45 protein-coding genes and 1 tRNA gene (2 of these 46 running past the window's edge) are annotated in these 57,671 nt (G+C 51.2%); 24 read left to right on the top strand and 22 right to left on the bottom strand.

The genetic code is table 11. The features are described 5' to 3' along the window. On the top strand, positions 1 to 550 hold the 3' portion of the coding sequence (locus Undi14_RS00990; protein ID WP_200177578.1) for a hypothetical protein. Its footprint begins 368 nt before the window's first position; 550 of the gene's 918 nt are visible here — the last part of the coding sequence; its start codon lies off the left edge, out of view; it ends in the stop codon at positions 548 to 550. 208 nt (positions 551 to 758) lie between these two features. On the opposite strand, the gene Undi14_RS00985 is transcribed toward Undi14_RS00990, so the two are convergent. Further along, complete coding sequence (locus Undi14_RS00985; RefSeq protein ID WP_200177577.1) at positions 759 to 1,091, bottom strand: hypothetical protein; 333 nt, start codon at positions 1,089 to 1,091, stop codon at positions 759 to 761. A gap of 76 nt (positions 1,092 to 1,167) precedes the next feature. Here Undi14_RS00985 and Undi14_RS00980 point away from each other — a divergent pair, with 76 nt between their 5' ends. The 6 genes from Undi14_RS00980 to Undi14_RS00955 all read left to right on the top strand — a co-directional run bounded on the left by Undi14_RS00980 (position 1,168) and on the right by Undi14_RS00955 (position 8,093). Further along, the gene (locus Undi14_RS00980) at positions 1,168 to 1,758 is read left to right on the top strand and encodes a hypothetical protein (protein ID WP_200177576.1); all 591 of its coding nucleotides are present in this window, start codon (positions 1,168 to 1,170) and stop codon (positions 1,756 to 1,758) included. Between the two features lie 200 nt (positions 1,759 to 1,958). Continuing rightward, positions 1,959 to 2,351, top strand: a complete 393-nt coding sequence (locus Undi14_RS00975; protein WP_200177575.1) for an MAPEG family protein — start codon at positions 1,959 to 1,961, stop codon at positions 2,349 to 2,351. Between the two features lie 27 nt (positions 2,352 to 2,378). Further along, complete coding sequence (locus Undi14_RS00970; protein WP_200177574.1) at positions 2,379 to 2,630, top strand: hypothetical protein; 252 nt, start codon at positions 2,379 to 2,381, stop codon at positions 2,628 to 2,630. Between the two features lie 243 nt (positions 2,631 to 2,873). Continuing rightward, entirely contained in the window at positions 2,874 to 3,353 is a 480-nt protein-coding gene (locus Undi14_RS00965; protein WP_200177573.1) for a low molecular weight protein-tyrosine-phosphatase, read from the top strand. Positions 3,354 to 3,639: 286 nt separating this feature from the next. Continuing rightward, entirely contained in the window at positions 3,640 to 4,842 is a 1,203-nt protein-coding gene (locus Undi14_RS00960; RefSeq protein ID WP_200177572.1) for an efflux RND transporter periplasmic adaptor subunit, read from the top strand. Between the two features lie 2 nt (positions 4,843 to 4,844). After that, positions 4,845 to 8,093, top strand: a complete 3,249-nt coding sequence (locus tag Undi14_RS00955) for an efflux RND transporter permease subunit (protein ID WP_200177571.1) — start codon at positions 4,845 to 4,847, stop codon at positions 8,091 to 8,093. A 97-nt stretch (positions 8,094 to 8,190) separates the two neighbouring features. Here the strand turns inward: Undi14_RS00955 and Undi14_RS00950 are convergent, their stop codons facing one another. Continuing rightward, positions 8,191 to 9,180, bottom strand: coding sequence for an LLM class flavin-dependent oxidoreductase (locus tag Undi14_RS00950; RefSeq protein WP_200177570.1), 990 nt, complete (start codon positions 9,178 to 9,180; stop codon positions 8,191 to 8,193). Positions 9,181 to 9,473: 293 nt separating this feature from the next. On the opposite strand from Undi14_RS00950, the gene Undi14_RS00945 reads away from it, so the two are divergent. Beyond that, entirely contained in the window at positions 9,474 to 9,959 is a 486-nt protein-coding gene (locus tag Undi14_RS00945; RefSeq protein WP_190476688.1) for an arsinothricin resistance N-acetyltransferase ArsN1 family B, read from the top strand. A 116-nt stretch (positions 9,960 to 10,075) separates the two neighbouring features. Then, a complete protein-coding gene (locus tag Undi14_RS00940) occupies positions 10,076 to 10,981 on the top strand; it encodes a DNA ligase (RefSeq protein WP_234030354.1) in 906 nt (301 codons plus the stop codon). 131 nt (positions 10,982 to 11,112) lie between these two features. Here Undi14_RS00940 and Undi14_RS00935 read toward each other — a convergent pair whose 3' ends face one another. Beyond that, complete coding sequence (locus tag Undi14_RS00935) at positions 11,113 to 11,628, bottom strand: hypothetical protein (protein WP_200177569.1); 516 nt, start codon at positions 11,626 to 11,628, stop codon at positions 11,113 to 11,115. Positions 11,629 to 12,205: 577 nt separating this feature from the next. On the opposite strand from Undi14_RS00935, the gene Undi14_RS00930 reads away from it, so the two are divergent. Then, a complete protein-coding gene (locus tag Undi14_RS00930; protein WP_186884021.1) occupies positions 12,206 to 13,147 on the top strand; it encodes a peptidylprolyl isomerase in 942 nt (313 codons plus the stop codon). An 81-nt stretch (positions 13,148 to 13,228) separates the two neighbouring features. On the opposite strand, the gene Undi14_RS00925 is transcribed toward Undi14_RS00930, so the two are convergent. From Undi14_RS00925 to Undi14_RS00915, 3 genes are all read right to left on the bottom strand, one after another. Then, complete coding sequence (locus tag Undi14_RS00925) at positions 13,229 to 15,574, bottom strand: DEAD/DEAH box helicase (protein WP_200177568.1); 2,346 nt, start codon at positions 15,572 to 15,574, stop codon at positions 13,229 to 13,231. A gap of 233 nt (positions 15,575 to 15,807) precedes the next feature. After that, complete coding sequence (locus Undi14_RS00920) at positions 15,808 to 16,536, bottom strand: substrate-binding periplasmic protein (protein WP_370589884.1); 729 nt, start codon at positions 16,534 to 16,536, stop codon at positions 15,808 to 15,810. A 108-nt stretch (positions 16,537 to 16,644) separates the two neighbouring features. Continuing rightward, entirely contained in the window at positions 16,645 to 17,481 is an 837-nt protein-coding gene (locus Undi14_RS00915) for a 1-aminocyclopropane-1-carboxylate deaminase/D-cysteine desulfhydrase (protein ID WP_200177566.1), read from the bottom strand. 112 nt (positions 17,482 to 17,593) lie between these two features. On the opposite strand from Undi14_RS00915, the gene Undi14_RS00910 reads away from it, so the two are divergent. The 3 genes from Undi14_RS00910 (at position 17,594) to Undi14_RS00900 (ending at position 21,458) form a co-directional block, all read left to right on the top strand. Continuing rightward, positions 17,594 to 18,415 carry a GGDEF domain-containing protein gene (locus tag Undi14_RS00910; protein WP_200177565.1) on the top strand — a complete coding sequence of 274 codons (822 nt, stop codon included), beginning with the start codon at positions 17,594 to 17,596 and terminating at the stop codon, positions 18,413 to 18,415. Between the two features lie 354 nt (positions 18,416 to 18,769). Then, positions 18,770 to 19,273, top strand: coding sequence for a type II CAAX prenyl endopeptidase Rce1 family protein (locus Undi14_RS00905; protein WP_200177564.1), 504 nt, complete (start codon positions 18,770 to 18,772; stop codon positions 19,271 to 19,273). Between the two features lie 256 nt (positions 19,274 to 19,529). Then, complete coding sequence (locus Undi14_RS00900) at positions 19,530 to 21,458, top strand: CocE/NonD family hydrolase (protein WP_234030353.1); 1,929 nt, start codon at positions 19,530 to 19,532, stop codon at positions 21,456 to 21,458. Positions 21,459 to 21,638: 180 nt separating this feature from the next. On the opposite strand, the gene Undi14_RS00895 is transcribed toward Undi14_RS00900, so the two are convergent. The 5 genes from Undi14_RS00895 to Undi14_RS00875 form a co-directional block, all read right to left on the bottom strand. Then, entirely contained in the window at positions 21,639 to 22,505 is an 867-nt protein-coding gene (locus Undi14_RS00895; protein WP_200177563.1) for a DMT family transporter, read from the bottom strand. A 126-nt stretch (positions 22,506 to 22,631) separates the two neighbouring features. Continuing rightward, positions 22,632 to 23,387 (bottom strand): LytTR family DNA-binding domain-containing protein, encoded by a 756-nt coding sequence (locus Undi14_RS00890; protein ID WP_200177562.1) that lies wholly within the window; start codon positions 23,385 to 23,387, stop codon positions 22,632 to 22,634. Then, positions 23,384 to 24,787, bottom strand: a complete 1,404-nt coding sequence (locus Undi14_RS00885) for a sensor histidine kinase (protein WP_200177561.1) — start codon at positions 24,785 to 24,787, stop codon at positions 23,384 to 23,386. The genes Undi14_RS00890 and Undi14_RS00885 overlap by 4 nt, the downstream gene beginning before the upstream one ends. Before the next feature lie 113 nt (positions 24,788 to 24,900). Continuing rightward, positions 24,901 to 25,323, bottom strand: coding sequence for an ANTAR domain-containing response regulator (locus tag Undi14_RS00880; protein WP_186896038.1), 423 nt, complete (start codon positions 25,321 to 25,323; stop codon positions 24,901 to 24,903). A 151-nt stretch (positions 25,324 to 25,474) separates the two neighbouring features. Continuing rightward, complete coding sequence (locus Undi14_RS00875) at positions 25,475 to 27,976, bottom strand: prolyl oligopeptidase family serine peptidase (RefSeq protein WP_234030352.1); 2,502 nt, start codon at positions 27,974 to 27,976, stop codon at positions 25,475 to 25,477. 344 nt (positions 27,977 to 28,320) lie between these two features. Here Undi14_RS00875 and Undi14_RS00870 point away from each other — a divergent pair, with 344 nt between their 5' ends. Next, positions 28,321 to 29,859: a peptide MFS transporter gene (locus Undi14_RS00870; protein WP_200177560.1), complete on the top strand. Its 1,539-nt coding sequence runs from the start codon at positions 28,321 to 28,323 to the stop codon at positions 29,857 to 29,859. Positions 29,860 to 29,954: 95 nt separating this feature from the next. Here Undi14_RS00870 and Undi14_RS00865 read toward each other — a convergent pair whose 3' ends face one another. The 4 genes from Undi14_RS00865 to Undi14_RS00850 form a co-directional block, all read right to left on the bottom strand. Then, on the bottom strand, positions 29,955 to 31,133 hold the full coding sequence (locus Undi14_RS00865; RefSeq protein WP_200177559.1) for an acetyl-CoA C-acetyltransferase: 1,179 nt from the start codon (positions 31,131 to 31,133) through the stop codon (positions 29,955 to 29,957). Positions 31,134 to 31,342: 209 nt separating this feature from the next. Then, on the bottom strand, positions 31,343 to 31,903 hold the full coding sequence (locus Undi14_RS00860; protein ID WP_200177558.1) for a phasin family protein: 561 nt from the start codon (positions 31,901 to 31,903) through the stop codon (positions 31,343 to 31,345). A gap of 206 nt (positions 31,904 to 32,109) precedes the next feature. Next, positions 32,110 to 32,613 carry a methylated-DNA--[protein]-cysteine S-methyltransferase gene (locus Undi14_RS00855; RefSeq protein ID WP_200177557.1) on the bottom strand — a complete coding sequence of 168 codons (504 nt, stop codon included), beginning with the start codon at positions 32,611 to 32,613 and terminating at the stop codon, positions 32,110 to 32,112. Between the two features lie 2 nt (positions 32,614 to 32,615). Next, positions 32,616 to 34,328 (bottom strand): AlkA N-terminal domain-containing protein, encoded by a 1,713-nt coding sequence (locus Undi14_RS00850; protein ID WP_370589855.1) that lies wholly within the window; start codon positions 34,326 to 34,328, stop codon positions 32,616 to 32,618. 67 nt (positions 34,329 to 34,395) lie between these two features. Here Undi14_RS00850 and Undi14_RS00845 point away from each other — a divergent pair, with 67 nt between their 5' ends. The 3 genes from Undi14_RS00845 to Undi14_RS00835 all read left to right on the top strand — a co-directional run bounded on the left by Undi14_RS00845 (position 34,396) and on the right by Undi14_RS00835 (position 38,013). Further along, complete coding sequence (locus Undi14_RS00845) at positions 34,396 to 35,607, top strand: MFS transporter (RefSeq protein ID WP_200177556.1); 1,212 nt, start codon at positions 34,396 to 34,398, stop codon at positions 35,605 to 35,607. Then, a complete protein-coding gene (locus Undi14_RS00840) occupies positions 35,604 to 35,747 on the top strand; it encodes a hypothetical protein (RefSeq protein WP_200178260.1) in 144 nt (47 codons plus the stop codon). The genes Undi14_RS00845 and Undi14_RS00840 overlap by 4 nt, the downstream gene beginning before the upstream one ends. A gap of 124 nt (positions 35,748 to 35,871) precedes the next feature. Next, on the top strand, positions 35,872 to 38,013 hold the full coding sequence (locus Undi14_RS00835) for a M3 family metallopeptidase (RefSeq protein WP_200177555.1): 2,142 nt from the start codon (positions 35,872 to 35,874) through the stop codon (positions 38,011 to 38,013). 90 nt (positions 38,014 to 38,103) lie between these two features. Here the strand turns inward: Undi14_RS00835 and Undi14_RS00830 are convergent, their stop codons facing one another. Both Undi14_RS00830 and Undi14_RS00825 read right to left on the bottom strand, forming a co-directional pair. After that, positions 38,104 to 38,451 (bottom strand): energy transducer TonB, encoded by a 348-nt coding sequence (locus Undi14_RS00830; RefSeq protein WP_200177554.1) that lies wholly within the window; start codon positions 38,449 to 38,451, stop codon positions 38,104 to 38,106. A gap of 98 nt (positions 38,452 to 38,549) precedes the next feature. After that, complete coding sequence (locus Undi14_RS00825; protein WP_234030351.1) at positions 38,550 to 40,310, bottom strand: methyl-accepting chemotaxis protein; 1,761 nt, start codon at positions 40,308 to 40,310, stop codon at positions 38,550 to 38,552. A 474-nt stretch (positions 40,311 to 40,784) separates the two neighbouring features. Here Undi14_RS00825 and xdhA point away from each other — a divergent pair, with 474 nt between their 5' ends. The 3 genes from xdhA (at position 40,785) to guaD (ending at position 45,998) form a co-directional block, all read left to right on the top strand. Then, on the top strand, positions 40,785 to 42,281 hold the full coding sequence (gene xdhA / locus Undi14_RS00820; protein WP_200177553.1) for a xanthine dehydrogenase small subunit: 1,497 nt from the start codon (positions 40,785 to 40,787) through the stop codon (positions 42,279 to 42,281). Beyond that, the gene (gene xdhB, locus Undi14_RS00815; protein WP_200177552.1) at positions 42,278 to 44,593 is read left to right on the top strand and encodes a xanthine dehydrogenase molybdopterin binding subunit; all 2,316 of its coding nucleotides are present in this window, start codon (positions 42,278 to 42,280) and stop codon (positions 44,591 to 44,593) included. The genes xdhA and xdhB overlap by 4 nt, the downstream gene beginning before the upstream one ends. A 109-nt stretch (positions 44,594 to 44,702) precedes the next feature. Next, entirely contained in the window at positions 44,703 to 45,998 is a 1,296-nt protein-coding gene (guaD, locus tag Undi14_RS00810) for a guanine deaminase (RefSeq protein ID WP_234030350.1), read from the top strand. 185 nt (positions 45,999 to 46,183) lie between these two features. Here the strand turns inward: guaD and Undi14_RS00805 are convergent, their stop codons facing one another. Continuing rightward, a complete protein-coding gene (locus tag Undi14_RS00805; RefSeq protein ID WP_200177551.1) occupies positions 46,184 to 48,952 on the bottom strand; it encodes a TonB-dependent receptor in 2,769 nt (922 codons plus the stop codon). Positions 48,953 to 49,822: 870 nt separating this feature from the next. Further along, positions 49,823 to 50,362, bottom strand: a complete 540-nt coding sequence (locus tag Undi14_RS00800; protein ID WP_186884044.1) for a cytochrome c5 family protein — start codon at positions 50,360 to 50,362, stop codon at positions 49,823 to 49,825. A gap of 230 nt (positions 50,363 to 50,592) precedes the next feature. On the opposite strand from Undi14_RS00800, the gene Undi14_RS00795 reads away from it, so the two are divergent. From Undi14_RS00795 to Undi14_RS00780, 4 genes are all read left to right on the top strand, one after another. Then, a tRNA-Arg gene (locus Undi14_RS00795) sits at positions 50,593 to 50,669 on the top strand. A 409-nt stretch (positions 50,670 to 51,078) separates the two neighbouring features. Next, positions 51,079 to 53,487, top strand: coding sequence for a TonB-dependent siderophore receptor (locus Undi14_RS00790; RefSeq protein WP_200177550.1), 2,409 nt, complete (start codon positions 51,079 to 51,081; stop codon positions 53,485 to 53,487). An 11-nt stretch (positions 53,488 to 53,498) separates the two neighbouring features. Continuing rightward, on the top strand, positions 53,499 to 54,839 hold the full coding sequence (locus Undi14_RS00785) for an aminotransferase class V-fold PLP-dependent enzyme (RefSeq protein ID WP_200177549.1): 1,341 nt from the start codon (positions 53,499 to 53,501) through the stop codon (positions 54,837 to 54,839). 126 nt (positions 54,840 to 54,965) lie between these two features. After that, entirely contained in the window at positions 54,966 to 55,724 is a 759-nt protein-coding gene (locus Undi14_RS00780) for an ABC transporter substrate-binding protein (protein ID WP_200177548.1), read from the top strand. Positions 55,725 to 55,978: 254 nt separating this feature from the next. On the opposite strand, the gene Undi14_RS00775 is transcribed toward Undi14_RS00780, so the two are convergent. From Undi14_RS00775 to Undi14_RS00765, 3 genes are all read right to left on the bottom strand, one after another. Then, positions 55,979 to 56,779 (bottom strand): serine hydrolase, encoded by an 801-nt coding sequence (locus tag Undi14_RS00775; protein WP_200177547.1) that lies wholly within the window; start codon positions 56,777 to 56,779, stop codon positions 55,979 to 55,981. Positions 56,780 to 56,909: 130 nt separating this feature from the next. Continuing rightward, the gene (gene pal / locus Undi14_RS00770) at positions 56,910 to 57,431 is read right to left on the bottom strand and encodes a peptidoglycan-associated lipoprotein Pal (protein WP_200177546.1); all 522 of its coding nucleotides are present in this window, start codon (positions 57,429 to 57,431) and stop codon (positions 56,910 to 56,912) included. 177 nt (positions 57,432 to 57,608) lie between these two features. Next, positions 57,609 to 57,671: the 3' portion of a MarR family winged helix-turn-helix transcriptional regulator gene (locus Undi14_RS00765; RefSeq protein WP_200177545.1), read on the bottom strand. It continues 465 nt past the right edge of the window; the window shows 63 of its 528 coding nt (coding positions 466–528); the start codon falls outside the window, past its right edge — the gene reads right to left on this strand; its stop codon occupies positions 57,609 to 57,611.

Here is a 57,671-nt window from a genome sequence, read left to right as displayed (position 1 = left end):
AAAGTTATATTTCGCGCTCTTGCAGGTCAGAATGTTGAAAGAGGCAGACGCACTTTTGGCACGGCACAAACTATCAGTGAATGACGCTTTGCCTGCATATCGGGAAGAGCCTGATTTATCCGCTCAGATGCCAACGGAGTGGCTGATTGAAGCAAACAGCTTATCTTTATTACGAAGAAATGTTGACATCAATCAGGGCGCAAAAATTATTGTGGTATCCAGCCCAGGATGCCATTTTTCCAGAAATGCGGTACGCGATATTTCGCAAGATCCCGCCTTGATGACTGTGTTTCGCGAACATGGAAAATGGCTGGTTCCGCAAATGCGCCACAGCTACTTTCACGACATCCAGAAGTGGAATCGTTCTTTTCCCAACTTTCAAATGACCATGGTTTATCAAGGACAGGAATGGAAAGACATTGACCATTGGGGAACGCCGACTTTTTATTTTTTTAAAGATGGAAAACTCAGCAGCAAAGTTACCGGCTGGCCGGAACAGGGAAATATAAAAGAACTGAAAAATTCACTGAAAAAAATCGGATTGCTTTGAGAATGAATTGGAATCAAAACAGATGAAATTTTTTCTCATCGTTCGCAGGCACTATTCTGTTAAAGAAAAAATTTTAAAAATACAGATCAGAAAATTTCTGCTTTGAATTATGTATTTTCATCACGATGATAATTACGTATCACGGATGCTTTGATCAAACAAAAACGGCGCATATCAGATGATATGCGCCGTTTTTGTTTGAGCTGAATTATTTAGCTGGAGCTGTCTTCGCTGCGTCTGCTTTGACTTCAGTTTTCACTTCTGATTTTGCATCGGCTTTAACTTCTGCCTTCGCTTCTTTTTTCGCATGTTTTACATGCTTTACTTTTTTCTCTGCGGTTGCACTGGCTGCTTTTGCTTCTACTACCGGTGCTGGCGGTGTCACTTTTGTTTCCACTTTTGTTTCCGCTTTCGCTTCGGCTTTTACTGCAGCAGCTGGTGCACTTGCTTTGGCAGAAGCAGCTGGAGCTGCTGGTGTTTGGGCGAACGCTGTACCCATTGCGAAAGTAGTTGCGATGATAGCGGCGATAACTTGTTTCATGATAGGTCCTGTTCTTTCGTTGAGTTTGCTTTGCGTAGTCAATCTACGTAAGCTAATAACGCGGCCTTGCTACATTGTGTTGACAGGATTTTTAAAAAAATTGATGTATCTATTTTTTTATTTTCCCGTATTTTTATATCTGTTTTTCAGCTACGAAGAATGCAGTATGTTTTTATCGTGTATAAAAAAACCGGCGCACATCAATGATGTTACGCCGGTCTTTTACCTCATTTCAGAGGCAACAAAATCAAACCATTATTTTGCTGGTGTCGTCTTTGTTGTATCTGTTTTTGCTTCTGCTTTTGCATCTGCTTTGACTTCTGTGTTCGCTTCTTTTTTCATGTGTTTTACATGCTTAGATTTTTTTTCTGCCGATGGTACTGACGCTTTTGTTTCTGCTGCTGCGCTGGCAGGTTTTGCTTCTGCAACCGCGGCGGCTGGCGGCGCTACTTTTGTTTCGGCTTTCGCTTCGGCTTTTACAGCGGCGGCTGGCGCACTTGCTTTGGCAGGAGCAGCTGGGGCTGCAGGTGTCTGGGCGAACGCTGTACCCATTGCGAAAGTAGTTGCGATGATAGCGGCGATAACTTGTTTCATGATAGGTCCTGTTCTTTCGTTGAGTTTATTTTGCGTAGTCAATCTACGTAAGCCAAGAACGCAGCCCGCTTGATTTCTGTTGACACGATATTTGCCGCAGAATTGTAGCGAATTGTTACCTCGTCAAATTAACGGAAATTTATTTCCTTTTTTCAATGCATGCTCTTACTGGGTTCATCTTATGCTGCACGCTGTGACGTTTTACCGAAACAGGACTACTATCTGTCGCACATCACGTGTGACTCATCTCAAAATTCAGAAAGAGGAAATTTAATGACTTTAGCAAATTGGTGTGTACTGGCGGCATGTCTGTTACCCATCATCGCGGTTGGGTTGGCAAAGGCAGGGTCGGCGAAACTGAAGCGAGAAGAAGGTCGCTATAACAACCAGCAACCACGTGTATGGGCGCAGCAGTTACAAGGCTGGCGACAACGCGCGAATGCCGCACAACAAAATGGCTGGGAAGCCTTGCCTTTGTTTATTGCAGCAGTCGTTCTCGCGCAGCAAGCGCATGCAGATCAGGGACGCATTGATACGCTTGCGATGATATTTATCGGTCTGCGGCTGATCTACGTCGCGACATACCTGGCAAATATGAGCAATCTGCGCAGTCTGGTCTGGACAGCCGGCATTGCGGTAAATATCGCAATCTTACTGATGTCTTGAAACGTCTTTCAATCACAGGAACAGATAATGGATGAACAGGAATTACAGGCAACTTTATTCAGTATGTTGCCGACACCTGCGTATATTTTTGGCGCGCTTCTTTTTGGCATCGTCGGCTTTGCAGCGTATCGCTACGGCAAAAAGATGGAACAGACGAAGTGTAAATGGCTGGGAATTGCGCTGATGCTCTACCCTTACCTCACCGGCAGCGATACGCGCTGGCTGTATGCCACTGGCACGGTACTATGCGCGGCCTTATACATTTACCGTAACGAATAAGCAGGCGAGAGCAAACATGCTGCGATAAGTCGTAGTGATTTGCGGCATTCTTTTTTCTTCCGTGCATTCTGGCAACGCTCAGGAATTTATTTCGCGGGACATCATTCCGCCTCAACGCAGGAACAGATAAATTTATAAATCGTTGACATTTACCCGCCCGGTGAACCGCTTTTTCCCTTTCCCAGCGTGTTAACATCAGTCCCCCGCTAGTTACAAATAGCAGCTATTGGCCGTTGCGCTAAGATGAACACTCCTAAAGTCACCTCTATTCTCTTCATTTGCATGGGGAATATCTGCCGCTCTCCGACGGCGGAGGGAGTGTTTCGCGCCAAAGCGAAAGCGGCGGGGATATCAGAACAATTAGTTATCGATTCCGCCGGAACACATGCGTATCACATCGGTGAACCGCCTGATGCGCGCTCACATGGTTTTGCGGTCAAACGTGGCTTTGATTTGTCACAGCAGCGGGCACGCCAGATAAAAGCGGAAGATTTCGTTAACTTCGATCTGCTGCTGGCGATGGATAAAAGTAATCTCGCCCTACTTCAGGCGGCGTGCCCTGAACCCTATCAGCATAAGCTGGATCTGTTGATGCATTACGCTCAACATACTCAGGCGGAAGAAGTGCCCGACCCATATTATGGCGGCGTGAGCGGCTTTGATCTGGTGCTGGATTACATTGAAGACGCATCCGAAGGGCTGGTTGCCCGTTTGCAAAAGTAAGCCTCAAAGACTTTTTACAGACTGATCGCCACAAATAGCCTGTTGTATGGACGTTCCGTGCATTCCGGGCACAGCATCACCGTATTTGAAATCCTCCCGTCTGTCCCAAATACGTCGCTGGTATTTCACGTTGCTTCATCTCTGAATGCATTTCATCCCCTGAAATTAGCATTTCATCCATCAAAAAAGGCAACTTAAATCCTTGCCTCTTGTCCAAGCACGGCGACTTCGGAATACTTCCGGTTCAGTATCATCCCGTCCCTCTCACTTGCGCAAGAGACCTCTCATGTTACGAAAAACACTTATTGTCCTCGCTATTGCCTCAACGCTCGCCGCTTGCAGCAATAAAGAAGCAGAAAAACCAAAAAATGCGGCTTCTGCCAGCAGCGCCACAAGCAAAGCGGATAAACAGGATACCGCGGCAGCGCCAAAACTGATCATCGCTCCGGAAGACATCATGAAGGTGCAAAGCAATGCGCTGGCATCCGGCCCAGTCGTTACCGGTTCAATTCAGCCTGAACGTAAAGCAGATCTGCGGGCAGAAGTGTCCACGATCGTGCTTCAGGTACTGAAAGAGAACGGGGATGTCGTCAAGCGTGGAGATGTACTGGTCAGACTCGATGAAACTTCTATCCGGGAAAATCTGAATTCAGCCGAAGACAATGCGCGCAGCGCAGCGCTCGCACTGGATCAGGCAGATCGCGCGCTGCAAAGGCTCAAGACACTGCGGGCCTCAGGAATGACCTCGTTACAGGCGCTCGATGAGGCGGAAGTCAAAGTCAACGCGGCACGCAGCGAATTATCCGCGTCCCGCGCCCGTGCCAGTACCGCGCGCCAGCAATTACAACGCACAATCGTGCGGGCACCGTTTGACGGTGTCGTCAGCGAACGCAAAGTCTCTGCCGGCGATACCGCAGCAATTGGAAAAGAACTGGTCAAAGTCATCGACCCGACCAGTATGCGTTTTACCGGGCGCGTTTCTGCCGACAAAATTGCCCAGGTCAGAATCGGTCAGCCAGTCAGCTTCCGCATCAACGGTTATGGCGGTCAGGAATTCCGCGGCAAGGTAACTCGTGTTGACCCGGCGGCGAACGATGTCACGCGTCAGGTGGAGGTGCTGGTGGCGTTTGCCGACAGTAATCAGCCGCGCGTATCGGGCCTGTACGCCGAAGGCAATATCGAATCCACGACAGTGAATGCCCTCACGCTACCGGAAGGCGCATTAGTGAAAGCGGGAGATAAATCCTATGCCTGGCGGATTAATGGAAAAGCCCTGAAACGGGTTGATCTGAATATAGGAAAACGCGATCAGCGCACTGGTCACTACGAAGTGCGCAGCGGGCTGGCTGAGGGTGATGTCGTCATGCGTAGCCCGAATTCCAGCTTCAGAGACGGACAGGCAATCGAAATGGCAACAACACCAAAAGTCGACGTGGCGATCGGTGGGAATCTGCCGGCATCGACCACTATCTCCAGCGGAGGCAACTGATTATGTTTTTATCTGATTTCAGTATCAAGCGACCGATCGCCACCATCGTGATGATCATCGCCCTGATGGCACTGGGTTTGCTGGCACTCAGCAAATTGCGGGTCAATCAGAATCCGGACGTCGAAGTTCCCGGCTTATCGGTGATCATCACTTATCCCGGCGCTTCGCCAGATACGGCAGAACGTGAAATTATCAACCGTCTTGAAAAGTCGCTGCAAAGCGTACAGGGTGTGAAAGCCCTGTATTCGTCGGCAAACGAGGGCTTTGCTGAATTCGACATTGAATTCGTGTTTAAAAAGAACATGATCGAAGCCAGTGATGATGTGCGCAATGTGATTTCTGCGGTGCGCTACAAAATGCCGACAGAAATGCGTGAACCTGTCATCAAACGCTGGGATCCATCGGCTCAACCTATCATCAACATGGCGCTGTCTTCAAGCAAACTGAGCCATGCCGAAATTTCGCGGATGGCGGAAGATCTGCTGGCCGATAAATTCCGTGCAGTTCCCGGTGTTGCCACAGTGGTTGTAAATGGCTCGCTGAAACGCGAATTATCGGTTTTACTCCGTGCTGAAAAACTGCGCGAATTTAACGTGTCTGTCGGCGAAGTCGTGAATGCTCTGCGCAATCAGAATACCAACGCACCGGTCGGAAAAATTCGCGGCAAGCTGGATGAAGAAAGCATACGTCTGGTCGGACGCATCGAGTCACCAGAAGAATTTCAGGGCATCGTCGTCAAACGGAATGGCGATCAGATCGTGCGTCTTGCGCAGGTCGCTACTATTGAAGACAGCTTTGCCGACATCAATGGTTTAAGCATACGCAGCGGCAAACCGAATGTCGGTATGCAAATCACGAAATCGCGCGAAGCAAGCACGGTCAGCGTTGCGACCGCCGTGCGCGAAATGGTGAAAGAAATTAATGGCGGTTTTGAAAAAGATCAGCCAGGCACCAAGCTTGAAATCACGCGCGATGGCGGTAAAGATGCACAGAACAGCCTGAATAACGTGATTGAATCGCTGGTACTCGGTGCCGGTCTGACGATTTTTGTGGTGTATGCATTCCTCAATTCATGGCGTTCCACGCTGATTACCGCACTCAGCTTACCAACCTCGGTGGTCGCGGCTTTTATCGCGGTATGGTTGTGTGGCTTCACCCTGAATTTCATGACCCTGCTTGGTCTGTCACTGGCGATTGGTGTACTGATCGATGATGCGATCGTGGTGCGTGAAAACATTGTGCGGCACATGCAGATGGGGTCAGACCGCCGCACGGCAGCGCTGGAAGGCACCGCAGAAATCGGTCTGGCGGTGGCAGCAACCACATTTTCGATTATTGCGGTATTTATTCCTGTCGCCTTTATGCCGGGGATGCCGGGTGAATGGTTCCGGCCTTTCGCGCTGACTGTGACCTGCTCGGTATTAGTCAGTCTGGGTATTTCATTCACACTGGATCCGATGTTGTCGGCCTACTGGGGCGATCCACCAGATCATCACACCGCGCCGAAAAAAGGTTTGGGAAAAATACTGGCACGTTTCAATGACTGGTTTGATCATCAGGCTGACCGTTATGGCCGTGTGATTGCCTGGGCTTTACATCATCGCCGCTGGATGGGCACGATTGCGCTGGTCAGCCTGATTACGGCTCTCGGTCTGCAAGTCAAATGGGGCGGCACCAGCTTTTTGCCGACCGCAGATTCCGGCAACCTGATGATAGAAGTGCGTACACCGGCTTCTTCTTCTCTGGAATATGCACGCCTGAAAATGGAAAGAGCAGCCGCCATTGCGCGCACAATCGCAGAGACCAAAGACACTAATAGTAATATCACACCGTCGGGTGGTCGTATCTATGTCGACATCGGTAAGCGAACTGAACGCAAACGCAGCGCCAAAGAAATTGCGGTTGAATTGCGGAATAAAATCAAACCCCTGGTCGGTGCGGAATACACTGTTCTGGATGATCTGAACAACGGTGCACGGAAACCGGTGCAGATAGAATTTACCGGCCCGGATTCACGCAAGCTGCTGGAAATTACCAGTGCTTATATGGAAAAACTGCAGAACGTGCCGGGCGCGGTCGATATCGGCTTGTCTCAGCAAGATCCGAAAAAAGAACTGAAGATAGAACTGAACCGTGGTCTGGCAAATTCTATGGGCATTTCTTCGAATGATGCAGCACAAGCTTTGCGCGTTGCATTTGCCGGGATAGAAGTCGGTGACTGGGTCGATCCTACCGGTGAAACCCGCGACGTTGCGGTGCGCCTGCATCCGGATGACCGTGTCAGCAAAGAAAACATCGAACGCCTGCCGATCGCCATCACCGGAACTAACCAGATGGTGCCGCTGGATCAGATCGCCAGTATCAGCATGGGCAAAGGGCCGTCGGGCATTGAGCACAGCAACGGCAAGCGGACGATCACCGTTTCTGCCAATGCACAGGGTCGCTCGAACGGTGAAGTGATTGCCGATGCCAAGAAACTGGCGGAGTCGTTCAACTATCCGCCAGGCTACGGTCTGAACATTACCGGTTCGGGTCAGGATCAGGAAGAAGTGTTCGGCGCGATGATGATTGCATTGTTGTCCGGTATCGGTCTGATGTATCTGATTCTGGTGATGCAGTTCGGCTCATTCACCGCGCCGCTGGGCGTGATGCTGTCGCTGCCTTTATCGCTGATCGGTGTCGTTCTGGCCTTGTTGATCACCGGCAGCACGATCAATCTGATGAGTCTGATCGGCGTCATCATGCTGATGGGTCTGGTGGCCAAAAATGCGATTCTGTTGCTCGATGCGGCACGTAAAAATGAAGCCGAAGGCATGAACCGCGAAGAAGCGCTGATGCAGGCTGGTCGCGTGCGTCTGCGTCCGATTCTGATGACAACGTTCGCACTGATCGCCGGTATGATGCCGGTCGCTCTGGGGCTGGGTGAAGGCGGTGAATTTTACCGTCCGCTGGCAATCGCCATTATCGGCGGCACCATCACCTCAACCTTGCTGACCTTGCTGGTCGTACCGACTTTCTACGACAGCATAGAAATTGCGAAAGATCGCATGATGGACAAGATGCATGCGCGCGGCACCCGTTATCATCCATCGCTGGCATTTATCGTCACCATGCTGGAAGCATTTTTCACGCTGACCTTTGTCCGCCTGATCTATCGCAGTCTGCTTAAATTGTGGCGGCTCATCAGTGGGCGCAAAACCAGCACTGGCGTTGCCACAGTGAGCCTGTCCGGTGCAGATCAGGTGAAATAAAGGACAAGCTGCAGCAGTTATCCCCGTGCTGGGGTTTTCTCCTAAGTATCCTCCAGCATTTTTTACAGCCTGCCAACCGAAAGTTGGCAGGCTTTTTTTATGACAAGGCAGAACTTATTGTTGCCACGATTTCATACGAATGCAGACGTGCCTGATGCTCAAAAATATTCGAGGCGATCATCAGTTCATCGGCACCGGTGCGGGAAATGAAATCACGCATCTGCTGTGTGACCGTCGCGGGTGAACCGATGGCTGAACAGGCCAGAATCTGGTTCAGCAATGCGCGCTCGCCTTCACCCAGTTGTTGCATGAAATTTTCTACTGGCGGTGGAATCTTCGCCGGTCTGCCACTACGTAAATTGACGAAAGCCTGCTGCGCCGAGCTTGCCAGCAAATGCGCCTGGTCATCGGTATCGGCGGCAAACACATTGAATCCCAGCATCACATACGGCTTTGCCAGATACGCCGACGGCCGGAACGTGGCACGATAAATTTCCACGGCCTGCATCATCTGCTGCGGCGCGAAATGCGAGGCAAACGCATACGGCAAGCCCATCGCTGCCGCGAGTTGCGCGCCATACAGGCTGGAGCCGAGTATCCACACCGGCACATGCAAACCAGCCCCCGGTACCGCCTTCACGGCAGAGTGCGGCTCATCAGAAAAGTAATCGAGCAATTCCGCCACATCTTGCGGAAATTCATCGGCATCTGAACTCAGGTTACGTCGCAAAGCCCGTGCAGTACGCTGATCGGAACCCGGCGCACGACCCAGGCCAAGATCAATGCGACCCGGAAACAGCGATTCCAGCGTGCCGAATTGTTCGGCAATGACTAAAGGCGGGTGATTCGGCAACATGATGCCGCCAGCGCCCACGCGGATAGTCCGCGTACCGCCAGCCACGTGCGCAATGAGAACGGCAGTGGCGGCGCTGGCAATGCCAGGCATGCCGTGATGTTCTGCCAGCCAGAAACGGTGATACGCCCAGCGTTCGGCATGTTGTGCCAGATCGAGTGAATTTTTAAAGGATTGCGCAGGTTCCGTCCCTTGTGCAATCGGGGAAAGATCAAGAATAGAAAGAAGAGCCATATCGTCTGCCTGTGACGCAAAGCTTGTGGCGGGCGATTCCCGGACTCAGACAAGCAATGCTTGGGATGCCTATTATCAGCGAAGTCTGTTTTGCCTGCTGCGAACAGCCGGAACAGAGATGACAAAGAACCAATATGATGTAAAAACCACAAGACAAAATGATAAATAAATATCATAATCAATTCGATTTTTGAGGCTTTTTGCGAATAAGGATGAGAAACACGAATAAGCCCTTATGTTTCTTCCTCCAATAAGAGCCCTTGCCGCACATTGATTTTGTTAAAGGATGAATTGTGATCCGTTTAGCCAACGCTGACGATGCCGCTGCAATCTGCGCCATTTATAACCGCTATGTTCTGAACACGACCATCAGCTTCGAAGACACCACCGTGCGCGCACCAGCTATGGCAGAACGTATCGCTGCCGTATTTGCAGCGGGTTTGCCGTGGTACGTCTGCGAGGAAGATGACGTCATTCTGGGTTACGCTTACGCCAGCCCTTGGCGAACCCGCCATGCTTACCGGTTTTCGGTTGAAATATCCGCCTACATCAGCCCTGAACGCAAACAAAGCGGCATCGGCTCGCAACTGTATGTGCATCTGATCGACGATCTGCAACAACGTGGCATGCATTCAGTCATCGCGGGTATCTCCCTGCCGAACCCGGCCAGCGTGGCGCTGCATGAAAAATTTGGTATGACAAAGGTCGCCCACTTCAAGGAAGTCGGCTTTAAGTTTGGCCGCTGGATTGATGTTGGTTACTGGGAAAAGCAGCTATGAATAAGAGCCAATCAGCCTGATGGCGATGCTGCACTCTGGTCAGTACTCTGTGTCCGTTCTCAGTCTTCTCATTTTTCACTGATTTCACTGATGATTCATTCGACAGAAAGCTCATTATGCGTTGCAATCCTCTGCCTTCACGTTTGCCTCTGCCCCGGTTACGCGCGCTCGTTCTGAGTCTGTGCCTCGCTGGTGTCGTTACGCCAATGGCATTGCTGCCAGATAGCGCCATCGCGGCTACCGACATCGACACACCGGCGATACTGCTGGCGCGCAATTACCATGCGAAAGTGAATCCGGCGGCGTATCTGGTCAGTGAAAAACTCGATGGTGTGCGGGCGATCTGGGATGGTAAGCAATTGCGCTTTCGCAGTGGCCGCCTGATACAAGCACCGGCGTGGTTCATTGCCGCCCTGCCGGCACATCCGCTGGATGGTGAATTATGGATGGGGCGACGCCGGTTTGAAGCCTTGTCTGCAGCAGTCCGGCGGCAGATTCCTGACGAGGCAGAATGGCGGCAAATCAGCTATCAGATTTATGAATTACCCGAAGGCAGCGGCAGTTTCAGCGAACGTCTGGTCACGCTCAGAAATAGCGTTGCACGCAGCCAGGTGCCTTGGTTGCAGGTATTGCCGCAGCAGCGCGTCGGCGACCACGCCGAACTGCAGGCACTGTTGAAAAAAATCATCAGCGAGGGAGCGGAAGGCCTGATGCTGCATCAGGCGGATGCCGTCTGGCAGACCGGCCGCTCGGATGTGCTGCTGAAACTCAAATTACATCTGGATGCAGAAGCCGTGGTCATCGGCCATGAACCGGGGCGCGGAAAATATCAGGGTTTGTTGGGTGCCTTACTGGTGCAAACGCCGGAAGGTCAGCGCTTCCGGCTCGGCAGCGGCCTGAGCGACGTGCAACGGCAATCACCACCCGCCATCGGCAGCACGGTCACTTATCGTTATCGCGATCTGAGTGCGAATGGCATACCGAAATTTGCGACCTTCCTGCGTGTCAGGGACAGTGAATAAGCAGTCCGCGCAATAAAAAAATCAAACTCCTTGATAAATAAGGCTCGCAGCCGACTATTGGGCTGCGAGCCTTATTCTATGCGGGCATGTATTCCGGGAAAAATGAATATCCGTAAAAAAATCTGCAAAAATCAGTTGTAAGGCTGCGTTTCATGTAAAGAACAGGCTTGCACTTTCGCGCCGAAAAAATTCGCCTGTAACTGAAATGCCTGCAAAATTCTTTGCCTGCCAGCAGCATCGGCAGGCAAGGCAAACACCACTTTCAAAAACTGCTGCTCGGTGCCGCTGACGGTTTTACCAATGTCCGCGGCCAGTAAATCCTGTTCCAGTAAAGCCTGCGGCACGGGCGGCAAGGCTTCCTGCGCCGCGCGCATCGCGGCCAGCACTTCTGCTTCTGTCACCGTCAATGCGTCATCCGTGGTCTGAAATTTTTTGACGCCGCCGATATTCACGGCAACGCCACCTGTCACTTCAAATTCTGTCGGTGAAATCCGCTCGTAATGAAAGGCCTCCCAGCCCGGCACACCGCGCTTACGCTGCGCGACTTGCGCCATCGCCGCCGCTGCGGTGCCGCCGCCATTAATCATGCCGACCGGCAGCATCCCGGCGAGATTGTCGGGAACCGTATCTTTGCTGGTATCACTCATGGTGCATGCTCACTGTATAGAATCAGCTTGCATTGTATGCTGCCTGCCGCGCAGTTGGAAAACAATACGCCGTGAAATGGACGTATTTATCTGCATTTCTGTGCCGTTGGCAGAACATTGCTCAAAGAAGAAAATCCTGAGAAAGTCATGAAAAATGAATAACCAGAACTCATTTCATCAATATGGGTGAGATGCGTTTGTCTCATAACGTGGGCTGGCAAGGCGGACGAGGCAGTCAATAGCGGTGCTATTGATAACGAGTCCAACGCAGTCCGGCACGCATTATGAGGCAAACCCTCCGGGAGCTGGCGATTCGGGCGCATTGCAGCGTTGCGCCGCTTGCTAAGGCACCAGCCTTAGCTGCGCGACGACGCCTTGCACTGCATCCCGAATCGCCTTGCTCGCACTCATCCCTATTGATGAAATGAGTTCTACAACTCACCACGCATTGCGGGTAAAATTCAGCGGCAATTTTATTTTGGAAGCATCAGACATTATCGTCTGCTGCAAAATCGTGATAATGCTGCGTCGCAGCTGAAACGAATTTCAACCGCAGTTCACATTTAAGGAAATTTTCATGTCGATCAAATCCCGTGTAGTTTTGGGTAGCGCTATTGCTCTGTTCGCGCTCAGCGCTTGTAATGATAAGGATAAAGCCGCTTCAGCGTCAGCCCCGGCTTCTGCCGCTGCGGAAAGCAAAGAAGCAGTCGCCGCGACTGTAAATGGCACGCCTATCAGCAAAAAACAATTGGATCAGATCATGCAGCAGCAGGCAGCGCAAGGCATGCCGGATAATCAAGAAACACGCAAAATGGTGATCGACCAATTGGCAATGCAAATTCTGGTCGCGCAGGAAGCGACGAACAAAGGTCTGGATAAAGTACCTGAAGTGAAAGAACAACTGGACATGGCGCGTTTGTCTATCCTCGCCAATTCCTACGTTAAAGACTACATGAAAACCGCGACCGTCAGCGATGAAGCACTGAAAGCGGAATACGATAAATTCAAAACTACTGCCGGCGGCACAGAATTTAAGGCGCGCCATATTCTGGTCGCCAGCGAAGAAGAAGCCAAAGACATCATCGCCAAAATCAAGAAAGACGTGAAAGCATTCGACGGTCTGGCAAAAGCAAAATCACAAGACCCTGGTTCCAAAGGCAAAGGCGGCGATCTGGGCTGGTTTAATCCACGCAGCATGGTGCCGGAATTCGGTGAAGCCGTCGCGAAACTGGAAAAAGGGAAATTCACTGAAACACCAGTCAAATCCCAATTTGGTTACCACGTCATCATTCTCGATGACAGTCGCCCATTGGCAGTGCCTGCGCTGGACGATGTCAAAGCACCTCTGACTCAGCAATTGCAACAGCAAAATCTGAAAAAGACTTTTGATGATCTGAAAGCCAAAGCAAAAATTGAAATCACCGCTGTAGTGCCAGCCGCGCCAGCTTCCGCTGCGGCAGCCAGCCCAGCTGCAACACCAGCACCGGTTGCAGCGCCAGCAGAAGCAGCAAAGAAATAATTGCGACACTCTGGTCAGCGATAAAAAAAACCGCCATTTTGGCGGTTTTTTTTATTCCTTCATATCGCAACAATGACAGTCTTATTTAGCTGACTTACGACGCGTGGTGCCACTGTCTTTATCGAACTTGGATGGACGGCGTTCGCCTGGTTTCGCGGATTTAGAACCCGGTTTGCCATGCGCTTTTTCAGCAACGCGACGATCGCCGCCGCCACGTTTCGGGCCGGATGGAAAATCCGCCGCAATGCCGCCGCTTGATGAGCCAACTGCGCTGATCCGTATTTGTTTACCGGCAACCCAGACATCCTTGAGTTGCTGCAATAATTCCTTCGGCATCCCATCCGGCAGATCGAGTGTGCTGTGATCGTCGAAAATAGCAATGCGACCGATGTATTTCGCTTCCAGCCCCGCTTCGTTGGCAATCGCACCGACGATATTCGCTGGCGTGACAGCATCCGCCTTGCCGACTTCGATACGATAAGTCTGCATAGGAATGCTGACTTTTTCCTTGTCTTTTTTCGATTTAGCCGGACGTGGCTCGTCGTCTTCTTTGCTAGTGAAAGCACGATCGACCACCTGATTCAAACGGCTGCCGGGTGCGCTGTCAACGATACGCGGTGCGCGCTCAGCACGCGGTTCGTCACGAGTTTCAGCACGTGCAGGGCGCGCGGCAGGTGCAGCGGCGACACCCGCTTTTTCGGCACTGATACGCAAAGACTGACCAGCTACCCGTACCGATTTCAGATGATCAAGCATATCTGCTGGCAAATTATCAGGCAGATCGAGGATAGTGTAATCGTCGTAAATATCAATGCGGCCGATGAATTTCGATTCAATATTGGCTTCGTTCGCAATCGCACCAACGATATTACCGGGCTTTACACCATGCTCATGGCCAACCGCGATGCGGTAGGTTTGCATGCCAGGTTCGGCAACGCGCGGGCTATGTTCGCGACGTGCACCACGGTCTTCGCGCTCAAATCTGTCGCCACGGTCGCCGCGCTCGCCACGTTCACCACGATCACGATGAGGACGTTCACCGCGATCGCTGCGTGCTGGGCGTTCATCGCGCCAGCTATCATCGTTTTTAACTTCACGACGATTTTTATCGAGCAGCAATGGTTCATCACCGCGCGCCATTTTCGCCAATGCGGCTGCGATTTCGATGGCAGGAATATTGTGTTCCTGTTCGTAAGCTTCGATCAACGATGTGAATTCTTGCAAGCCGTCCTGCGCCAATGTCGCAGTGATCTGATCTTTGAAGCGGGCAATACGGACATCGTTCACGGTCTGTATCGTTGGCAATTCGAGTGGCGATACCGGCTGGCGGGTCGCACGTTCTATCGCTTTCAGCAGATTTTTCTCACGCGGTGTGATGAACAATATCGCTTCACCGCTGCGACCAGCGCGGCCAGTACGACCAATACGGTGCGTATAGCTTTCAGGGTCATACGGCACGTCGTAGTTGATCACGTGGCTGATACGCTCAACGTCCAGACCACGTGCGGCCACATCGGTCGCCACCAGAATATCGATCTTGCCGTCTTTCAGTTGCTGGATCGTGCGTTCACGTTGCTGCTGATTGATATCGCCATTGATCGCGGCCACAGAAAAGCCTCTGGCATCAAGCTTGGCGGCGAGTTCTTCGGTACCGAGTTTGGTACGTGCAAAGATGATCATGCCGTCAAAGGTTTCTGCTTCGAGAATACGGGTCAAAGCATCCAGTTTATGCATGCCGGATACCAGCCAGTAACGCTGGCGGATATTGTCGGCCGTGCCGGTTTTAGCCGCAATCGTGACTTCGGCAGGCTTGTTCAGATATGTCTGGGCAATGCGTTTGATGGCCGATGGCATCGTTGCCGAAAATAAGGCGGTCTGACGATTTTCCGGTGTTTCCTGCAGAATGCGTTCCACGTCATCAATAAAGCCCATACGCAGCATTTCATCGGCTTCATCAAGCACCAGCGTTTTGAGCGCAGATAAATCGAGTGAGCCTTTGTCGAGGTGATCAATCACGCGACCAGGCGTACCGACAACCACGTGCACACCACGGCGCAGTGCCGACAATTGCGGGCCATAGCTTTGCCCGCCGTAAATCGGCAACACGTGAAAACCGGGAATATGCCGCGCATAGGTCTGGAATGCTTCGGCAACCTGAATCGCCAGCTCGCGGGTCGGTGCCAGCACCAGTGCTTGCGGCGTGGTCTGACGAATATCGATACGCGACAGAATAGGCAAGGCAAATGAGGCCGTTTTACCGGTGCCCGTTTGCGCCTGACCGAGGACGTCGCGGTTATCCATCAGGTAAGGGATGGTCGCCGCCTGAATAGGTGACGGGGTTTCGTAGCCGACATCTTGCAAGGCGCGCAGCAAAGGCGCACTCAGTTGCAGATCGGAAAAAGAGATGGGGGAAGTAGATTCAGACATGCGATGCTCGCTTATTTCACTCATATCGCAGGATGCGACTAGATTTGGGGCGTAGTTTACCCTGTTGTCATCGTCTCAGGGAGAAACCACGGGGAATTTTGCACAATTTTTAAGCAAAGCGAAGATAAAAAGCTAAGCACTGATGACAGGCATGCAATGCCTCTGTTCTTTTCGGCAATGTCAGACCAGTTAGTGAGCGGTTTGGCAGTCCGCTTGCTGATCTGACAGATCGCTTATTTCTCAGACAAACCGTATTTGCGCATCAACCTGTCTTGTGTGCCGTTCTCTTGCAAGCGATGCACTATCCGATTGATCTGCTCTATCTTCCACGGCGATTTCAACGACAAAGCACATTGGGTATACACGACTGAAAATGGGGTTTTCGACACGCTGTACAAAGCATGCTTGTCGGGAAATTTTTTGAAATAACCGGCAATTTCAGACTCCGAGGTAATCAGTGCATCGGCACCACCCAGCGCGAGTAAACGAAACATACTCGGCACATCGGTCATGTCAACGCGGGTTGTCCGGCCAGCAGCCAGATCCGGTGCAATAGCAGGATAGTGATAACCAATCTGCGTCGCGATTTTTTTTCCCTGTAAATCGTCAGGAAACTCATTTGGCACGACCGTTTCCTTGCGGACCACCACACGTTCTGTCTGCGGCAGATTTGGAATAGTCCATGCAAAATCAGTCGGCTGATCCACCCATTGCGGGCTGTGATAACAGACCAGATCAGCTTCACCGCTGACGACAGCAGGCTCAATCCGGCGACGGGAATATGGCAGATAAACCGGCTTCGCATCCAACCCTCTGGCGATCGCATCGGTGTAATCTTTCAACAGGCCACCGACCAGTTGATGCCGTTGATCAAAAATGATCAGCGGATCACTCAGGGTCTCGAAACCCGCAATTTTGAGTTGATCCTGTGCCTGCACTTGCGACGCGACACTCAGAGTCACTGCCAAACATGTCATCTGAAAAACACAACGGCCATGGTTTGCTGCCGCTGGTAGTACTTTTTTTGTTACGACTCGTGTCACTGCATCTGCTTTCTGTATGTTCTGATCTCACGGTGTTTTCCCGTAGCCACGCAAGCCTTGCAAGCCACCGGTATGCACCGCCACCACCTTACTTTCCTGAGCGATTTGCCCGCTCAGCCACAACTGGCGCAGGGCAAACAACATTTTTCCGGTGTACACCGGCTCCAGCAATATCCCGGTATCTTCGAAAAAATTCTCGCAAAACGCGCTGAGCTCCGCGCTGACTTTAGCGTATCCACCGTGATGGAAGGTAGTTAACAATTGATAATTCTGATGTGTGGGGTAGCCCGCCGCCGTCAATAAGCGGGCAACTTCGGCATGCAGATAATCCGCATTTTTGAATGCCGCCACCCCGATCACCCTACCCTGTCCACGCAATCCGGCCAGCACGCCCGCCATCGTTGCGCCTGTGCCGCAAGCCATTACCATCAGATCCGGCGTAAATTCCAACTCGCTGACGAGCTCGGCAACACCATGTAATGCGGTCGCCGCACTGCCGCCTTCGGGCAGCCAGACATGCTGCGCGCTGCTATCAGGCAGATGCTGGCGCCAGGCCTCAGTATCGTCCCGCAAAGCGCGATACGCCTCGCGCGAAACAAAGCGAATTTGCATTCCCAGCGCGCGGCAATCGTCCAGCATCGCACTGTTCATGCCTTCCGCAGCGCGCACCAGCGCCGTCGCCGGAAACCCGGCGATCGCAGCAGCATGTGCCAGTGCATGCAAATGATTCGACCATAAACCACCCATGCTGACCAGATGCACCGGTTGACCCGCCAGTGCCTGCAAAGGATATTTCAGCTTACGGAATTTATTGCCCGATACCTGCGGATGCAGCAGATCATCGCGCTTGATCCACAAATTCATGTGCGGAAACAAGCTGCTGCGTATTGGTTGGCAAGGAGAAAATGGAGCAGAAAACACAATATTGTTTTTATTGCCTGATGGTAAAGTATTATATTGTCAGGACTGACGTAAAATGATTTCAGCCAGATGTGGTGATGAAGGCATACGCATAGTAAAACGCCAGCCCCAAGCCCTATTGTATCGCCCGTTGCCAGCATCCGGGATGACTTATGTCACGGCGAACATCCGGCGCACTGGCCGCACTGAATTATTCAATGAAGTTGGAGAGTACATGCCTGCAGACGGAGATCAGCCACTGGTGAACGCCAGACAACAGCTGACACAGTTAATCAAACAAATTAAAGAAAACGGCAAGCAAGACAATCTGCTGCCCACGCTGCAAACCGTATTGACTCAGTTAGAAAGTCTGACCAAGCACGACCAGCTGACCGGCGCACTCAACCGCCGTACTTTGCTGAGCATGCTGGAAAGTGAATTAGCGCGCTCATATCGTACCGGCCACACTTTTTCATTTGCCGTCATCAGTGTCGATCATCTCGAAAAAATTCTGGAGCAACACGGGCAAGCCGTTGCCCGTCAGGTCTTGCAAATGGTCGCCAAAGAAGCGCTGGACATGCTGCGCACACTTGATTCTTTCGGTCGCGTTGCCGCCAATGAATTTGCGATTGTGATGCCAACCACCTGGCTGGATCAAAGCCTGAAAGCCATCGCCCGCCTCAAAAAACGCGTCGCGGGCTGCGACTGGAATACCGTCGCCCCCGGCTTACAAGTGACGTTTTCAACCGGCCTGACAACCAACGCCATCAAAGACACCGCAGACATCATGCTGGCGCGCGCCACCTCGGCCTTGCAGACCGCCAAAGCCAAAGGCAGCGACAGCATAGCGGAAGCCGAATTACCGCTGCCGGAATACAACCCGGAAGACGATGAGTAACCAGAACAGGCTTGTCTGAATATAGGCAGACGAGATCCCTGATCAGTTTGGGTTCACAGGTTTTAGTACGTTCTGTGCGACTGCGCCACTATGTATAAGCATGACCAAGCCACACTCAGCAGCTTCTGTCTTCATTAAGACCGCAGTAGTTGATGGCGGCGCCAGAAGCGCCATTCAGGAAACTCAAGGTGTGACATGAAATTCCTGGATTAAAAGCGGATTTAGTGACGGTTTTAATAGTAATAAATAAACAATACAAATCCCCAGCATCGCTGGTCGATATGAATAAGTAAAAAAATTGGTTTGTGAAACTAGGTAATATTAATCAGCATTGCGCATTCAGGAACCTAAATCATGAAGGCTATTCCAGTCGTATTGAAAATTCTCCAAGCGATCAAAAACGTTGATGCTCGTAGCCATTTGCTTTACTTGAGTTTGATGTGTTGCATACTTTTATTGCAGAATTTCACGATCTCTTCAATATTGGCACCAGCATTGAACCAGAGGGATAATAGTCAAGCAGTTTTTGACGATTTTTCTATACCACTTCTCTTGCCAATTTTTCTCTCTCCATTGTTTGAGACCCTGATTTTTCAAGCAGCTGCTATTTGGGTACTGCAATTGTTTGAGATCAAAGAAATGAAAATCATCCTGTTTTCAGGACTAATCTTTGGCTTAGTACATTTCATGGGATCGCATTATTTGATCGTTGTTTTTTCTGCGATTTTTGCAGGAGTGCTTTTTTCAGGTATGTATTTATATCGATTAAAAAGAAATGGTTTTTTCTGGGCTGTAGCTGATGTAACTTTCGTTCATGCTATTAACAATACCGTTATTTTCATCGATACTTTTCAATGAAATTTCACGTCTCATCAAGTTATAACAATGACGAGGCTTTAATTGCCTATCGCGGAAGTCGAATTACCGCTGCCGGAATACAACCCGGAAAACGATGAATAAGCCTGTTTTCTGAAACTCAAATCATTTGGAAACATTTCCCAACAGTTCACGGAACTTCTGACAAATATCGCGTACTAAATCTGTACCAGCTGTGTGGTGTTTCCAACGCAGTTGCACTTACCTTGTTCATGCCTCAGCTCATTCAAAATCATCCATGAAACTCACTCCCCTGCTGGCCAGTTTGCTGGCCGCTTTTGTATTGACCGGTGCGGCATTGCCGGTATCCGCTGCGCAGCAAGTTGCTGTCAATCAGGAAGCGCGCGTCGATCCTATGAAGCAGCGTGCCGACTATATTCGCGAGCATTACAGTAAATTTGAATACCGGATTCCGGCGCGCGATGGTAAGGCTTTGTTCACGTCGGTGTTTGTTCCTAACGATGCGAGTGCGAAAAAGACGTATCCGATACTGCTGGTGCGCACGCCGTATTCTGTCGCTCCGTATGGCGCGGACAATTACAAAACCAATCTGGGGCCAACAGCAGAGTATGAAAAAGAGGGTTTCATTTTTGTGTTTCAGGATGTGCGCGGCACGAATATGTCGGAGGGTGAATTCGTCAATATGCGCCCGCATCTGGATGTGAAAAAAACGTCGGCGGATATTGATGAAAGCAGCGATACCTATGACAGCATAGACTGGCTGATCAAACACCTGCCGCACAATAACGGCAAGGTCGGTCAGTGGGGCATTTCATATCCGGGCTTTTACACTTCGGCTGGCGCGATTGATTCCCATCCAGCGCTGAAGGCGGTTTCGCCGCAGGCGCCGATTGCGGATTGGTTCCGTGGCGACGACATGCACAGAAACGGCGCGTTTAATCTGCAGATGGCCTTCGGCTTCTTTAACAGCTTTGGTCAGCCGCGCCCGCAGCCAACCGATAAGCGCAACTGGAAAGAATTCAATTACGGCACGCCTGACGGTTATCAGTTTTTTCTGGAACTCGGTTCGGTTGCGAATGCAAACGACAAATATTTTAAAAACGGCATTCCGTTCTGGAATGAGATCGTCGCCCATCCGGATTACGATCAGTTCTGGCAAAGCCGCAATCTGCTGCCGCATCTGAAAAACATTAAAGCCGCCGTGCTGACGGTTGGCGGCTGGTATGACACCGAAGATTTATACGGCCCGCTGCAAACCTATCGCGCGATAGAAAAACAAAATCCGGGCATACAAAATACGCTGGTGATCGGTCCGTGGACGCACGGCGGCTGGACGCGTGGCGACGGCGATAAAGTCGGCGATGCGACTTTCGGTTTCAAGACGGTGCACAATTATCAGCCAGTCGAGTTTGCGTTCTTCAAACACCATCTGAAAGGCGGCGAGAATCCTGCGTTGCCGGAAGCCTGGATGTTTGAAACCGGTGCGAATCGCTGGCGTGGTTTTGATGCCTGGCCGCCAAAAGAAAGCAAAGAACAGGCTTTGTATTTCCATGCGAACGGCAAACTGAGTTTCACAGCGCCAGCGGCAAACGACAGCGGCTTTGATGAATACATCAGCGATCCAGCCAAGCCAGTGCCGTATACAACTGAGATTCTGAACGGCTGGAGCAAGCAATATATCGCTGCCGATCAGCGTTTTGCCAGCCGCCGCCCGGATGTGCTGACCTGGCAAACCGAGGTGCTGGATAAAGATGTGACGCTGGCGGGGCCGCTGAATGCCGACTTATTTGTCAGCGTCACTGGCACCGATGCCGATTTTGTAGTCAAACTGATCGACGTGTCGCCAGCCGATGCGAAAGACGGGCCAATCCTTCGCGGTAATCAGCAAACGTTGGTACGCGGCGAACCCTTCCGCGCGCGCTTCCGCGATGGCTTTGAAACGCCGAAGGCCTTCACACCAAATGCAGTGACGAAGGTGGCATTCAATATCAACGATGTGCTGCATACGTTTCAGCGCGGCCACCGCATCATGGTGCAGGTGCAGTCGAGCTGGTTCCCGTTTATTGACCGCAATCCGCAAACCTTTGTGCCGAATATTTACGCGGCCAAAGACAGCGATTTTGTTAAGGCCACGCATCGCGTTTATCACAGCAGCAATCAGGCGAGTGCGCTGCGGGTGAAGGTCTTGCCTGCGCTGGGTGAGTGATACAGGCAGCGACACTGAGCGAAATCTTCAGCAATACACGTAGCAATAAAAAAAGCCCGGAATTTCCGGGCTTTTTTACGTTTTCGGGGGAGTATGTGTCAAAAAATGCTGATTGTCCTTATAAACAAAGGGCTTTAAAACATACTCCCCCCAGTATATTTTCGTGTTTTTGCGGCGTTTTCAGGCATTTTTGGGAGCAAACACCACCAGCCAGGTCGCCAGCACCACGCCTGCGCAGCCGATCAATGTGCTCATGGTGATTGCTTCGTGCAAAAATAAATGTCCCCACAATAAGGCAAACAAGGGAATCAGAAACGTCACCGTCAGCGCTTTGGTTGGCCCCACATCCGTCATCAGGCGGAAGTAAATCAGATAGGCGACTGCGCTGCATAACAGCGCCAGCGCCGCGCCGAGCAACAGAATCTGACTGGTGATTTCGCCCTGCACTGGTACCATCGGCAGAAACGGCAGCAACACAAATGCGGCTCCGATTTGCGAGCCGGTCGCCATTTGCATGGAATTCATCGCGCCGGATACTTTTTTGGAATAGATGCCCGCCAGCGCATAACAGATCGTCGCACCGACGCAAGCCAGCACGCCCAGCAACAAATCACTGGTGAAAGCGACCGGCCCCAGACGCACAAGAAAGCCGACGCCGACCACGCCGCACAACATGCCCAGCATTTTGCGGCCAGTGAAACGTTCACTCAGAAAAATCGCCCCCATCACCGCACCCCATAAGGGGCTGGTGGCATTTACGATCGCAGAATAACCGGCGGGCATGCGCATCGCGGCAAACGAATACAAGACAAAAGGCAACGCTGAATTCACCAGACCCAGCACCAGATATTGCCGCCAGTGACGCCGGATATCAACGGGCTTTTGCGTTGCCAGCATCAATAAAGTTAAGGCAAGCCCCGCCAATCCGACGCGGATTTCTGCGGTCCATAAGGCACCCAGGACGGGTGCCAGCACCCGCATGAACAGAAACGAAGCGCCCCAGATCGCAGCCAGCGATAAAAGGCGAAGAAGATCAACACTGCGCATGCGGTTTTCCGTATCGATGAAAAACGCCCAGCTTAACAAATTAGCGTGATCGCCGCTGGCTATTTCCGGTCATCACATGCCGACGCGGTGCCAGCGTTCATCGTCGAACCGGCATTTAATCGGTGTCTACATCGGCTTAAAGCGCCACGCATAGGCCTGACTGACTTTGAGTTTTTCCGGGCTGCCATGCAGCTCGACCAGATAACGCCCCATGTCGTCGCGCTGCGCGCGCGCAATCGCATCGGCGCGCACCACCGTGCCGCGATGGATCTGCCAGAAGATATCGGGGTCGAGTCCTTCCATCAATTCTTTCAGCGGCTTGCGCACATGTGCTTCGTCATGCCCGCACACCACTCGGGTATATTTTTCATCGGAACTGAAAAACAGAATTTTTTCTATCGGGAACATCTTGATCGTATCGCCGACGCTGGCACTGATCCAGCGTATGCGCTCGGTCGCATTGCCACGGATGCGCTTGTCGAGTTCCGACATCAGCTGGCTCAGATCGGGTGCCGCCTGTTTGCTGGCAAGACGTGCTTTCAGACGCGCAATTGCTTCCGCCAAACGCGCCTGCGCCACTGGCTTCAACAGATAATCGATCGCACCGGCGGCAAACGCATCGAGTGCATGGTTATCGTAAGCGGTGGTGAACACCGCATGACAACGCCCTTTGACCGCATTTGCGACATCCAATCCCGACATGCCGGGCATGCGAATATCCAGAAAAGCGATGTCTGGCTGGTGGGTGTAAATCGCATCGAGCGCATCAGCGCCATGCTCGCACTCGGCGATAATCTGCAGTTCCGGCCACAACTCATTGAGCATGCGGCGTAATTCTTTACGTGGTAAATCTTCATCTTCAGCGATGATGGCAGTGATCATGCAGCCTCCGTCTGTTTTTCTAAAGGAATCGTGATGATGGCAGCAACTCCGCCCTCGGGACGGGCTTTCAACAGCAGGCTGGCGCGTTCGCCGTACATCGCCGCCAGCCGCTGATGGATATTCGCCAAGCCAATGCCAGAGCCACTGTTGTGACCGCCGAACCCAACGCCATCATCTTCGACGCGCATTTCCAGCATGCGCGGCTCTGGAGTTTCTTGCGTTTCTTGCGTTTTTTGTGCTTCGATGACACGCACTGTCACGGCGATGTGCGCCGCGCCAACCTTCGGTTCTATGCCGTGTTTGATTGCGTTCTCGACTAAAGAAATCAGCATCAACGGCGGCACTGCGGCGTCAGCAATCTGTGACTCGACACTGAAACTCAGGCGCGGAATGCGGGCTTGCATCAGGCTCAGATACGCATGCACGGCGTCAAGTTGTTTGCTTAAACGCGACTGCACCGAGCCGCCGTCATCGCGCATCTGTGGTATGGTCGCGCGCAGATAATCGACCAGATGATCGACGATCGCGACCGCCCGCACTGGCTCCGTGTTGATGGCTGAACGCACACCGGCCAGCGTGTTGAACAGAAAGTGTGGTTCCACCTGCGCAGCCAATACCGACAAGCGTAATTCGGTTTCTCTTTGCATCGCCTGCGCCTGTTCTGATGCGCGCTTACTCTGTGCGACTTTTAACATATTGCGCTGGCGAGAAAACAGCCAGAGATCGTAACCACCGCTGAGGTAAATACAGACGGAAGACAATACCAAACCGATATAAAAGCCTTTCCAGAAATCCGCGCCTGACATATCAGGAGAATGTGGTGCGCGGTTTTGTTTGCCTTCCTGAAAGCCCTGCTCAAATCCGGCTTTGAATTCAGATAACCAGTTTCCGGCAGGCGTGGCCGCGGTTGTTTTTGCGAAATCCGGCGAACCAGAATAATGCAATTTCAGCGCGGCCAGCATCGGTGCCTCGTAATGCAATAATTGCTGTGTCGCCTGCCTCGCTGCAAAAAATAGCAACAGACTGCACAATAATCCTGCACATAAGACCGTGATCAGACTAGGCCATTCTTTTTTTTCCGCATAGCCGCGTTGTCGCACCCAGACCGCCAGCGCAGCACCACCAAGATGCATCGCGGTACCGGCAAGAGACAGCGGTATCCAGACGACAAAGAAGGTACGCCAGTCGGCACCGCGCGCAGCATCGATCAGAAAAATCAACAGCAGCGCGGGAATCAGCGTACCCATCCAGGCGCGTGCGCGATAGCGATACCAGGTGCGGGAAAACACCGGATAATTGCGCGCACGGGTCAGCCAGGATTCGCTTCTGGCTGAAACTTCCGGTGGCAATATTTCTTCATTTACCGATGGCGGCATATCGATTGCAGGTGTGGCTGACATGATCTTCCCTTTCACAGACGAAGGCAGTCTACGCGGACGTCATCGCATTGGGTGAGCATGCGACGAATGCAGATCAGGGCGGATAAAACAGGTGTCGTACCGGATGAAACGATTCAGGCGGATTCAGCGCCACCGTTGCTGGCGGCTTCTGCATTCGCACGCTGTTGTTTGGCGATGCGCAGGATGGTGTTGCGGATGGAAGTCAGAACCGCGACGGAGTTGAAAGGTTTAACGATAAAACCATGCACACCGCGCTGCTGCGCATCCTGAATCAACCCGGCGTTAATTCCGGAAGACACCAGAAACAGCAGCGACTTCGGCAGTTCAGTGCGTAGCTGGGTGATGATGGCCCATCCAGCTTCATTTGTTTCGCCAAGATCGATGCAAACAATTTGCGGTCTGAGCCGGATCACGCGTGCAAGGCTGGCTGGCGCGAGGTTCGCGTCAGCAATCACTTCATGGCCGCCGTTATTGAGTACGGAAGTCAGTAAATTGCGGGCAATCGCATTCGCGTCCAGAATAACGGCTTTGAGCATAGAAAACCTGACAAGATAAAAGCAATTTGCATCTTAATGCAAAACTTTAATGTAAAACATTAAGTAAGAGGAAAAAGGCGGAAAAAGCCACATCCGGCGATGCGGGTGCCGTGTAATCCAGGCATCGTCAGGCACCCTCATTGGCAGATATTCAGTCCTTCTCTCCGGCTTCGCCTTTCGCATTTTTTACATAGGTTTCCAGCCAGCGATCCTGTTCCCACAACATGTGCAGCACAGATTCCCGCGCGCGGTAGCTGTGACTCTCATTCGGCAACATCACCAGACGCGTGACCGCGCCCAGACCTTGCAACGCCTGATACATGCGTTCACTTTGGATAGGGAAAGTGCCGGGGTTGTTGTCTTGTTCACCGTGAATAAAGAGTATCGGGTCTTTGATCTGATTGGCGAAATTAAACGGTGACATTTCCTGATACGTCTTGCGCGCCTGCCAGAAATTGCGCTCTTCTGACTGAAAGCCAAACGGCGTCAGCGTGCGATTGTAGGCACCGGAACGGGCAATACCGGCGCGGAACAAACGCGTGTGCGTCAGCAGATTCGCGGTCATGAACGCGCCATAGCTGTGACCACCGATCGCGATGCGGTTGCGGTCTGCAACACCGAGTCGCACGACTTCATCGATCGCGGCTTCGGCACTCATTTTCAACTGTTCAAGGTAAGTGTCGTTCGGCTCTTTCTTGCCTTCACCGATAATCGGCATGGTCGGACCATCCAGCACGGTGTAACCACGCGCCAGCATGACTTGCGGGCCGTTATAGGAAATCCGGTTGAATTTATACGGCGAACCATTCACCTGACCTGCCGCCTCGGCCGTCTTAAATTCACGCGGATACGCCCACATAATCATGGGGCGCGGACCATCGCGTTTCGGGTCATAGCCTGGCGGTAAATACAGGGTTGCGGTCAGATCAACGCCATCTTCGCGTTCATAGCGCAGTTGCTGCTTTTTAACTCCTTTGAATTGTGGCAAAGGATGCGGAAACTGGGTCAGCGCCCGCGCAGCCTCATTGTGCGCCAGATCGCGAACAAAATAATTAGGGCGTTCCTCGTTCGATTCGCGGCTGGTGACGATACTGGTACCTTTATCGTTCAACAAACCAAGCACTTCTTCGTAATACGGCGCCTGCGAGCGGAACATGCGCACCGCTTGCTTGCTGGTCAGATCAAACCGATCCAGAAACGGGCGATCTCCATCCGGGCTGGCACCATTGCCGGTCATGAAAATCGACTTGCCATCCGGTGCCACGCGCAGCACCGCGCGGCCGTACTGATTTTGCGTCATCACGGGCTGCCCCGGATGGGCATACTGGTCTTCTGATTTACGGGCAAACAACAGTTCCGGTTTGCTGTCGGCGACGCCGGGACGAATACGCCAGATGCGGGTGTCACGGGTTTTCCACCAGCTTTCTGTCACCAGCGCCAGCCCGTCATTGCCCCATTGAACATTATTGAAGCGCCACGCCAGATCCATCAATTTTTGTGGCGGCGCATCAAACGGTGCTGCCTGTTGCATCAAAACATCATGTACTTTGACGGGCGCTTCAGGATCGCCACCGGCCTGTGCTTCTAACCAATACAAGGTGGCGGGTTTATCGTTGCGCCAGGCAAAGTCACGCGGCCCAGCCTGTACCGCGTCATTCCCGGTGGGCAAGCGCTCACGCATAGGACGTTCTGCGATGGTTTTCACTTTCTTGCCATTCTCATCCCACAATTCGATCAGTTGCGGAAAACGATCCACGGGCAGCATCGTTGAATAAGGGCGGCGTAATTGTGTGGTCAGAATCAGATTACCATCGGGCGAAGCCTGTGCTTTGGTCAGTGTCATGACTGGGCCGATACGACGCACGTCGCCGCTGATGCTGACAAACGCCAGTTGCGTCTGTAACTGCCAATCCAGCATATCAGCGTCCGCTGCTGTTTTCAGCATGTCCGGATAAGTGCGGTTTTGCGTCAGCTTGCCGCCTTTGCTTTCCAGCATATTTGGCCCCAACGGCTTTTGCGTCAGATTCGGTGAGGGTTTCGGACGTGCGGGCAACAAGCGCACCAGCAATTGCTCAGAACCATTACTCCAGGCGAATCCGGCACTGGCGACGGCGTTTAACTTTTCGTCCATCAGTCTTTGCGCATGGGATTTCTTCACGTCCAGCAACCACAGTTCCACGCCGTCATCGGTCCAGCGACTGAAGGCCAGCCATTTTTCATCCGGCGACCACAGTGTTTCAGCAATCCGCGGCTTCGCTGGTAAACCGCTGACTTCGCGAATTTTTCCGCTTGCCACGTCCAGCAAGCTCAGGCTATTACCAAAATCAAAATGACTGGCAGCATGAGTACGTGGATTAATACGCAAACCAGCCAGTTTGAGTTCTGGCTGCGCGACTTCGGCAATACTCGGCAAACCCGGCAAGCTGACCAGCAATGCTGTTTTACGCTGCGGCCCGAGTTTAAACACCGGTCCACGCGGTGCATCGACGATTGCCTGCAATTCTGCCGGCGGCAAACGATAACTGCCTTCCGCGGTAGCGGCAGGAGGCACTGCGCTTGAGGTGGCAAATGCCGGGATGTGGATGCCGGACAACAGTGTCACCGCGCCTGCGATGATCACCGTGGAAGGAAGTCGGGAAGAAAAAAACATCATTCGTATATTCACTATGTTAAAAAGCCGCACCAAAACGAGCGGCATCGCCTGCATTTTTATTAGAAATGTGCATCAGGATCGCACAAAATGGCGTGCTGGCAAACCCGCCATTCTCAGAACCACGTCCCGGATGTCTCCCGGATGGTGTCGCAAAGGCTTATCCACACTCATTCGCCTACGGTGGCACAACATTTGCTGCGACGCACAATATGTCTTTCTATATGAGTTTTTCATCGTGGTAAGCTACGCGCCGAATTGATTCAATTCAAATCATTCTTGCCTCAGGCTTGAAAATTTATTTGCTGGCGAATCATCATCCAATTAAACCAACAACGGAGAGCAATTTGAACAAAATTCAAAATCCAGGGGTGAACACTATCCTGGGACACCCCGATAGCTTATTTGTTTTGTTTTTCACAGAAATGTGGGAACGATTTTCTTATTATGGCATGCGCGCATTGCTGGTCTTGTTTCTGGTCACAGAAACGGCCAAAGGCGGCTGGGGCTGGACCCGCGCAGATGCCGCCAATCTGTATGGCTGGTACACCGGTCTCGTATATCTGACGCCAATCATCGGCGGCTATATTGCCGATAAATTCCTCGGCAGCCGTCGTGCTGTCGTACTCGGCGGTTTTATCATCGCAGCTGGTCATGCGTCATTGCTGTTTGATACGCCAACCATGTTCTACGTCGGTCTGTCACTGATCGTCGCAGGTACCGGGATGTTCAAACCGAATATTTCTGCGATTGTCGGTCAGTTGTATACCAAAGATAACGAACACCTGCGCGATTCCGGCTATACCCTGTTTTATATGGGCGTGAATTCCGGCGCGTTTTTCGGTATTTTGCTGTGCGGTTATATCGGTGAAAAAATCTCCTGGTCTTATGGTTTTGGACTCGCCGGTATATTTATGCTGTTAGGCGCAATCCAGTTTTATCTGGGACAAGGCATTTTCGGCAACATCGGTTTATCGAAAGACCAGAGAGCGGCGACCAATACTGTTGAAGTCGTCGTCGAAGAACCAGCGGCCAACATCGTCGCTGACCGCATTAAAGCAATTGCAGTTTTCTCTTTCTTCACGATTTTCTTCTGGTTCGCATTTGAACAGGCCGGTGGTTCAATGACGATCTTCGCAGCCGATTACACCGACCGTAATCTGGTAGGGACAGCAGGTACTACCTTTAAAATTATCAACAGCCTGATGACGGTGATTCCAACCATGATTCTCAGCTGGCTGCTGGTGAAGCTGTTCGCAGGGACAGCAAAGCAGTATCTGGTATCCAATCTGTTGTTGGTCATCTGTCTGGGTACGATCTGGGCCTTAGTGCTGTGGATGCTGCAGCGTGAATTTGCATTGGATCAGTCCAGCGTTCCAGCGACCTGGTTTGGTGTGCTGAACTCGTTTTTCCTGGTGATTCTGGCACCGATGTTTTCCAAAATGTGGGACAAATACTGGGATCCTAGCGGCCCGGTTAAATTCGGTACGGGTCTGGTTCTGCTTGGCATCGGGTTTGCGGCACTGGCTTATGGTTCATCTACTATCCCTGCCGGTGCGAAGACAGCGTCTATCAGTATGGTTTATCTGATTCTCGCGTATTTCTTTCATACGATGGGTGAGCTCTGCCTGTCGCCAGTCGGCTTGTCATACATCAGTAAGCTCGCACCTCCGCGTCTGCTCGGTCTGATGTTCGGTTTGTGGTTCCTGAATACAGCAATCGCCAATAAACTGGCTGGTCTGACTGGTAGTTATATTGACGAAATTTCGAACACGTATTCGATGTCGACTTTCTTCCTGATCTTCACCATCATTCCTATTTCTGCTGGCATTGTTCTGATGCTGATGAACAAATGGATGGCAAAGAAAATGCACGGTATTCACTAATCAAGAGTATCCGGCCCAACAAAAATCCCCGCCAAAAGCGGGGATTTTTTTTTACTATTTCCGACAAATTCCGTTGGAATTCTGCTTCAGACTTGTTATGAGCGTTCGATTGCCAGCGCAACGCCCATACCACCACCGATACACAAACTCGCCAGACCTTTTTTTGCGTCACGACGTATCATTTCGTGAATCAGGCTGACCAGAATACGGCAACCAGAAGCACCAATAGGGTGACCAATCGCAATCGCGCCGCCATTCACGTTGATCTTGCTGGTGTCCCAGCCCATTTCCTTATTCACGCCTATGGCCTGCGCCGCGAACGCCTCGTTGATTTCCATTAAATCCAGATCAGCATGAGTCCAGCCCGCTTTTTTCAAGCAGAGCTGTGCTGCAGGCACCGGCCCCATACCCATGATGGATGGGTCTACGCCTGCCGACGAATACGCTTTGATCCGCGCCAGCACTGGTAATCCCAGCTCTTCCGCTTTCTTTGCCGACATCATGATCACTGCGGCAGCGCCATCGTTGAGACCGGAAGCATTGCCAGCCGTGACGGTGCCATTTTTGTCGAAGGCCGGGCGCAATGCTGACAAGGATTCCATGGTGGCGCCATGTTTGATGAATTCGTCGGTATCAAAGACGACCGTGCCTTTTTTCGACACGATTTCTACCGGAATGATTTCATCTTTGAACTTACCGGCTTTTTGTGCCGCTTCTGCTTTGTTTTGTGAGGCAAGTGCAAATACGTCCTGCTCTTCACGGCTGATACCGTATTTCTTAGCGACGTTTTCGGCGGTAATGCCCATATGGTATTGGTTGTACACATCCCATAAACCATCCACGATCATGGTATCGACCAGTTTAGTGTCACCCATACGGAAGCCATCGCGCGAGCCATTCAGCACATGTGGCGAAGCGCTCATATTTTCCTGACCGCCAGCGATGATAATGTCGGCGTCACCGACTTTAATAGCCTGCGCCGCCAGATGCGTTGCTTTCAAACCGCTGCCACAGACTTTATTGATCGTCATCGCTGGTACCATCACAGGCAAACCCGCTTTGATGACGGCCTGGCGCGCAGCATTCTGCCCGACACCGGCCGTCAACACCTGACCGAGCAAGACTTCGTTGATCTGGTCGCCGCTCAGACCCGTTTTGGCGAGCAAGCCTTTAATCACAATCGCACCCAATTCGGCGGCTGGGATTTTAGCCAGGGAACCACCAAATTTACCTACCGCTGTACGACCAGCAGCAACAATGACGACGTCTTGCATGTTGAATCTCCTGTTATAAAAAAAGATGTGTCAGACAAAAATGCATATTCTGTCTGATACGGTAACGGTCAGATTACACCAGCTTGCCTGTTGATGTTCATCCTGCTGAAATTTTGAGCAAAAAAAAGCTCCCGATTGAAGGGAGCTTTTTGGTTCAGGCGAAGTTCATATCGAACTTGTTCTTGCTTTACTTAAGTAACTTAAGTTACTTATTTTTTCTTTGGTGTCGCTTTTTCAGCAGCTTGTGTGAACTGTTGTGTTGCTTTTGCCAGATTTTCTTCCAGCGTTTCTACCGCTTGCTTGGTCGTTTTGGACAATTGCTCGTAACCGGCGTTGATGTTACCAACCACAGATTTCAACGCTGTTACTGCTTGTTCGGAACCAGCTGGTGCATTTTTTGTGACTTCATCGATCAGGGAAATCACTTTAGTATTTGTTTCAGCGATATGCGCTTCCACTGCTTTTGTGAACTCTTGCTGAGTAGCGGTAGTGATGCTGGCCAGATGACGACCGTATGCCAGTGCTTTCTCTGCAGTTGGCTGCGCTTGAGCTGTCGTCAGAGTGAAAAATTCCTGAGGATCTTTTGCGCTCAACAGTTGTTTCGCAGCAGCAGTGCCTTCTTCGATACTGGCTTTGGCAGCATTCACGTTCAGGGCGAACAATTGCTCCAGACCTTCAAACGCTTTTTTGTTCAATGCAGTCAGGGAAGCAAACTGCGCTTCGAGGTTAGCTTTAGTTGCAGCAATAAATTGTTCTGGTGATGTAGACATGGCATTCTCCGTTAAAGGGGATTAATAATCGGCAGCGCCTTCCACAACTTCTTTAAATGGTGCACCGCAACAAGTTCAATTCTACACGGCATATTTCGTACGTCAAGCTTTTTTTGTGCATCGCAACAAAATGATGTAAATGATATCATTTTAAAAATACAAACCCTAATATCCATCAGGCTTTCCAGCCTATTCCGGGCTGAGACTCAGGTAAATAGCGGGGATTGATGCCGAGATTTATCTGCCTCAAATTGCAGCAAGGCCTGCTTATTTTTTAAGCCACCGGCATAGCCAGTCAACGCGCCATTCGTCGCGATCACCCGATGACAAGGAACAATAATCGACAAGGGATTGCGTCCGTTGGCTGCGCCAACCGCCCTAACTGCCGATAGTTTGTTGATGCTGCCGGCAAGAGCCCCGTAACTGCAAGTCTGCCCGAAAGGTATCTGCTGCAACGCCCGCCATACTCTTTGCTGAAATGGCGTGCCCGACGACATGTCGAGAGGAAGATCAAAATGCTGGCGCTGACCGGCAAAGTATTCTTGCAGTTGTTGTGTCGCCAGTTGTAATACCGGATGTTCCGGTGCGAGTTGCCATCCCTGTATGCCTTTGAAATGGCGGTGCTGTTCAAAGTAAACGCCGCTCAATCCCGTGTCACTCGCGGCCAGACAAAGCATGCCGAGCGGGCTGTTGAATTCTGTATATTTCATCGCTACACCTTATTTTTCTGTACTGCTTTGCTTGCCGCATTGTGCCCACTAAAGCTCTCCGTCGTGTTAAGCGACTGCCACAGCAACATGGCGGCATAGGCGCGCCACGGTGACCACGCTTGTGCCTGCAACAGCAACTGCTTTTCTGTCCAGCGCGTCTGTGCGGGCAACGCTACCTGTCCTGATAATTGTGCCGCCGCCTTTTGCAAACCGAGATCACCGGCAGGAAAAGCGTCGGGAAAACGCAGCGCACGCATTGCGATATATTGCGCCGTCCATTCACCGATACCGCGTACGCTTTTCATGTTGTCCAGCATCGTCGCCTGAGTGCTATCCGGCAAACGCTCAAAGCCGCCCGCCAGCGCGAAGCGTGCGACATTTTGCAAGGTCTGGGCGCGTGTTGCCGGAATCCCTATTCCCGCCAATTCATTGATGGGCAGCCCGATAATCGTTTCCGGTGTCGGAAAATGACGCGTAATCGGCGCCAACGGAGTTTCCACCGTATCACCAAAGCGCTGCACCAGACGACCGGCAACGGTCGTTGCACCCGCCACGCTGACCTGTTGCCCCAGCACCGCACGGATCGCCAGTTCAAAGCTGTCAAAAGCGCCCGGTACACGCAAACCCGGCGTTGCCTGAATCTGCGCTGCTAACAAGGCATCTTGTTGCAAGTGGCTTTGAATAAATGCGGGATTGGCTTCCAGATCAAATTGCTGCCGCACTCTCGCCAGCACCGGCATCAATACCGGCGTCAGTTGTGGCGCGAGTTGTAACAATAACTGGTTTTTCTGCGGTAAATGGCTGACTTTCAACCAGCCAGAGATCCCTTGTATGCGCACGCTGCGCACGTAGGCGGCCAGATCACCGTCCTGACCTTCCTGAATCACGGCTTCCAGCCCTGGCATCGCACGTCCGCGTAAATAGCTGATTACTGCATCCCACGCATACGGCGGACGATACGCCAGGCGCAACAAAATACCTTCGCCACGCCCATCTGCCGCGCGCCGCACCGAGCCGGGTGCCATCTGATAACGTTGCAAGAAAAGTGCGTTGAAACGCCGGACGCTGCCAAAACCAGTGGCAAACGCGATATCAGCCATCGGCAGACTAGTTTCCTGCAGCAGTTTTTTGGCGAATAGCAGACGCTGGGTTTGTGCGAGTTCGACCGGGCTGGCACCGAATTCCTGCAATAACACTCGCCTGAGCTGGCGTGATGACAAACCTATCTGTTGCGAGAAATCTTCGACATTCATTGCATTCAAAGCGCCGTCAGCAATCTTCTTCCAGATCGCATGGGCAAGATTCTGTTGTATCGCATACGGCGCCAGCTCGGGACGACAGCGCAGACAAGGACGATAGCCCGCCGCTTCCGCTGCAGCCGCTGTCGAAAAGAACTCGCAGGAACTTTCTCGCGGCGTTCTGACCGCGCAAACCGGGCGGCAATAAATACCTGTTGTTTTTACGCCAGTAAAAAAGACGCCGTCAAAGCGGCTGTCTTTTGCGGCGAGCGCACGATAGTACTGATGTGCCTCGCGCGTCAGTCTGCCTGAGTTGGTCTCAGGTTTATTCATCGTGATGTCGTTATCGGTCTGCATGTGCACTTTATACGCGTTGACCGGCACCAGATCTAGCCATTTCCGGACATGCGTATTGTTGCAGGAAGAGTGGCCGCGACCAACATCGCCACAGCCGTCATGGTAAAACCGGCAGGCCACATGATTTAGACGTTTCCACTACACTAGTGCGTTGATCTTATAAATATATGCGCAGAAAGCATAAGCCATGACCGTCAAGCAATCTCCTGATCTGAAAACCGTCCTCATCGCCAGCGGCTTTGTATTAACGCTTGCCATGGGCGTACGTCATGGCTTTGGCTTTTGGTTACAGCCGATTTCGCAAGCGCATGGCTGGACCCGCGAAACCTATTCGATGGCGATGGCAATCCAGAATTTGTTATGGGGCGTGTTCGGGCCATTCGCCGGTATGGCGGTCGATAAATTCGGCACCGCCCGCGTCGTGATCTTCGGCGCACTGATGTATGCGGCTGGCTTGCTGTGGATGGCAACGGTCAGTCATCCGCTGCTGTTTGTCATCGGTTCCGGTGTTTTATTAGGAGGGGCACTCGCCTGTACCGCTTTTGGTGCTGTCAGCAGCATAATCGGGCGCACTGCACCGGCGCATAAGCGTTCATGGGCATTTGGCATTTCATCCGCAGCGAGTTCGTTTGGTCAGTTTGTGATGATGCCGGTTGAGCAGCAACTCATTACTCACAGCGGCTGGCAAACCGCGTTTTATCTGCTGGCCGCCCTACTGGTAATCGTCATGTTGCCGATGGCATGGAAGCTGCGCGAGCCAGCGATTGATCATAGTCATGGCCCGCAGCAAAGCATCAAAGAAGCTATCCACGAAGCGTTCTCACATAAGCCTTTCTTGTTTTTAGTCGCAGGTTATTTTGTCTGCGGTTTTCAGGTAGTTTTCATCGGCGTGCATATGCCAGCCTATCTGAAGGACAAAGGCATACTCGACCCTAACGTGGCGGTGTCGGCGCTTGCCCTCATTGGCTTGTTCAATATTTTCGGTTCGTATTACGCCGGTAAGCTCGGCGGCATGTTCCAGAAACGTTACCTGCTGTCTTCTATCTACCTGTCCCGGACGATTGTGATCAGCCTGTTTCTGCTGGCACCACTGTCGTCCTACTCGGTGTATATTTTTGCCGCCGGTATGGGCTTGCTGTGGTTATCGACCGTACCGCTGACTAACGGCGTGATCGCCAGCATCTTTGGACTGAAATATCTTTCCATGTTGTCTGGCTTTGTATTTTTCTCGCATCAGGTCGGCAGTTTTATGGGCGTCTGGCTCGGTGGCTATATCTATACACTGATGGGCAATTACAACCTTGTCTGGGGCATTACGCTGGCACTCGGTATTTTCGCAGCACTGATTAATCTGCCGGTCAATGAAAGCCCGGTGTCACGTCAGACGGCGACGGCATGATGATCATGATGAAATTACGCCAGATATTGTTGAAACTGTCACTGATCCTGTTGCTGCTGCTCGTGCTGGCAGTAGCGTTTCTGGCTTATCTGCAGCCTGGTTTTGTGCTTGATCTGGCGAATCGCTTTGTGCTTTGTTGAATAAATGAGTATTCGGTTGATCTGATCGATTTAGATAATTTTAAGGAATTATTTTCTCAGCACGAAGTCTGATGTTATTCTTTTCAACTCCTATTTTTCAGATCTGATTCCCATGAACAAATCCATGCTCATGCTGCTGTGTTCTGCGCTGGCAATACAATCCAGCGTTGCCGCAGATACCTCCGTCACTTCAGCACCGACCAGCAAACCCCTTATGAATAAAGCGCTTGCAGCCAATCCTCTGTTGGCAGCCAGTACTCTGGCGTATGAATATCCAGCCTTCGATCAGATCAGAAACGAACACTATGCGCCAGCGTTTGCAGAAGGCATGCGTTTGCATCTGGCCGAAATCAATGCCATTGCCAACAACACCGCCAAACCAACTTTTGATAATACGGTTGTAGCGCTCGAACGCGCAGGGCAGTCGCTGAACCGCGTCAGCACAATCTTTTTCAATCAGATCGCTACTAACACCAACCCGACACTGGAATCACTGTCCACCGATCTGGCGCCAAAATTGTCCGCTCATCAGGACGTGATTCTGATGAATGCGAAACTGTTTAAACGCATCAACGCCATCATCAGCCAACGCGACAAACTGAAACTCGACGCCGAATCCAATCGCTTGCTGGATCGTTACTACACCGATTTCGTGCGTGCCGGTGCAAAATTATCAGACAGCGATAAAGCCAAACTCAAAGCGATCAATGCCCAACTGGCATCGTTAGGCACGAAATTCAGCCAGAATGTATTGAAAGAAACCAATGCATCCGCGGTGATCGTTGAACATAAAGAGCAGTTAAAAGGCTTGTCTGAAGGTGAAATCAACACCGCAGCCGCAGCGGCGAAAGCCAAAGGGCTGGATGGAAAATATCTGATTCCATTGATGAATACCTCTGGACAACCTTATCTGGCCAGCCTCGAAGACCGTTCCGTGCGTCAGCGTTTGCAGGAAGCCTCTGTCAATCGTGGCAGCCACGGCGGTGATTTCGATAACCGCGATACAGCTCTGCAATTAGCCCGCCTGCGCGCAGAACGTGCCCAATTGCTTGGCTATCCGAATTACGCCGCCTACGGCCTCGAAGATGAAACGGCGAAAACCACCACTGCCGTCAATAAAATGCTGAGCGAACTGGCACCGGCAGCAGTCGCCAATGCCAAAAATGAAGCCGCTGAATTACAAAAAATTATTGATGCCAACCATGGCGACTTTAAGCTGGCGGCATGGGACTGGGCCTACTACACCGAGCAATTACGTACCGCAAAATATGCGTTTGACGATACCCAGTTACGCCCGTATTTTGAACTCGACAGCGTATTACAAAATGGCGTGTTTTTTGCCGCGCATCAGTTGTACGGTATCAGCTTTAAAGAACGTAAAGATTTACCTGTCTATCACCCCAGCGTCAGAGTGTTTGAAGTATTCGATGCCGATGGTAAATCGATGGCATTGTTCATTGCCGATATGTACGCCCGTGACAGCAAACGCGGCGGCGCGTGGATGAACTCGTATGTCGAACAATCAACGCTGTTCAACAAAAAGCCTGTGATTGCGAATCACCTGAATGTTCCGCAGCCATCAAAAGGTGAACCCACCTTGCTGACCGCAGATGAGGTGAAAACGGCGTTCCATGAATTCGGCCATGCACTGCACGGTTTGTTCTCACAAGTACACTACCCACGCTTCTCCGGTACCAATGTACCGCGCGATTTTGTCGAATATCCTTCACAAGTCAACGAGATGTGGGCGACCTGGCCCGAAGTCCTGAAAAACTATGCCAAGCACTACAAAACAGGGGAAGTCATTCCTCAGGCGCTGGTCGACAAAATCACCGCCAGCAACAAGTTCAATCAAGGCTTTGCGACCACCGAGTATCTGGCGGCATCCTTGCTTGATCAGCGCTGGCATCAGCTGACACCGGCGCAAATACCAAGCGATGCAATTGCGTTTGAAAAAACCGCCTTGCAAGAAGCCGGCGTTGATTTTGCACCGGTACCGCCACGTTATCGCTCCACTTATTTCTCCCACATATTCGGCGGCGGCTACTCGGCTGGCTACTACGCTTATCTGTGGAGTGAAGTACTGGATGCAGATACCGTTGAATGGTTTAAAGAAAATGGCGGGCTGACACGGAAAAATGGCGATTGGTTCCGTCAGCAATTACTGTCGCGCGGCGGCAGTATCGATCCTATGGAGTCGTTCCGCAACTTCCGTGGGCGTGATCCAAAAATCGACCCATTACTGTTGCGTCGCGGCTTAAAATAAAACAAGCAACTGGCGAGACCTGCGGGTCTTGCCTGCGTATGAAAAAGGGGGAAGACATCGCGTCTTCCCCCTTTTTCATATATTGCTGACTTATTCCAGTTTCCAGACAAAATCGGTTTTCACCCAAGCCTGCTCGGCTTTGCCGTCTTTTGTGCCAGGCTTGAATTTGCATTGACTCAAAGCACCGATAGCCGCTTTATCCAAACTACGGGAACCGCTGGACTTCTCTACTTTCGATTCTACGACTTTACCGTCAGCAGAAATCAGAAATCCCATGGTCACCGTGCCGCTCTCTTCGTTCATCAAAGCAGCCTTTGGATACTTTGGTGGATCGCAGGATTTATTATCCATCACGGGCGCTGTTTCAGCAGCCATCACCGAAGAAGCAGCCACACACAACATGGCTGAGATAAGGAAAGAACGCGAAGATTTCATCATGGTATTTCTTTTCATTTCTGATCAATATAAAAATGTGGTGCTTATGTCTTAATGCTGCTAAACCTGCTGCTGATTCTGCCGCTTGGTCTGAAGATTAATCAAAACTCTTCCCAGCCATCATCGCTGGCAGCAGATGCGGCTTTTTTCACAGCAGGTTTTGCGGCTGGTAAAGATTTCACCGGACTGGCTTTTGCCTTGGATTTTGCCGCTCTCATTGCTGGCTCTATGCGTTTGACAACCGGTGCTGCCGGTTTCGCTGGTGCCGACTGAAACGATAAGAGACCTTCATTTTTGTCGAGTTTGAAAACACCCACCACATTTGCCAATTCAGCGGCCTGATCCTGCAAACTTTGAGCAGCTGCAGCAGCTTGCTCTACCAGAGCCGCATTTTGCTGTGTCACGCCATCCATTTCAATAATCGCGTGATTCACACGCTCAATACCAGCGCTCTGTTCCTGACTTGCTGCCGTAATTTCCGTCATGATCTCGGTCACATGCTTAACACTGGTCACGACCTGATCTATCGTCACACCAGCCTGACCCACCAGACGCGCACCAATTTCAACTTTTTCGACGGAATTATCAATCAGCGTTTTGATTTCTTTCGCAGCAGCGGCGCTACGCTGCGCCAGATTACGGACTTCTGCTGCTACAACGGCGAAACCACGTCCTTGCTCACCAGCGCGCGCAGCTTCCACCGCAGCATTCAGCGCCAGAATATTCGTCTGGAATGCGATGCCATCAATCACACTGATGATGTCGACAATCTTGTTTGAGGACGTATTGATGTCGCCCATGGTCTCAACCACTTGGGCAACCACCGCACCACCCTGACGAGCAACTTCAGAAGCAGAGGCAGCCAGTTGATTCGCTTCACGCGCATTATCGGCGTTTTGCTTGACGGTGATTGTCAGCTCACGCATAGACGAAGTCGTTTTTTCCAGTGAACTCGCCTGTTGCTCGGTACGGGACGAGAGATCCAGGTTACCAGTCGCGATCTCACTGGAGGCTGTAGCGATCGTGTCGGTACCGGAACGCACTTGCGCGACGATATTGACCAGACTGTCACGCATGTTTTTCATTTCAAATATCAGACTGGACTGATCACCATTTCTGACGTCTATCGGTGCGCTCAGTTCGCCCGCAGCAATCTGACCGGCAATCTGTGCCGCATAATCAGGCTCACCACCTAGTTGCCGGATCAGACTGCGGCTGATATAAAACGCCGCCGCGATGCCGCCTGCTAATGCCATCAGACCAAGAATCAGCATCAGGCTGGTCGCCGATTTAAATGCTGAGTTTGCTTCGCTGGCGACTTCAGAATTCAGTTTATCTTCCAATGCAACCAATTCATCCAGAGTATCGAGCCAGCCTTGCTGAACCGGACGCAGTTTTTTGATCAGGGTGATGGTCGCCATTTCCTGATCGTTCGCCAACCCAAGCGCCTTGGCTTTTTCCGGCAAAGAAGCAGCGGCTGTTTCGCGCTCTTTCAATTTATCGAATATGGCTTTCTTTTCACCCGAAACGACATCGGCCGATTGCGCAAGCTTGATCAGTTTGTCACTCGCTTCCGCGTATTTTTTTGACTGTTCGGCGATGTTCTTCAGATCTTTTTCCATGTCCCCCTCGTCATTGAGCAAGGTCAGGTTGCGTAAAGCCACCATACGGTCATAGACGATCGCCCGCATATCGAGTGCCAGTCGGGTTTCCACGTTACTGACATTCACGATCTTTTCGAGACGCCCCTGAATTTGAGACATCCGGAAAACACCGACGATCGTCAGTGCGATCAAAAATATTAAAACCAGAGCAAAACCCAGCCCCAGGCGTTTACCAACAGTCATTTTTGATAGATTCATTTACGCCACTACTTTGAAAAAGAATTAAAACATTCAAAAGCGCTAAAATTTCAGCAACTAATGTGCCTGTCCCCTGATTGCAAGTCCTAGTTTTGTTCAGAATCAACTCGCACTTTGTAACATTCAGGTAGGAAATATACTGTAATTTTTCCAGATGGAAACACTTTTTTACACTTTTTTTTCACACATGTTCAATAACTATTGCGAAATAAATAGTTTCCATTTATTCGTTGGCAACTAATGCAGTCTGCACTATTTTTGTGCAAACTAATTATGCTTTTGTAAGAGCCACTGTGCTCAGAACTTTCTTTGTTATTCCCCTTCTTTTTATCGATTCGCTGGCATAAATTCTGCTGTTGATAGTCAGCATCATCATTTCGATATAAATTTAATTTATCTGAATGCTAACCTTCACGGTTCACGTCACTCTCGACTGCTGCGTGCAATTTCACAACACTTCTACACGGGATTCTCATGTCTGGGCTGATACGTTATTTTTTCCAGGGACAAATTCACGAGGCAGATCATTTGCCGCCCACCCGTACCCTGCTCCAGCACTTGCGCGAAGACCTGCATTGCACCGGTACCAAAGAAGGCTGCGCCGAAGGTGATTGCGGTGCCTGCACCGTTGTCACCGGTGAACTGCGGGATGGCAAAGTCGAAATGAAATCCGTGAATGCCTGTCTACAGCTCATGCCGACGCTGGATGGCAAGGCTATTTTCACGGTGGAAGACCTGAGCCAGGGAGCACCTTTGCATCCGGTGCAGCAAGCGATGGTGGAGTGCCACGCTTCGCAATGTGGTTTCTGCACGCCAGGGTTTGTTATGTCTTTATGGGATCTGTATTTGCAAAGAAGCCCGGAGTCAGCTCCGCTGCAACGCAAACAGATCGATATCGCCCTCTCCGGTAATCTGTGTCGTTGCACCGGTTACCGCCCCATCATTGACGCCGCGCATCGCATGGAAGAATTACCACGTCAGGATTTCGATCAGGCTGAGTTGGCAGCCATACTGGCGGGCTTGGTTCGCAGTGAAACACTGGAGTATGTCTATCAGGGTCAACACTTTTTTGTGCCGCGTACGATGTCGGAATTAGTCCGCCTGCGAGCCGCCCATCCGCAAGCATGTCTGCTCGCAGGCGGCACAGATATTGGCTTGTGGGTGACTAAACAATTCCGCGAATTGGGCAATATTATTTATCTCGGACAAGTCAAAGAACTGCGCACGGTGACTGAACTCCATGACACGTTGGAAATCGGTGCTGCAGTTACGCTGGACGATGCATATCGCGCGTTGTGTCAATATTATCCGCAGGAATTAAGCGAGTTGTGGCAACGTTTTGCCTCATTACCGATACGCCACGCTGGCACACTCGGCGGCAATGTCGCCAATGGTTCACCGATCGGTGATTCTATGCCGTGGCTGATTGCACTGGGTAGTCGTATCGTCCTGAAAAGCGCTGATGGCGAACGCGAGCTGGCGCTGGAAGATTTTTATCTCGGCTATCAGCAGAAGGACTTGCGCCCGACGGAGATCGTCGCTGCGATACGAATTCCTTTGCCACACACCGGAAAAATTTTCCGTACCTACAAACTGGCGAAACGTTTTGATCAGGATATCTCTGCGGTGTGTGCTGCCTTTTCAGCACAGTTGCAAAACGGGATCCTGTCAAAAGTCAGAATCGCCTTCGGCGGAATGGCGGCGACACCGAAACGGGCAACGCATGCCGAAGCTGCACTCGAGCAACAAATCTGGAATGAAGCAACATTGCAAGCAGCGATGCAGGCCTTATCCGAAGATTACGCACCGCTCAGCGACATGCGCGCATCAGCAGAGTATCGCCTGCAGACCGCGCAAAATCTGTTGCGTCGCTTCTGGCTGGAAACGCGCGCAGACGATGCTCTACCGACCGCCTTACTCAATCCATTTGCGGCTGCGGCTGACACAAGCTCAGCAGAGGAGTCCGTATGAGCAAACAAAACGCAACACCATGGGCGGAAGTAGGCAAATCACATCCGCATGAATCCGCCGTATTGCACGTCAGCGGCAGCGCCAATTACACCGATGATATTCCTGAGACGCAGGGAACACTGCATGCTGCACTCGGCTTATCAGCGCAGGCACATGCGCTGGTGCGGAATATGGATCTGGATGCCGTGCGACAGGCGCAGGGAGTGATTGCCGTATTCACTGCCCGTGATTTCCCCGGCAGCAATCAGTGTGGTCCTATCATCAAAGATGACCCGATACTGGCAGACGGCGTTGTTGAGTATGTCGGTCAGCCGCTGTTCGCAGTGGTTGCCCGCAGCCATGAACTGGCTCGCCGCGCCGCTCGCCTGGCAAAAGTCGAGTACGAACCACTGCCGGCCGTCCTGCATCCGCGCGCCGCGCACGAGCAACAATCGTATGTGCTGCCACCGATGTCACTGGCGCGTGGAAATGCGCAGCAAGCTCTTACCGACGCACCGCACCGCATCAGTGGCGAATGGCAGGTCGGCGGCCAGGAACAGTTTTATCTTGAAGGCCAGATCGCGTATGCGATTCCAAAAGAAGCGCAGGGCATGTACGTCGCCTGCTCAACTCAGCATCCTAGCGAAATGCAGCACGTCGTCGCTCATGCGCTGGCTATTCCTTCGCATAGTGTGCAAGTCGAATGCAGGCGTATGGGCGGTGGCTTCGGCGGTAAAGAATCGCAATCAGCGTTATGGGCTGGTGTTGCTGCTCTGTGCGCGTTCAAACTGCAACGACCAGTCAAGCTCCGTGCAGATCGCGACGACGACATGCTGGTCACGGGCAAGCGCCACGAATTCCACTACGACTATGAAGTCGGTTACAACGCTGAAGGGCAGATTCTCGGCGTCAAAGTACAAATGCTGTCGCGCGCCGGCTTTTCCGCTGATCTGTCCGGCCCGGTTGCAACCCGCGCAGTTTGCCATCTGGATAACGCTTACTTTTTGTCCGACGTCGATATCCGCGCCATGTGCTGCAAAACAAACACGCAATCGAACACCGCGTTTCGTGGCTTTGGCGGTCCGCAAGGCGCGATACTGATAGAACATATCATCGACGACATCGCCCGCCATCTTGGCAAAGATGCGCTGGATGTGCGACTACTGAATTTCTACGGACGCAACGACGGCGAAGGCAGAAACATCACGCACTATGGTCAGAAAGTGGTCGATAACGTGATACACGAACTGGTCGCAGAATTAGAACAGAGCAGCGACTATCGGGCACGCCGGGCGGCGATTGCAAAATACAACGCGACCAGCCCGGTGCTGAAAAAAGGGCTGGCACTGACGCCACACAAATTCGGTATTGCCTTCAACGTGACGCATCTGAATCAGGCTGGTGCCCTGGTACACGTGTATCTGGATGGCTCAGTGCTGGTCAATCATGGCGGCACCGAAATGGGGCAGGGACTCAACACCAAAGTGGCTCAGGTGGTGGCGCACGAACTTGGTGTACCACTGAGCGCCGTGAAAGTGACGGCAACCGATACCACGAAGGTGGCCAACACATCAGCCACCGCAGCATCGACTGGCACCGATCTGAACGGCAAGGCGGCACAAGCTGCAGCACACCAAATACGCGAACGGCTCGCCACATTTGCGGCTGCGACCCTTGGCGGCATCGCCAGCGAAGTAAGCTTCTTTGATGGCCACATCAGCTCAGGCGGCGACACCGTTTTGTTTGCAGAACTGGTGCAGAAAGCCTATCTGGCGCGAGTGCAATTATGGTCCGATGGCTTTTATGCGACGCCGGATTTACATTGGGACGGTAAATCGATGACGGGCAATCCGTTTTCGTATTATGCCTATGGCGCGGCGGTGTCAGAAGTCGTCATCGATACGCTGACAGGCGAATGGAAATTATTGCGCGCCGATGTTTTGTACGATGCGGGTAATTCGCTCAACCCTGCGATTGACAAAGGTCAGGTAGAAGGTGCATTTATACAAGGCATGGGCTGGTTGACGACGGAAGAATTGGTGTGGAATGCCAACGGTAAATTGACCACGCATGCACCATCGACCTATAAGATACCGGCAATCTCAGATTGCCCGGAAGATTTCCGCGTCAGCCTGTTTAAAAATATAAACGTCGCTGACAGCATACACAGGTCAAAAGCCGTTGGCGAACCACCACTGTTATTGCCGTTTTCTGTGTTCTTTGCGATACGCGATGCAATTGCCAGCGTTGCTGATCATCAGCGTCATCCGCTTTTAAGTGCGCCCGCAACCAGTGAGGCAATTCTGCGCGCAGTGAATGCGATTCGCGATTAAGATACGCAGATCAAGAGTACATTTTTTCAAACAATCACCCAATATTGATGCGGCTTTTCGGGCAAATTAGCCCTGCGAGCCGCATCAAATCTCTGTCCGACAGAACCAGATGACTATCCACAATATGCAAGCCTACCGTGCAAGCCTGCTGCACTTTACCGATGATCCACTGCGTAATCCGGACGGAACACATTGGCACGAAGACGGCCTGCTGATCGTCAATGATGGCCACGTTCAGGCAGCGGGTGATTATCAACAGTTAAAAATGACGCTGCCTGATCACGTCGTGGTTGAGCACTTCCCCGGCAAAATCATTACTCCCGGGTTCATCGATACGCATATCCATTATCCGCAGACCGACATCATTGCGTCACCGGCACCAGGGCTGCTGCCTTGGCTGGAACAATATACGTTTCCAGCTGAAAAACAATTTGAAAATCCCCTGCACGCGCAGGAAGTCGCCAATTTTTTTCTGGATGAATTACTGCGTTGCGGCACCACCACCGCGATGGTGTATTGCACCGTGCATCCAGCATCGGTCGACGCCTTTTTCGAAGCGAGCGCGGCGCGCAACTTGCGCATGGTCGCGGGGAAAGTGCTGATGGATAGAAATTGTCCGGAATTTTTACGCGACACCGCAGAAGGCGGCATCCGCGACAGCGAAACCCTGATCAAAAAATGGCATAAACATGGCCGCCAGTTGTATGCGATCACACCACGTTTTGCGCCGACTTCCAGCCCGGCGCAAATGCAGCTCGCTGGTGAGTTAGCACGTGCCTACCCCGATACCTTTATTCAGACACATGTGGCAGAAAATCAGGATGAATGCGCCTGGGCACGCTCGCTGTTTCCTGAAGCGCGCAGTTATCTCGATATTTATGATCGCTATGGCCTGATGCGGGAACGTGCGATGTTTGCCCACTGTATCTGGCTCGATGATGAAGACCGTGCACGCATGGCTGCCACAAGGTCAGCCGTCGCCTTATGCCCGACATCGAATCTGTTTCTGGGCAGCGGCTTATTTGATTTTCAGCGTGCAGAAGCCCAAAACGTCCAGCTATCGCTGGCCACTGACGTCGGCGGCGGCACCTCGTTTTCGATGCTGCAAACGATGAACGGCGCGTACAAAGTAGCCCGTATGGGTGGCACCTATTTGCCCGCAACAAGGATGTTTTATCTCGCCACCTTAGGCGGCGCACGCAGTATGCAACTGGAAGGCTGTATAGGCAATTTTGTCACCAACGCCGAAGCTGATTTCATCGTACTCGATCCACAGACAACACCGCTGCTGAAACGGCGTACTGCCAGTTGTAATTCATTGGAAGAATTGCTGTTCGCATTGGCGTTATTGGGAGATGACCGCAGTATTGCGGCGACTTATGCGGCGGGTAAACGGGTACATTAATTAGAGCGCGATTTGCTTTGGTTTTAACGTACATAACTTCCGCAACGCGTTAACGTCGACGAGAATATTTTGCGTTACGAATACGGCTAGTCGCAATAGCAAAAAGGCTGACGCGTTGCATCAGCCTTTTTTATTACTCATGAATAAACCATGCAGCAGAGAGCTAACTCTGCCGCAAAAGTTACTTATTTAAAGCGATAGTTTGCTGTTACATAAACAAAACGGCCACGTGGATCGTATTGAGTAACATCATAACCAGCTTGGAACTGATTTGTTACAGCAGTACCAATGATGCCTGGTTGTTTATCAAACAGATTTTTCACACCTACACCCAGCACCAGATTTTTGAAACCTTTGTAACTGACATTAGCATCAAAAATAGATTCACTGGCAAGGAAGACACGATTGTCATTTAAATCGTGACCAACTTCATATCCAGTTCTGTAGTTCTGGATCAAAGTTGTCGCCCAAGGCCCCATTGTCCAGGTACCAGCCAGTTGGTGCTTCCAGCGTAATACGACACCACCATTTTGAGCACCAATAACTGGAGCACCAGTACCGTCAACCAACGTGCCAACCTTGTGAGAAATATCTCCGCCAGGGCTAGTTTGGTCGAATTTGTCCATGTAAGTGCCGTTCAAAGCCACTTCTACACGACCGAAGCTAAATGTATCGCGCCAGTTAGCGAAAACATCAACACCTTGCACACTAGCATCGCCAGTATTAGACAACACTGATCTGATCAAAGAAACATCGTTACCTTGTAAAGTTACTAAGCTTGCGTAAGCTTTATCACCATTACGGAAACGCGATACGATTTCTTGTGCAGATGGAGTGGCCAGGATATCTTTAATTTTTACATTAAACACGTCAAAGCCGACACTGATGTTATTCGTTGGTTGCAACACCATACCAAACGAATATTGATCAGATTTCTCTGGCTTCAGATTCGGATTACCACCACTGACTTGGTTGACTTGCAACCCAGTTTGATTTGTCGCCGGATCGTTAAACGCTTCAGATGTTCCCAATGTTTGTGGCGTCCACAGATCAACTAACGTCGGAGCACGGAAACCTGTACCTACCGATGCACGCAGCACCACTTCCTTAACTGGCTGCCAGCGGATATTTGCTTTGTATGTAGTTGAAGCACCAACATCGTTATAACGGTCATTACGGACAGATGCAGTGGCTTCCAGTGTTTTCAATACAGGAACAATTACTTCGCCAAAAACAGAATTGACGGTACGGCTACGATCAAGCGGCACTTGCTGACCACCTAAACCAGCAATATCGCCACTTTGATACGCTGCACTTGGCGCAGTTACATAGCTTTCACGACGAGACTGAACACCTGCAGCGTACAGCGTTTGTACATCACCGAGTTTAATCAGATCACCGGAAATTTTTGCATCCAACGAATTACTTTTCGAAGTTGCATCGAAAAAGTCGCCAGTAAATTTAGATGTTTGAATCTTGTCTGCTAATGCACCGGTTTGCACACCACCTGGAGCCCATGGATTCCAATTATTTGCAGGATCATTGATGATCTTCGCATAAGCAACTTGTGAGAAATAACCAGTTGTTACAGCACTGGTTAATTTTGACTCGTTGCTTGAAAATGCCACTTCATAATCCTGATTAGCGAAGGTACCTTTTGTACCAATAACCAGACGGGATTGTTTTGCCGTATCCACATTCTGACGTGGGCCAAAATCAAACACGCGAGATGTGATAGACAGCGGATTACCGTTAAGTAACGAGCCAAAGCCTTTACTTCTCAAATAAGGTGCCGCAATCGTTTGATATGCAGGATTACTTGGGTACAAAAGCAACGCAGGCACTACATTATTTTTTGCAAACAAACCGTCTGTCTCAAAAAAACTTGCACGTGCGGGGGACGGTTGATAAGTCTGTGTCACTTTGCTTTGCGAGTACAAGGCATCCGCAAACAATTGCATGTCAGAGTTAACTTTATATGTAAAGTTACCAGTGAAATTGGCTAATTCACGATCAGGAATCAGGCCAACATCTGGCGCACTATCATAGTAGCAATATGGCGCACCTTTGGCGGAATTAGGGAGCAAACCCATCTTAATAGAACCGCAGTTATTTGCTGCTGCGAGCGGGTTACCATAACCGCTACCACCTGAGCTGAAGCCTTTATCTGCACCAACACCTGGGGTCCAGCTACCTTGAATATTACCTAAACCAGTTGCCGTACCATTGAAGTATGGCAGCACTGTTGAAGTGGATGCATATGAACGATCACGTCCAAACAATGTTTTATCTTTTTCATAAGAACCAGACAAAACAGCACTGTACCCATCGGACTCCAAATTACCGAAACCTGCCGTAATGGAGGCCTTTTGCGACTGACCACCGCCGCTCGCAGAAGGTGAACCGTAACCTGCAGTGACGTCAACACCAGTTGCCTTCTTAGACAAAATAAAGTTAACAACACCTGCAACCGCATCACTACCATAAACGCCTGAAGCACCGTCCTTCAGCACTTCAACGTGGTCGATAGCTGCCAAAGGAATAACATTGACATTGACAGTAGAACCGTCACTACCCGCAAATGACGCTAAACGGCGTCCGTTAACCAGAACCAAAGTACGAGCAGATCCGAGACCGCGCAAGGAAATGGAAGACAAACCACCGGTAGATGTGCCGGCACCTGTCGCATTTACAGTTGCACCAGCAGTGGACAGTGCCGAGATTGAACCCAGCAACTCTTGCGTACTAGTCGCACCCGAACGGTCAATTTCAGCCTTGGTAATGATTTGTACAGGCAACGCTGTTTCAGCGTCAACCCGTTTAATCGAGGAGCCTGTAATTTCTACGCGTTGTGCTTCTTGCGCCATTGCCAGACCAGGCAATGCTGCAACACCAAACGCCATCGTCAACGCATGGGCAACCAGCGTTTTTTTAAAAACTATATTTTTTGACATGTGAGTTCCTAAGTATCCAATTAAACAATAAGCAACAAGAAACGATGAAAAACCCCGTTCTCTGTTGCTTGTTATTTTTGTGTATGTTTTACGATTAAAAATGAATCAATCCTGCTGCAATACACAATGTCCAACACCCCGTTAAATATTTTTTGCAGATTTTTACACGTTGTTATAGCTTTTGTTCTATGTAAATAAGCCCATTCATACGAACCTATTTATGTAAATAATTCTGTCAAAAAAATATTATTCGTCATAGAAACATCTGGGTACTCTTAGTGTCAATCTGGTTTTTTTTTGCCTTCGCAAAAAAACAACATCGATTTTTCAATAAAAAAACGTCCCTCAGAGACTCGCGCTTTTTTTGTGCAAAGCAATATAAATTGTTTGATCAATTGTCGTTTTTTGTTCAATCTGCATTTTATTTATCAAATCATCGCAAATAGCCGAAGAATGCCCGCCGGGAGCTAAAAAATAGCAAATAGATTTACTTATATTTACTTCTGGGAAAGACTGCTTTTATAACGATGAAAGATCTCGGGAAGAGATAATTTGACTTATTTGCACCATTTTGTGGCAAAAAATATTTTTGCACCATTTTGTGGAAATTTTGCAATTCAAACTGAGTAGACATATTTTTAGGAATGTTGCAGCACCGACCTCGTATAAATCAGCATGCAAGCAATGAGTTAAAAGCAGTTGCTTATTCAAGACCAGCGCCCTTACGCGGCATAAATGTCTTACGTATCTGTTGGCGTGAGAGACTTATTTCGCGCTAAGCAACAAACAAAAAAGCCCTCGTAAAAACGAGGGCTTTTTTATTACTACACTCAGTCACAGTGCTTATCGTGCAAGTGACGCAGCATGTGTTTATTTCGCTGAAGCATCCGCCTCTGCTGCCGCTTTGACTTCCGGCTCTTTAAATTTGGCGCCACCTGCATTTGCCAGATGCACCACAGCGCGGGCAACTTCGACATCGTCCAGATCAGGATTGCCGCCTTTGGCTGGCATTGCGCGCAAACCGCCAAGCGCGTGCGTTAACACTGTATCGTAGCCCTGAGCAATACGTGGCGCCCAGGCAGCAGCATCGGCAAATTTTGGCGCACCAGCCGCACCGGAGTCATGGCATGCGGAGCAAACCATTTTATAGACGGCTTCGCCTGACTGTAATTGTTTAGGGCCAGTGTTGTCTTGGAACGTAAAACCCTGATCAGCAACCGGGTGAATACGTGCGGCAATCGCTTCCGGCGTTTGTGCAGATGAACCAGCACCAACTTTTTTATCATTGGCTACATATTGAACCAATAAAACAATAGCGATAATGGGGACCAGAAATCCGGCGAGAATCGCAACGATAAGTTGCTTTGGTGTCTTAATCGCTGATTCGTGTTCGTCGTGCGCGTCGCTCATGGTGTCCTCGTTGCAAATGAAATGGTCGTTCCGGTTGCCCGCCAGCGACTGGAAGTGGCTGGTATCAAAGTTTTTGATTATAGAGCGAAAGATAAGGGTTTGGAACGAAAAGCGGAGTTTCTCTGATCAGTATCAGCGAATCTGCTGATCATCTGCGACAAAAAGCGCGAAGTGATTTACAAGAAACGATGGAAATTAGGTTAAAATGCTGGCCTTGCAACACCCTCACCGCGCCAGTAGCTCAGTTGGATAGAGTACAGCCCTCCGAAGGCTGGGGTCGCACGTTCGATTCGTGTCTGGCGCACCACACTTCCTTTCATTCATTCTCCGGCATTAGCTAGTTGAACGCGTCTTGTCAAAAAAAACACTGAAACGTGTTGATCGCCGTTGATATTCCCGGCTGAACGCATCTGCTGTCTGCGATACCGATAGCTGGTCGGAACATGTGTTCCAAACGCAAATCACCTACCTCGTTGTTGCCAAACGTCAACATTTCACCTCTGATTTGTCTATCCGTGATATCCGTAAAGAGATAGATAATAGATGTCACGCCAGAGAAACATTTCGTTCTTAGTATCTGACTGCTTCACATCATTCGCATGATTTAAATGCTTTTAATGTGAGTAAAATTAACTTCGTGATAATTACTGCAATTTGTTAACATTTTTGCCAAACGCGGAGTTGCCTGACAGACTCAAACTCAGAGAACGTATCCAATGACTTTATCCCGTACCCGCATCGCACAAGCCGTGGCATTACTGTGTAGCCTGAATGCATTGTTACTCCCGCAAGCACAAGCGCAAAATAATCTGACTACGCCGTCCGCGGCCGGCAATGAAGAAGCTGGGGCTCAGGCGGTGATCGTCACCGGTACACGCGGCAGCAATCGTACCCAGTTTGACACCATGGCGCCGGTCGATGTGTTTAACCGGGAAGATATCCGCTCCGTCGATTCATCTGATCTGAATAACGTGCTGGCACAACTGGTGCCATCGTATGTGGTGCAGCGTCTGCCGATGGCAGATGGTCAGGTCTTCGTGCGACCCGCTACCTTGCGCGGCTTATCTCCCGACCAAACGCTGGTACTGATCAATGGCAAACGCTTCCATCGCAGCGCGCTGCTCGGTTCACGCGGTGCGCAGGCGGCAGATCTGGCGCAGATTCCTGTCAGCGCGATCAAACGCATAGAAGTTCTGCGCGATGGCGCGTCTGCACAATATGGTTCGGATGCGATTGCCGGTGTGATCAACATCATTCTTGACGATACACCGGGTACGGAATTCTCGGTTCGCCATTCGCAATATTCTGAAGGCGATGGCAAGAGCAATGAAGTGAATTTGAAAACGGGCTTCACATTCGGCGACGCTGGAAAAGCGACGATCTTCGGCGCGCTGGCCAAGTCTGATCCTACTTCACGCACGCGCCAGCGAGCCGATGCGATTGCGTTTCAGGCGGCGCATCCAGAACTGAACGTGCCGAATCCGGTGCAACGCTGGGGTCAGCCTGAATTAGAAAGCAAGCGCATCGGTTTCAACGCCAGCATGAACCTCAGCGACACAATCGCGTTGTACAGCTACGGCTTATATAGCAGCGGCGATGGCACCTCTGATTTCAACTGGCGTAACCCAGACACAAGCACTGGTGCGTACAAAACCAGCAGCGTGTTCCCCGGCTGGGATTTGCGTCGTTTGTACCCTGTCGGTTTCAGCCCCAGCTATTCCAATGAGCAGGATGATGTGCAGTTCGTCGCTGGCCTACGCGGGCAGGTGAGCGAGCGCATGAATTGGGATGTCAGCGCCTCCTATGGCCGCAACCGCATCGACTATAAACTGGCGAATTCTATTAATGCTTCAATGGGGCCAACCAGCCCGACCGCGTTTTACCTCGGACGTTTGTCACAGGAAGAAAAAATTCTGAATGCAAACGTCAACTACGAGTTACCAGTTGCATCAATGGCACAACCGCTCAATATTGCGTTTGGTACCGAAGTCCGGAACGAAACCTACGGCGTCAAAGCAGGTGAGGTCGCCTCATATACGGTTGGCCCCGGCGCTGCGATCGGGCTGGATGCGAATTCTAACGGCGCACCGGGTTTCAGTGACAGACAGGCTGGCAGTTGGGGGCAGGATAGCTATGCCGCCTACCTTGACATCGAAGCGCCAGTCAGCAAAGCGCTGAATCTTGGTGCCGCCGTGCGTTATGAACATTTTTCAGAATTCGGCAATACCGTCAACGGCAAGCTGTCGGCGCGCTATGCATTGAATCCGGATACGGCCTTGCGCGGTTCTTACTCCACCGGCTTCCGCGCACCAACGCCGGGACAATCGAATACCAACAGCACCGGCCAGGGTCTGGATACAAAGACGCTTTTGCTGTTCACCAGCGGGCGTCTGGCGAATAATGATCCGCTCGCGATCCTGTTGGGCGCACAGCCATTAAAACCCGAAAAATCACAAAACCTGTCACTCGGCCTGACATGGAAAAATGCGCTGGGCTTTTCCGGTTCTGTCGACGTGTACAACATTAAAGTGACAGACCGTTTCAGCACCTCGGCTTCATTTGCAGTGCCAGCAGGTATCGCGAATCCGCTGCGTTACACCTCGGTCAGTTATTTCACCAATGACTTTGACACCACGACGCGCGGTATTGATATCGTCGGCAGTCACCTGAGCAAGCTGGGCAACGGCAAACTCAATCTGACACTGGCATATAACTACAATACAACCACGGTTGACAGCGGCCAATCCAGCGTTGCGACTAATGCGGCACAACGCAAGGTATTCGAAGAACGTCTGCCACGCCAGAAAGCGACGATCAGCGGTAACTATGAAAGCGGCAACTGGGATGCGCTGGCACGCGTTCGCTATTACGGTGCCTGGACCGATAATTCCGGCAATGCGACCGGTGATATTTTCCAGCGCTTTGGCGGCATTCAGTTTCTCGATATCGCCCTCAGTTACAAGCTCAGTCAGAAGCAATCGATACGCGCCGGTATCGATAATCTGCTGAATAAATACCCCGACGAAGCCAGCTTCCAGGCCAGCCGTGGTCTGATTTACTCACGTAACGCACCGTATGACACGGACGGCCGCAGCCTCTACGTTGAATACAAGGTGAAATTTTGAGTGGTAACAGTATGAAAAACAACGACAAAGTCGATGCCAGGCGCCGTCATTTATTATGCTCAGGAGCACTGTTGGGAACGCTGCCGCTGGCATCCGGTAGCGCAGGTGCGGCAGAGCAGCCATCGCCAGCTTCACTAGCTGCACCAGCTATGCCGGTCGCCCCTGTTGGCGCAACACCGGCGACGCTGGCGCGTGATAACGCTTACTGGAATGCAGTCGCAGCACAATACGACATCACGGATGATGTCATCCTGCTCGACAATGCTTACTGGGGTTCGATGTCGAAGTCTGTGCTGGCCGATTATCAACAGCAACTGGCGATGGTCAACCGTGGTAACGCCTGGTACGGGCGGGTGCACTTTCCTGCCGAGTTCGAGACTGCGCGCAAACGCACCGCCGACGCACTCGGCGTTCACCACGATGAAATCGTATTTACGCGCGGCGCAACCGAAGCCTTGCAAGTGCTGATCGCGGGTTACCAACGTCTGACAGCGGGTGACAGCGTGCTGTATGCCGATATCGATTACGACAATATGATCACCACCATGCGCTGGTTAAAGCAACGCCGTGGCGTCAACGTTGTGGCGATCAATATGCCGGAACCATTCAGTTACGATGCCGTGGTCGCCGCCTATGTGGCAGCGATGGATCAGCATCCACGCCTGAAATTAATTCTGCTCACGCATGTCAATCACCGCAACGGCATGGTCTTACCCGTCGCCCACATTGCCCGGCTGGCGCGCGAACGCGGTATCGATGTGATCGTCGATACCGCCCACGGCTTTGGACAACTCGACATGCGCATTCCGGATCTGCAAGCGGATTTCGTCGGCATTAATCTGCACAAATGGATAGGCGCGCCGGTCGGTGTCGGCGCGGTGTATATCAAGCGGGGACGCGTGCGCGATATTGCCCCTTATCTGGGTGAGCCTGATGGCGACGACATCAGCACACGCGTGCACACCGGCACACTGAATTTTGCGGCTTACCTGAGCCTGCCGAAAGCGCTTGATCTGCACGCAGCGATCGGCGTGGCAAACAAACAGGCGCGGCTACAGTATTTGCGCAATCGCTGGGTCGAAGGCGCGCGCCAGATCAAGGGCGTAGCTGTGCTGGCCTCGTCCGATGCGAGGCTGAGCAGCGCCATCAGCGCATTCCGTCTGAAAGGAAAAACCAGGGCGGAAGACACCACGGGATTAGCAACACAGCTCGCCTTGCAACACGGCATTTTTACGGTTCCCCGCAACGGCCTGGTATCTGGCAGCTGCATCAGAGTCACACCCGGAATTTTTACTCCCGAATCACATATTGATGCCTTACTCGCAGCGATGCAAAAAGTGGCCGCAGCTTAATGCACATCATCGTATTTCACCGGACGAAATACGATGTGACGCGATGTGATGTGACTATGTGAATAAAAGCCGCCAACGATGGCCTGATACTCACCTTCACACATATCCAACTGTTAAAATTCCGGCATGCCTCGCTTTGCTTATTCTTTTTTAACTGGTTGTTTGTTGTTCTGCGCATGCAGTCTGGCACCCGCAACCGCCTGCGCCAGTCAGTTATCCGTGGTCACCGAGAGTTTGCCACCGCTGAATTTCGAAGAGAGTGGCAGCGTCACCGGCTATTCCACCGAAATTGTGCAGGCGGTTTTACAAGAAGCAAAGCTGGCAGCCCCGATAGAACTGATACCCTGGGCACGCGCGTATCAACGGGCGCTGCAACAACCGAATACCCTGATTTATTCCATGACCCGCACGTCCGAGCGTGATGCGCAGTTTGAGTGGATAGGCGTGCTCAGCAACCGCCAGATTTATCTCTATAAATTGAAGTCCCGCACCGACATACAGGTAAAAACGCTGACCGATGCCGGTGCTTATAAAACCGGGCTGGTACGGGAAATGGCGTCAGCGAAAGAGTTCATGCGTAAAGGTCAGTTTCCTGACTACGTGGTCGACTACGCACCGACTGACGAATCCAACATGAAAAAATTTCTGATGGGCCGCGTTGATCTGGCCATTTTTCAGAACTGGAGCGCCGCATTTTTAATGAAATCGCAGAACCGTACGATGGATGAACTCGAACCATTGCTCCTAATCGATGGCAGCAGCAATTATTATCTGGCGATGAGCAAAAACAGCGACCCAGAGCTGGTGAAAAAGATACGCAAAGCTTTTGAAAAGGTGCAGCAATCCAGCTTATTCGACAAGCTGCGGCTCAAATATCTGCGCTGATGTCTAAGCTGATACGTCTAAGCTGATACTTCAGCCGAAATCTACGCTGAAAAAGCGGGTATTTTCATATACTCCCCCTGCTTTTTCATAAAACATGCTTCATGTCCTTATGTTTAAAGGGCTTTAAAATATACTCCCCCCAGTATATTTCAGGCCAAATCATCGGTAAATCAGCCCGGCAATACCGTCGCAACGGGCTGGCTGGTTCTGAACTCCTGCCCCTGAATCACGTAAGGAGTGCATTGAGGCGAATATCAGTCATCAACGCGGGCTTCCAATAGGCGGCGAATATTGACAATGTCTCGCAGCCTGGTCGATTTGGCTCTGGCTTTCAGTATCACCATTGTTGCCTTCTTTTTAGCGATGAGAATCTGCATGATCAGGCAACTGCCCGCCTCATTCGTAAACCCGGTTTTTGACAGCAAAATCTTCCAGCCATTCTTACCAACCAGGCTGTTGGTATTATGAAATTCTATGTCCCTGCGCCTGACATGCAGTTGCTCAGCCTCATCAGAGGTCACTTCTCGGATCAATTTGTATTGAGATGCCGCCTTTGCCAGTTTCATTAAATCTGCAGCGGTGGACACGTTTTCCGGCGACAAACCGGTCGGCTCGACGATCACCGTCTGCGTCATTCCAAGCGCTTTCACCTTGGCCGTAGCGGCGGCCATAAACGCCGCGTAGCCACCCGGATAATGACGAGCCAGCGCGGAAGCCGCCCGGTTTTCTGACGACATCAATGCAATTTGCAGCATTTCACCGCGCGTTAAAGTGCTGCCAACGGGTAAGCGCGAGGAACTGTGCTTGACCTTATCAACATCGGCTTCTTCTACCGTTATTTTTTCATCCATGGCAGCATGGCTGTCAATCACCAGCATCGCCGTCATCAGCTTGGTAAGTGACGCAATGGGTGTAATGTTATTCGCATTTTTTTCCAGTATCACTTTTCCACTGGCATCATCGACCACCAGAATATGTTCTGAATCAAATGACTTCGCGTAAGCACTGCTTGCACAAAAAAAGAAAATCCACACCAGATATCGTAGTCGCATCATTTTATATTTGCTGCAGTGTGCGACATGTAGCTCACTCTTGACGCACACGATGAACGCACATTCTTAAAGATCAAAGTCCCCGCTGCCGCTGGTGCAGAGGGGACCCGTTAGAAACACGGACGATGATGAATTAACGGCTGGTGTACACGATGTCATCACGGCGATTTTCTGCCCACGACGCTTCGTCGTGGCCAGTGGCCTTAGGTTTTTCTTTACCGTATGAAACCGCTTCAATCTGGCCGTCCGGTGTACCCAAAATCACCATCGCCTTACGCAAGGCTTCCGCACGTTTCTGACCCAGTGCGAGATTGTATTCGCTACCACCGCGCTCGTCGGTATTCCCTTGAATCAGGACTTTGCGGCTTTTGCTATCGCGGATATAAGTTGAATGCGCGGAGACAATGTTCTCATACTCAGGTTTCACCACATACGCATCAAAATCAAAATAAACGCTGCGCTTGGACAGGATATTTTTTGGATCATTTAAGGGATCAATCACGGGTGCCGTGACTGTCGCGACCGCACGATTGTCTTGCACCACAGGTTTTGCCGGAGCGTCCGCCGGTTTTTCTGCCACTTTCGGTGGTGTGCTGCAACCGGCAAGTAATGCAGTCGCGATGGTAAAACTGCTTGCCAGGGTAAGAACGCGCATTTGAATCTCCTTCGGAAGTAAATTCGGGGCTTTTGGGTAATGAGCATGTTCTCCGGCATCCCCTGATTTTCCGGCGCCATGCTTAACAAATTTTTCAAAAAGCTAAAAAAATCCTCCCAACGGGGAGGCGATCAAAGAAAACAAAATTCGGCTTTCCGCTGTTATTTATTTGTGCCGCTACATCGTAAAAGGCAGCGGTAACAATGCAAACCCTTCATCCAAAGCATCGATGCTGTCGAG

Source organism: Undibacterium sp. 14-3-2, from assembly GCF_016595265.1.
Classification (GTDB): domain Bacteria; phylum Pseudomonadota; class Gammaproteobacteria; order Burkholderiales; family Burkholderiaceae_D; genus Undibacterium; species Undibacterium aquatile.
The sequence above is the reverse complement of the archived record's forward strand: the minus strand, read 5'-3'. Positions and strand labels throughout refer to the sequence as shown.

What these genes read in the sequence shown, in the direction of transcription:
- Undi14_RS00840 (WP_200178260.1), top strand. Translation starts at nt 35,604, where the DNA reads ATGATGATCATGATGAAATTACGCCAGATATTGTTGAAACTGTCACTG.
- guaD (WP_234030350.1), top strand. Translation starts at nt 44,703, where the DNA reads ATGACTATCCACAATATGCAAGCCTACCGTGCAAGCCTGCTGCACTTT.
- Undi14_RS00860 (WP_200177558.1), bottom strand. Translation starts at nt 31,903, where the DNA reads ATGTCTACATCACCAGAACAATTTATTGCTGCAACTAAAGCTAACCTC.
- Undi14_RS00880 (WP_186896038.1), bottom strand. Translation starts at nt 25,323, where the DNA reads ATGCTCAAAGCCGTTATTCTGGACGCGAATGCGATTGCCCGCAATTTA.
- Undi14_RS00805 (WP_200177551.1), bottom strand. Translation starts at nt 48,952, where the DNA reads ATGTCAAAAAATATAGTTTTTAAAAAAACGCTGGTTGCCCATGCGTTG.
- pal (WP_200177546.1), bottom strand. Translation starts at nt 57,431, where the DNA reads ATGCGCGTTCTTACCCTGGCAAGCAGTTTTACCATCGCGACTGCATTA.
- Undi14_RS00975 (WP_200177575.1), top strand. Translation starts at nt 1,959, where the DNA reads ATGACTTTAGCAAATTGGTGTGTACTGGCGGCATGTCTGTTACCCATC.
- xdhA (WP_200177553.1), top strand. Translation starts at nt 40,785, where the DNA reads ATGTCTGGGCTGATACGTTATTTTTTCCAGGGACAAATTCACGAGGCA.
- Undi14_RS00955 (WP_200177571.1), top strand. Translation starts at nt 4,845, where the DNA reads ATGTTTTTATCTGATTTCAGTATCAAGCGACCGATCGCCACCATCGTG.
- Undi14_RS00830 (WP_200177554.1), bottom strand. Translation starts at nt 38,451, where the DNA reads ATGATGAAATCTTCGCGTTCTTTCCTTATCTCAGCCATGTTGTGTGTG.
- Undi14_RS00790 (WP_200177550.1), top strand. Translation starts at nt 51,079, where the DNA reads ATGACTTTATCCCGTACCCGCATCGCACAAGCCGTGGCATTACTGTGT.
- Undi14_RS00890 (WP_200177562.1), bottom strand. Translation starts at nt 23,387, where the DNA reads ATGATCACTGCCATCATCGCTGAAGATGAAGATTTACCACGTAAAGAA.
- Undi14_RS00930 (WP_186884021.1), top strand. Translation starts at nt 12,206, where the DNA reads ATGTCGATCAAATCCCGTGTAGTTTTGGGTAGCGCTATTGCTCTGTTC.
- Undi14_RS00965 (WP_200177573.1), top strand. Translation starts at nt 2,874, where the DNA reads ATGAACACTCCTAAAGTCACCTCTATTCTCTTCATTTGCATGGGGAAT.
- Undi14_RS00825 (WP_234030351.1), bottom strand. Translation starts at nt 40,310, where the DNA reads ATGAATCTATCAAAAATGACTGTTGGTAAACGCCTGGGGCTGGGTTTT.
- Undi14_RS00900 (WP_234030353.1), top strand. Translation starts at nt 19,530, where the DNA reads ATGAAACTCACTCCCCTGCTGGCCAGTTTGCTGGCCGCTTTTGTATTG.
- Undi14_RS00935 (WP_200177569.1), bottom strand. Translation starts at nt 11,628, where the DNA reads ATGAGTGATACCAGCAAAGATACGGTTCCCGACAATCTCGCCGGGATG.
- xdhB (WP_200177552.1), top strand. Translation starts at nt 42,278, where the DNA reads ATGAGCAAACAAAACGCAACACCATGGGCGGAAGTAGGCAAATCACAT.
- Undi14_RS00835 (WP_200177555.1), top strand. Translation starts at nt 35,872, where the DNA reads ATGCTCATGCTGCTGTGTTCTGCGCTGGCAATACAATCCAGCGTTGCC.
- Undi14_RS00785 (WP_200177549.1), top strand. Translation starts at nt 53,499, where the DNA reads ATGAAAAACAACGACAAAGTCGATGCCAGGCGCCGTCATTTATTATGC.
- Undi14_RS00925 (WP_200177568.1), bottom strand. Translation starts at nt 15,574, where the DNA reads ATGTCTGAATCTACTTCCCCCATCTCTTTTTCCGATCTGCAACTGAGT.
- Undi14_RS00915 (WP_200177566.1), bottom strand. Translation starts at nt 17,481, where the DNA reads ATGAATTTGTGGATCAAGCGCGATGATCTGCTGCATCCGCAGGTATCG.
- Undi14_RS00905 (WP_200177564.1), top strand. Translation starts at nt 18,770, where the DNA reads ATGAAGGCTATTCCAGTCGTATTGAAAATTCTCCAAGCGATCAAAAAC.
- Undi14_RS00940 (WP_234030354.1), top strand. Translation starts at nt 10,076, where the DNA reads ATGCGTTGCAATCCTCTGCCTTCACGTTTGCCTCTGCCCCGGTTACGC.
- Undi14_RS00885 (WP_200177561.1), bottom strand. Translation starts at nt 24,787, where the DNA reads ATGTCAGCCACACCTGCAATCGATATGCCGCCATCGGTAAATGAAGAA.
- Undi14_RS00865 (WP_200177559.1), bottom strand. Translation starts at nt 31,133, where the DNA reads ATGCAAGACGTCGTCATTGTTGCTGCTGGTCGTACAGCGGTAGGTAAA.
- Undi14_RS00895 (WP_200177563.1), bottom strand. Translation starts at nt 22,505, where the DNA reads ATGCGCAGTGTTGATCTTCTTCGCCTTTTATCGCTGGCTGCGATCTGG.
- Undi14_RS00960 (WP_200177572.1), top strand. Translation starts at nt 3,640, where the DNA reads ATGTTACGAAAAACACTTATTGTCCTCGCTATTGCCTCAACGCTCGCC.
- Undi14_RS00970 (WP_200177574.1), top strand. Translation starts at nt 2,379, where the DNA reads ATGGATGAACAGGAATTACAGGCAACTTTATTCAGTATGTTGCCGACA.
- Undi14_RS00875 (WP_234030352.1), bottom strand. Translation starts at nt 27,976, where the DNA reads ATGATGTTTTTTTCTTCCCGACTTCCTTCCACGGTGATCATCGCAGGC.
- Undi14_RS00775 (WP_200177547.1), bottom strand. Translation starts at nt 56,779, where the DNA reads ATGATGCGACTACGATATCTGGTGTGGATTTTCTTTTTTTGTGCAAGC.
- Undi14_RS00800 (WP_186884044.1), bottom strand. Translation starts at nt 50,362, where the DNA reads ATGAGCGACGCGCACGACGAACACGAATCAGCGATTAAGACACCAAAG.
- Undi14_RS00780 (WP_200177548.1), top strand. Translation starts at nt 54,966, where the DNA reads ATGCCTCGCTTTGCTTATTCTTTTTTAACTGGTTGTTTGTTGTTCTGC.
- Undi14_RS00950 (WP_200177570.1), bottom strand. Translation starts at nt 9,180, where the DNA reads ATGGCTCTTCTTTCTATTCTTGATCTTTCCCCGATTGCACAAGGGACG.
- Undi14_RS00985 (WP_200177577.1), bottom strand. Translation starts at nt 1,091, where the DNA reads ATGAAACAAGTTATCGCCGCTATCATCGCAACTACTTTCGCAATGGGT.
- Undi14_RS00855 (WP_200177557.1), bottom strand. Translation starts at nt 32,613, where the DNA reads ATGAAATATACAGAATTCAACAGCCCGCTCGGCATGCTTTGTCTGGCC.
- Undi14_RS00910 (WP_200177565.1), top strand. Translation starts at nt 17,594, where the DNA reads ATGATTTCAGCCAGATGTGGTGATGAAGGCATACGCATAGTAAAACGC.
- Undi14_RS00845 (WP_200177556.1), top strand. Translation starts at nt 34,396, where the DNA reads ATGACCGTCAAGCAATCTCCTGATCTGAAAACCGTCCTCATCGCCAGC.